Origin of the sequence: Actinomadura fibrosa, from assembly GCF_900659615.1 — a bacterium.
In the GTDB taxonomy this organism is placed as follows: Bacteria; Actinomycetota; Actinomycetes; order Streptosporangiales; family Streptosporangiaceae; genus Spirillospora; species Spirillospora fibrosa.
In genome coordinates this window covers 1-56392 of sequence record NZ_CAACUY010000044.1, presented here as the reverse complement: position 1 = coordinate 56392, position 56392 = coordinate 1, and the positions used below count along the sequence as shown (strand labels likewise).

General features: G+C 72.5%; 44 protein-coding genes. 23 read left to right on the top strand and 21 right to left on the bottom strand.

The features are described from left to right. Both E1300_RS50100 and E1300_RS17775 read left to right on the top strand, forming a co-directional pair. A partial coding sequence (locus E1300_RS50100; protein WP_207399806.1) for a hypothetical protein occupies positions 1 to 841 on the top strand: 841 nt, incomplete at its 5' end. Between the two features lie 251 nt (positions 842 to 1092). Beyond that, on the top strand, positions 1093 to 2571 hold the full coding sequence (locus E1300_RS17775; RefSeq protein ID WP_131758131.1) for a hypothetical protein: 1479 nt from the start codon (positions 1093 to 1095) through the stop codon (positions 2569 to 2571). 50 nt (positions 2572 to 2621) lie between these two features. On the opposite strand, the gene E1300_RS17770 is transcribed toward E1300_RS17775, so the two are convergent. Beyond that, positions 2622 to 2954: an MmcQ/YjbR family DNA-binding protein gene (locus E1300_RS17770; protein WP_131758130.1), complete on the bottom strand. Its 333-nt coding sequence runs from the start codon at positions 2952 to 2954 to the stop codon at positions 2622 to 2624. Positions 2955 to 3062: 108 nt separating this feature from the next. Here E1300_RS17770 and E1300_RS17765 point away from each other — a divergent pair, with 108 nt between their 5' ends. The 6 genes from E1300_RS17765 to E1300_RS17740 all read left to right on the top strand — a co-directional run bounded on the left by E1300_RS17765 (position 3063) and on the right by E1300_RS17740 (position 12424). Next, on the top strand, positions 3063 to 3401 hold the full coding sequence (locus E1300_RS17765) for a CU044_2847 family protein (protein ID WP_242619211.1): 339 nt from the start codon (positions 3063 to 3065) through the stop codon (positions 3399 to 3401). Between the two features lie 7 nt (positions 3402 to 3408). Then, on the top strand, positions 3409 to 5091 hold the full coding sequence (locus tag E1300_RS17760; protein ID WP_131758129.1) for a VMAP-C domain-containing protein: 1683 nt from the start codon (positions 3409 to 3411) through the stop codon (positions 5089 to 5091). Beyond that, positions 5092 to 6093, top strand: coding sequence for an AAA family ATPase (locus E1300_RS17755; protein ID WP_131758128.1), 1002 nt, complete (start codon positions 5092 to 5094; stop codon positions 6091 to 6093). Next, on the top strand, positions 6090 to 10550 hold the full coding sequence (locus E1300_RS17750) for an SAV_2336 N-terminal domain-related protein (RefSeq protein ID WP_131758127.1): 4461 nt from the start codon (positions 6090 to 6092) through the stop codon (positions 10548 to 10550). The genes E1300_RS17755 and E1300_RS17750 overlap by 4 nt, the downstream gene beginning before the upstream one ends. Before the next feature lie 39 nt (positions 10551 to 10589). After that, positions 10590 to 11162, top strand: coding sequence for a TetR/AcrR family transcriptional regulator (locus tag E1300_RS17745; RefSeq protein WP_131758126.1), 573 nt, complete (start codon positions 10590 to 10592; stop codon positions 11160 to 11162). Positions 11163 to 11245: 83 nt separating this feature from the next. Next, on the top strand, positions 11246 to 12424 hold the full coding sequence (locus E1300_RS17740; RefSeq protein WP_131758125.1) for a Cmx/CmrA family chloramphenicol efflux MFS transporter: 1179 nt from the start codon (positions 11246 to 11248) through the stop codon (positions 12422 to 12424). A 21-nt stretch (positions 12425 to 12445) separates the two neighbouring features. Here E1300_RS17740 and E1300_RS17735 read toward each other — a convergent pair whose 3' ends face one another. From E1300_RS17735 to rraA, 3 genes are all read right to left on the bottom strand, one after another. Then, positions 12446 to 13759 (bottom strand): hypothetical protein, encoded by a 1314-nt coding sequence (locus E1300_RS17735; protein ID WP_131758124.1) that lies wholly within the window; start codon positions 13757 to 13759, stop codon positions 12446 to 12448. 103 nt (positions 13760 to 13862) lie between these two features. Then, positions 13863 to 15932 carry a M6 family metalloprotease domain-containing protein gene (locus E1300_RS17730; RefSeq protein WP_131758123.1) on the bottom strand — a complete coding sequence of 690 codons (2070 nt, stop codon included), beginning with the start codon at positions 15930 to 15932 and terminating at the stop codon, positions 13863 to 13865. Positions 15933 to 16113: 181 nt separating this feature from the next. Further along, on the bottom strand, positions 16114 to 16593 hold the full coding sequence (gene rraA, locus E1300_RS17725) for a ribonuclease E activity regulator RraA (protein WP_131758122.1): 480 nt from the start codon (positions 16591 to 16593) through the stop codon (positions 16114 to 16116). 129 nt (positions 16594 to 16722) lie between these two features. Between rraA and E1300_RS17720 the strand changes: the two genes are divergently transcribed. Then, the gene (locus E1300_RS17720) at positions 16723 to 17871 is read left to right on the top strand and encodes a protein kinase family protein (RefSeq protein ID WP_131758121.1); all 1149 of its coding nucleotides are present in this window, start codon (positions 16723 to 16725) and stop codon (positions 17869 to 17871) included. Between the two features lie 36 nt (positions 17872 to 17907). Here the strand turns inward: E1300_RS17720 and E1300_RS17715 are convergent, their stop codons facing one another. Further along, positions 17908 to 18363 carry an Lrp/AsnC family transcriptional regulator gene (locus tag E1300_RS17715; protein ID WP_131758120.1) on the bottom strand — a complete coding sequence of 152 codons (456 nt, stop codon included), beginning with the start codon at positions 18361 to 18363 and terminating at the stop codon, positions 17908 to 17910. Positions 18364 to 18570: 207 nt separating this feature from the next. Between E1300_RS17715 and rocD the strand changes: the two genes are divergently transcribed. The 4 genes from rocD (at position 18571) to E1300_RS17695 (ending at position 23315) form a co-directional block, all read left to right on the top strand. Continuing rightward, positions 18571 to 19737 carry an ornithine--oxo-acid transaminase gene (gene rocD, locus E1300_RS17710; RefSeq protein ID WP_165502887.1) on the top strand — a complete coding sequence of 389 codons (1167 nt, stop codon included), beginning with the start codon at positions 18571 to 18573 and terminating at the stop codon, positions 19735 to 19737. A 135-nt stretch (positions 19738 to 19872) separates the two neighbouring features. Next, positions 19873 to 20898 (top strand): LCP family protein, encoded by a 1026-nt coding sequence (locus tag E1300_RS17705; RefSeq protein ID WP_131758118.1) that lies wholly within the window; start codon positions 19873 to 19875, stop codon positions 20896 to 20898. 162 nt (positions 20899 to 21060) lie between these two features. Next, the gene (locus E1300_RS17700; protein ID WP_165502886.1) at positions 21061 to 21705 is read left to right on the top strand and encodes a PadR family transcriptional regulator; all 645 of its coding nucleotides are present in this window, start codon (positions 21061 to 21063) and stop codon (positions 21703 to 21705) included. Then, positions 21702 to 23315 (top strand): DHA2 family efflux MFS transporter permease subunit, encoded by a 1614-nt coding sequence (locus E1300_RS17695; protein WP_131758116.1) that lies wholly within the window; start codon positions 21702 to 21704, stop codon positions 23313 to 23315. The genes E1300_RS17700 and E1300_RS17695 overlap by 4 nt, the downstream gene beginning before the upstream one ends. Positions 23316 to 23418: 103 nt before the next feature. On the opposite strand, the gene E1300_RS17690 is transcribed toward E1300_RS17695, so the two are convergent. The 4 genes from E1300_RS17690 to E1300_RS17675 are packed head-to-tail and all read right to left on the bottom strand — an operon-like array spanning position 23419 to position 26997. After that, on the bottom strand, positions 23419 to 23982 hold the full coding sequence (locus tag E1300_RS17690) for a flavin reductase family protein (RefSeq protein WP_242619210.1): 564 nt from the start codon (positions 23980 to 23982) through the stop codon (positions 23419 to 23421). 24 nt (positions 23983 to 24006) lie between these two features. Further along, the gene (locus tag E1300_RS17685) at positions 24007 to 24549 is read right to left on the bottom strand and encodes a DUF6113 family protein (protein ID WP_131758115.1); all 543 of its coding nucleotides are present in this window, start codon (positions 24547 to 24549) and stop codon (positions 24007 to 24009) included. 39 nt (positions 24550 to 24588) lie between these two features. Next, positions 24589 to 25488 carry an N-acetyl-1-D-myo-inositol-2-amino-2-deoxy-alpha-D-glucopyranoside deacetylase gene (mshB, locus tag E1300_RS17680; RefSeq protein ID WP_131758114.1) on the bottom strand — a complete coding sequence of 300 codons (900 nt, stop codon included), beginning with the start codon at positions 25486 to 25488 and terminating at the stop codon, positions 24589 to 24591. Between the two features lie 45 nt (positions 25489 to 25533). Next, a complete protein-coding gene (locus tag E1300_RS17675) occupies positions 25534 to 26997 on the bottom strand; it encodes a serine/threonine-protein kinase (RefSeq protein WP_131758113.1) in 1464 nt (487 codons plus the stop codon). A 209-nt stretch (positions 26998 to 27206) separates the two neighbouring features. Here E1300_RS17675 and E1300_RS17670 point away from each other — a divergent pair, with 209 nt between their 5' ends. Further along, positions 27207 to 29288: a S9 family peptidase gene (locus tag E1300_RS17670; RefSeq protein WP_131758112.1), complete on the top strand. Its 2082-nt coding sequence runs from the start codon at positions 27207 to 27209 to the stop codon at positions 29286 to 29288. Here the strand turns inward: E1300_RS17670 and E1300_RS17665 are convergent. Continuing rightward, positions 29261 to 31084: an ABC transporter ATP-binding protein gene (locus tag E1300_RS17665; RefSeq protein WP_131758111.1), complete on the bottom strand. Its 1824-nt coding sequence runs from the start codon at positions 31082 to 31084 to the stop codon at positions 29261 to 29263. The two genes, E1300_RS17670 and E1300_RS17665, sit on opposite strands and share 28 nt — an antisense overlap. A gap of 67 nt (positions 31085 to 31151) precedes the next feature. Further along, positions 31152 to 32852, bottom strand: a complete 1701-nt coding sequence (locus E1300_RS17660) for an ABC transporter transmembrane domain-containing protein (RefSeq protein WP_131758110.1) — start codon at positions 32850 to 32852, stop codon at positions 31152 to 31154. Between the two features lie 320 nt (positions 32853 to 33172). Here E1300_RS17660 and E1300_RS17655 point away from each other — a divergent pair, with 320 nt between their 5' ends. Further along, entirely contained in the window at positions 33173 to 34354 is a 1182-nt protein-coding gene (locus E1300_RS17655) for a PP2C family protein-serine/threonine phosphatase (RefSeq protein WP_131758109.1), read from the top strand. Positions 34355 to 34418: 64 nt separating this feature from the next. Here the strand turns inward: E1300_RS17655 and E1300_RS17650 are convergent, their stop codons facing one another. Continuing rightward, on the bottom strand, positions 34419 to 34922 hold the full coding sequence (locus E1300_RS17650) for a hypothetical protein (protein ID WP_131758108.1): 504 nt from the start codon (positions 34920 to 34922) through the stop codon (positions 34419 to 34421). Positions 34923 to 35255: 333 nt separating this feature from the next. Between E1300_RS17650 and E1300_RS17645 the strand changes: the two genes are divergently transcribed. From E1300_RS17645 to E1300_RS17635, 3 genes are read left to right on the top strand one after another with little or no spacing between them, the layout of a single operon-like run. After that, the gene (locus E1300_RS17645; RefSeq protein ID WP_131758107.1) at positions 35256 to 35945 is read left to right on the top strand and encodes a succinate dehydrogenase cytochrome b subunit; all 690 of its coding nucleotides are present in this window, start codon (positions 35256 to 35258) and stop codon (positions 35943 to 35945) included. After that, a complete protein-coding gene (locus E1300_RS17640; protein WP_242619209.1) occupies positions 35933 to 37894 on the top strand; it encodes a fumarate reductase/succinate dehydrogenase flavoprotein subunit in 1962 nt (653 codons plus the stop codon). Before E1300_RS17645 ends, E1300_RS17640 begins: the two co-directional genes overlap by 13 nt. A gap of 2 nt (positions 37895 to 37896) precedes the next feature. Beyond that, a complete protein-coding gene (locus E1300_RS17635; RefSeq protein WP_131758106.1) occupies positions 37897 to 38649 on the top strand; it encodes a succinate dehydrogenase/fumarate reductase iron-sulfur subunit in 753 nt (250 codons plus the stop codon). Positions 38650 to 38877: 228 nt separating this feature from the next. Here E1300_RS17635 and E1300_RS50095 read toward each other — a convergent pair whose 3' ends face one another. Continuing rightward, complete coding sequence (locus E1300_RS50095) at positions 38878 to 39579, bottom strand: hypothetical protein (RefSeq protein ID WP_165502885.1); 702 nt, start codon at positions 39577 to 39579, stop codon at positions 38878 to 38880. A gap of 339 nt (positions 39580 to 39918) precedes the next feature. On the opposite strand from E1300_RS50095, the gene E1300_RS50090 reads away from it, so the two are divergent. The 3 genes from E1300_RS50090 to E1300_RS17620 all read left to right on the top strand — a co-directional run bounded on the left by E1300_RS50090 (position 39919) and on the right by E1300_RS17620 (position 43194). Continuing rightward, positions 39919 to 40674 (top strand): arginase family protein, encoded by a 756-nt coding sequence (locus E1300_RS50090; protein WP_165502884.1) that lies wholly within the window; start codon positions 39919 to 39921, stop codon positions 40672 to 40674. A gap of 369 nt (positions 40675 to 41043) precedes the next feature. Further along, a complete protein-coding gene (locus E1300_RS17625) occupies positions 41044 to 42495 on the top strand; it encodes a sialidase family protein (RefSeq protein ID WP_131758104.1) in 1452 nt (483 codons plus the stop codon). Positions 42496 to 42609: 114 nt separating this feature from the next. Further along, complete coding sequence (locus E1300_RS17620; protein ID WP_207399805.1) at positions 42610 to 43194, top strand: hypothetical protein; 585 nt, start codon at positions 42610 to 42612, stop codon at positions 43192 to 43194. A gap of 27 nt (positions 43195 to 43221) precedes the next feature. Here the strand turns inward: E1300_RS17620 and E1300_RS17615 are convergent, their stop codons facing one another. Continuing rightward, on the bottom strand, positions 43222 to 43749 hold the full coding sequence (locus E1300_RS17615; protein ID WP_165502883.1) for a carbohydrate binding domain-containing protein: 528 nt from the start codon (positions 43747 to 43749) through the stop codon (positions 43222 to 43224). Between the two features lie 210 nt (positions 43750 to 43959). On the opposite strand from E1300_RS17615, the gene E1300_RS17610 reads away from it, so the two are divergent. Then, positions 43960 to 45249 carry an MFS transporter gene (locus E1300_RS17610; protein WP_131758102.1) on the top strand — a complete coding sequence of 430 codons (1290 nt, stop codon included), beginning with the start codon at positions 43960 to 43962 and terminating at the stop codon, positions 45247 to 45249. Between the two features lie 6 nt (positions 45250 to 45255). Here E1300_RS17610 and E1300_RS17605 read toward each other — a convergent pair whose 3' ends face one another. The 7 genes from E1300_RS17605 to E1300_RS17575 form a co-directional block, all read right to left on the bottom strand. Continuing rightward, positions 45256 to 46269 carry a LysR family transcriptional regulator gene (locus E1300_RS17605; protein ID WP_131758101.1) on the bottom strand — a complete coding sequence of 338 codons (1014 nt, stop codon included), beginning with the start codon at positions 46267 to 46269 and terminating at the stop codon, positions 45256 to 45258. Between the two features lie 64 nt (positions 46270 to 46333). Next, on the bottom strand, positions 46334 to 47032 hold the full coding sequence (locus tag E1300_RS17600) for a Crp/Fnr family transcriptional regulator (protein ID WP_131758100.1): 699 nt from the start codon (positions 47030 to 47032) through the stop codon (positions 46334 to 46336). Between the two features lie 436 nt (positions 47033 to 47468). Then, positions 47469 to 48242 (bottom strand): succinate dehydrogenase/fumarate reductase iron-sulfur subunit, encoded by a 774-nt coding sequence (locus tag E1300_RS17595; RefSeq protein ID WP_131758099.1) that lies wholly within the window; start codon positions 48240 to 48242, stop codon positions 47469 to 47471. Next, positions 48239 to 50269 carry a fumarate reductase/succinate dehydrogenase flavoprotein subunit gene (locus E1300_RS17590; protein ID WP_242619208.1) on the bottom strand — a complete coding sequence of 677 codons (2031 nt, stop codon included), beginning with the start codon at positions 50267 to 50269 and terminating at the stop codon, positions 48239 to 48241. The genes E1300_RS17595 and E1300_RS17590 overlap by 4 nt, the downstream gene beginning before the upstream one ends. Positions 50270 to 50281: 12 nt before the next feature. After that, a complete protein-coding gene (gene sdhC / locus E1300_RS17585) occupies positions 50282 to 51112 on the bottom strand; it encodes a succinate dehydrogenase subunit SdhC (protein ID WP_131758098.1) in 831 nt (276 codons plus the stop codon). Positions 51113 to 51511: 399 nt separating this feature from the next. Further along, complete coding sequence (locus E1300_RS17580) at positions 51512 to 52147, bottom strand: helix-turn-helix domain-containing protein (RefSeq protein ID WP_131758097.1); 636 nt, start codon at positions 52145 to 52147, stop codon at positions 51512 to 51514. Positions 52148 to 53399: 1252 nt separating this feature from the next. Then, positions 53400 to 53987 carry a TetR/AcrR family transcriptional regulator gene (locus tag E1300_RS17575; RefSeq protein ID WP_131758096.1) on the bottom strand — a complete coding sequence of 196 codons (588 nt, stop codon included), beginning with the start codon at positions 53985 to 53987 and terminating at the stop codon, positions 53400 to 53402. Between the two features lie 53 nt (positions 53988 to 54040). Between E1300_RS17575 and E1300_RS17570 the strand changes: the two genes are divergently transcribed. Continuing rightward, positions 54041 to 54766, top strand: coding sequence for an enoyl-CoA hydratase-related protein (locus E1300_RS17570; protein ID WP_131758095.1), 726 nt, complete (start codon positions 54041 to 54043; stop codon positions 54764 to 54766). Positions 54767 to 56392: the final 1626 nt, after the last annotated feature.

Here is a 56392-nt window from a genome sequence, read left to right as displayed (position 1 = left end):
AGCGGCGGCCTCGGGAGCGGCGGGCTCGCTGGCCTACGGCCAGGGCGCCGTCGCGGCGGACGTCGCGGCCGGGACGGGCGGCTCGACCGCCAAGGGCGTCCTGGCCAAGATCGGCGGCACGAAGGGCGCCGCGGCCGGGGCGGGCGCCGTCGCGTCCGCCGTCATCGCCGGCTGGTTCCTCTGGCCGGCCGGGCCCGGCGTCGGCGGGGAGAGCCACGGCGCGCTCCACGGGCATTTCACGCGGCCCGGGATCCTCGTGGGGCAGCCGAACATGCCGGCTTCCGAGACCCCCACGATGGACCTCGACCTCGCGGTCGCACCGGCGCGGGCGAAGCGCGGGACCCTCGTGCGAGCGGTCATCGGGTTCCACGCGCGGACCCCGTGGGGCGGCAGCTACCTGCCTGGCGGTCAGCGGCGCTGCTACGGCGAGAAGGCGAACCGTCCGGACGTCGAGCAGGAGTACGGCTTCGGGTTCGGGGCCGGCTACCCGCCCGGGCTGGGCAAGAAGGAGTCCGTCCTGGCGCTCTACCGGGTCCCCCCGGCGGCGAAGAAGGAGGTCCCGCAGGGCGACAACGCCGTGGTGGTGAAGACGACCAAGGAGGTGACCGGGGAATCGGAGCCCTACGTCCAAGCCCAGTGCGCCTACCTCAGCAAGCGGACCGAGACGCGCACCTTCACCGTTCCCGGCGGCAACGTCCTACCGCCGGGCGACTACCTTGTCGCTCCCATCATGAATCCGCGGTTCGGCCGGACGGCGGGCGTCGGTCCATCGGTCACATCCGAGCAGGCGGGGGCGGTGACCAAGGGGGCGTTGCCGGGGATTCGGGTTCTGGGCGGGTGAGGCGCGCCGCGTTCGGGGACCGGGCACGCGGCGGGCGCTGCTATGATCGCCGCCATTGCGTGGGCGGACGCAGTGACAAGCGCACAGGATCCTCGCCGGCCGGACAGGCGACCCGCACCCTCCCCGGTCCCCCCGCGCCATCGCCAGTGCCGACAACAGCATGTGCCGGCGACCGCACGGGAAGCCGGCCGCGTCGCGGTCACCGCCCGGGGCCGCGGGCCTCCGTACGTCACGAGTGAAGGTTCCCGGTGTTGCCAACCCCTCCCAAGGGCCGACGGCCGAGAGTCGCGCCCGCGCGGGCCGCGATCAGGGGCAACCGGCTGTTCGCGGCGCTGGTCGCCGCGGGCGTGCTGCTGCGCGTCGTCGCGATGCTGGGGTACCCGCCGGCGCTGTGGTTCAACGACAGCTACGACTTCCTCCGGATCGCGAACGACCCGTTCCCGCACCCGCTGCGGTCGGAGGGGTACGGGCTGTTCCTGTGGCTGCTGAAGCCGTTCCACAGCCTGGCCCTGGTGACCGCGTTGCAGCACGGGGCGATCGTCGGGATGGCCGTTCTCGGGTACCGGGCCCTCGTGCGGGACTTCGCGGTGCGGCGGCACTGGGCGGCGCTGGCCCTCGCGCCGATCCTGCTGGACGGCTACCAGATCGAGCTGGAGCACCTGCTCCTGTCGGACACGCTGTTCACGGTGCTGGTGTTCACCGCGGTGCTGCTGCTGGCGCGGCCCGGGTCGGCGGGGTGCCGCCGGACGGCCGCCGCGGGCGGGCTGCTCGGTGTGGCGGCGGTCACGCGGACGGTGGGGGTCCCGCTGATCGTGATCGCGCTGCTGTACCTGCTCGTCCGGCGGACGCGGTGGCCGGCGCTCGCGGCGCTGGCGGCGGCGTTCGTCCTGCCGCTGGGCGGCTACGCGGCGTGGTTCCACCACGACTACGGCCGCGTGGCGCTGACCGGCGCGGACGGCATCTACCTCTGGGGGCGGACGTCGGCGTTCGCGGACTGCGACCGGTACGCGGCGCCGCAGGAGCTCGTCCGGCTGTGCCCGTACGGCGCGCCGGACGACCGGCCCGCCGCGTCCCACCAGATCTGGGAGGACAACTCCCCCACCGGCTGGAAGAACGGGCATCCGTTCGATCCGGAGACCAACGAGAAGGCCCAGGAGTTCGCGCTGTGGGCGATCGGGAACCAGCCGCTCGACTACGCGCGGGTGGTGTCCTACGACTTCTTCGTCCGGACGTTCTCGTGGAACCGGGACCCCTATCCGGTGCTCGGCACGGAGGCGAAGTACCGCTTCCCCGTCCGGCCCGACCGGCAGCGGCCGCTGCCGGTGATCGGCGGCGGCGACCGGCTGTCGGTCGTGCGGGAGTACGAGCACGGCTCGGGGCGCACCCGGGTCGTGAGCCCGTTCGCCGGGTTCATCCGGGGCTACCAGTCGGTCGTGAACGTGCGCGGCTCGATGCTCGGGGTCGTGCTGCTGGCCGGGGCCGCGGGGATCGTGGCGCGGCGGGCGCGGCGCGGGAGCGGGCTGTTCTGGCTGACGGGGACGGCGCTGCTGGCCGTCCCGCCGCTCACCGCGGACTTCGACTACCGGTACCTGCTGCCCGCCCTGCCGTTCGCGTGCCTCGCCGCGGCGATGGGCTGGGGCCGCGGGACCCCGGACGCGGCGCCGGACCCCGAGCCCGTCGAGCCGGGGCCCGCCGAGCGCGAGGCCGAGGTGCAGCCGGCGGGCGCCTGAGCGGTCCCGCAATCCGAGTACGAGAGCGGACGGCTGGGGCGGCGACGAGATCACCGTCCGGCGGCGACCTTCTTCGGGACGACCATGCGCCACGCCTCCTCGACGAGCTCGCGCATCTCGTCCTCGTCGAGCGCCGCCGTCCACGCGTGCACCCAGTTGAAGCGCAGGTCGGACTCGCGCGGCAGGTGGAACTTCGCGGGCTCCGACGCCACGAGCGCGGCCCGCTCCTCCTTGGGGAAGGCGAAGCCCATCACGGTCTCGTCCCGGGAGAAGGCCACGTAGACGATGGAGCCGACGCGGAACTTCACCCGGTCCCTGATCAGGTGCTCCGACGTGCGCGGCAGCGACAGCGCGAGCCGCCGCACCTGCTCCACGGTGATCATCGTGTCCTCCTGTGGCCGGGCCGTCCCCGGGAATGTACGCCGCGTCCCGCATGCCGCAAAATGCTGATCTTGTTAGATTGGCGGGCAGGCGGGCGATGAGGGGACGACGTGAACGAACTGGTGCGCTGGGAGACCGCGAACGGCAGCGTGGTCGTCGAGAGCGACGACCGCGAGCCGGGATTCGCCTCGGTGTCCCGGGGCGGGGGGATCGTCCACGAGGCGCAGGCCCGCTTCGAGGACGCCCTCCGCGACGTCCGGGACGCGGCGGAGGCGGCGCTCGCGACGCTGCGCGGTGGCGCGGTCCGCCCGGACGCCCTGGAGCTGGAGTTCGGCGTCAAGCTCAACGCCGCGGCCGGCGCCGTGATCGCGAAGACCTCCGTCGAGGGCCACCTCAAGGTCAGGATGACCTGGGGCGAGAAGGGGCCCGGGGCCGCGGACGAGGAGTAGCCGCACCGTGGACGACTGGCAGTGGCGGGCCTGGGTCGGGCGTCCGGGCGGCGGCACGCTCGGCGCCGCGTTCCTCGTCGACGCGACCCGGCTGCTGACCTGCGCGCACACCGTCCACGGCATGGACGAGGCGCGCGTCGGCTTCCCGGGCCTCGGCGAGGACCTGCCCGCGAGGGTGATCCCGTGCGGCGGCTGGCGCCGCGCGGGCGACCACGGGGACGTCGCCGTCCTCGAACTGAAGGAGCCCGTCCCGTACACGCCGGCGCGGCTCGCCGGGCCCGAGGAGCTGCACGCCGGCGCCATCGTCGGACGCGAGTTCACCGCCTGCGGGTTCCCGCGCCACTCCCGCGACGACGAGCGGTACGCGCGGCTGACGACCAGCCCGCACCAGCGGATGCGGCGGGAGTGGTGGGAGCTGAAGACCGTCCCCGGCTACCGGCTGGAGGAGGGCTACAGCGGGTCCGCCGTGTACGACGAGCTGACCGGCACCGTGGTCGGCATGGTCACCAACGCCGACTTCCGCGACGGCGACCGCGCCGAGTTCGGCTGGATGCTCCCCGTCTCCCGCATCCGGCGGTACTGGGAGGAGCTGGACGACCTCCTGCCGCTCGGCTGGCTCACCGGCCCGGCGCGGCGCGAGCTGCGGGAGCTGCTGGACGGCGTCGCGTTCACCGGCCCGCTCGGGTCCGCCCTCGGCGCCGTCACGGGCCGCCCGCCCGTGGAGGCGCCCCGCACCGCGTGGGAGTCCGTCCGCGACGTCGCGGAGGGCTGGCCCGAGGACCGGCTCGTCCGCTACCTCGGCGCCCTCGGCCCGCACCTGCCCGCGGACCGGCGGCCTCGCCTCGCCGCCTGGTCGCGGCGGCACCTCGCCTCGGCCGTGCCCGCGCCCGCGGGCGCGCCGGAGCGCGCCGAACCCGCGTCCGTGATCGTCCGGCTGGAGCGGGCGACGTTCGACAACGCCTTCGACGTCACGGTGCACACCTGGATCGACGGCGCCGAAGGCCCCTCCCGGCGGACCGAGCGCGTCCCGGAGCGGCGCGTCCGGGCGGCCGTCGAGGAGGGCGTGGAGCGCTCGCTGCACGCCGTCGTCGGCCGCCGCGGCGAGTGGATGATCGAGTTCGCGGTGCCGGAGGGGTGGCTCGGCCGGCCGTTCGAGGAGTGGCACGTCGACCGCCGCAACCGGATCCCGATGCGCCGGTACCCGGTCGTCGTCCGGGACGTGGAGCGGCTGCGGCCCTACTCCATCCGGCACGACCAGGCCTGGCGGCGCTGGCGGCTGCTGCGCGAGCGGGGCCGCAGCGAGCCCCGCCCGGTCGACTGCGCCGCGCCGCGCAAGGGCACCGCGTTCCAGGACTGGCTGGAGGCCAACGACGACTACTGCGTGCTCGTCTACGGGTCCCGGCCGGTCCGGAGCTGGCTCACCGCCGCGCTGAACAACGGCGTCCCGGTGATGCTGTGGACGCGGACCGCGTGCGACGCCCCCGGGCACGACCACTGCCGCGGCAACCTGCGCGACCTCGCCGGCGCCGTGGCGGACGCGCCTCCCGGCGACCTCCCCCGCATCGCGATGGCCCTGCGCAGGAAGGCCCTCGCCGCGCCGAAGGACCGGCCGCACTGCGGACGCAACCTCACGCTGCTGTGGGACGACCCGTCCCGGCTCCCCGACCCCCCGCTCGGCATGGAGGTATAGGTGCCCGACTGGCTGCTCTACACAGGGAGCCGTCGCCCGCACGACGGCATCGACCGCCTGCCGCCCCCGCCGCCCTGGCGGGCCTTCGACGGCGGCCCCGTCCTGCCGCCCCCGGCGGGCGACTCGGGCAACCCGCACCAGGCCACCACGTACCGGCCGTCGGACGACGCCGTCCAGCAGGTGAACGCCGCGCTGTACCTGCGCCGCCCCCTGCTCGTGACGGGTCCGCCCGGCACCGGGAAGTCCACGCTCGCCTACGCGGTCGCGCACGAGCTGGGGCTCGGGCCCGTCCTGCACTGGCCGATCACCAGCCGGACGACCCTCCGCGACGGCCTCTACCAGTACGACCCGCTGACCCGCCTCTACGCGGCCGGACGCGACGGCACGGCGGCCGGGACCGGGCATGGCGGCGCGCCCGCCGATGAGGACATCGGCCGGTTCATCCGGCTCGGCCCCCTCGGGACCGCGCTGCTCCCCTACCGCCGCCCGCGCGTCCTGCTCGTCGACGAGATCGACAAGAGCGACATCGACCTGCCCAACGACCTGCTCACCGTCTTCGAGAAGGGCGAGTACGAGATTCCCGAGCTGTCCCGGCGCGCGGACCCGTCCGCCGAGGTGATGACCGCCGACGGCCCCCGCGCGCGCGTCGCGGTCACCGCCGGGACGGTCCGCTGCAACGCGTTCCCGCTCGTCGTGATGACCAGCAACGGCGAGCGCGAGTTCCCGCCCGCGTTCCTGCGCCGCTGCGTCACCGTCGAGCTGAGGCAGCCGTCCGGGGAGGCCGAGCTGGCGGCGATCGTGCGGGAGCACCTCGGGCCGCTCGCCGACCGCAGCGACGACCTCGTCCGCCGCTTCTTCGAGCGCTCCACGGCCGGGACGCTGGCCACCGACCAGCTCCTCAACGCCGTCTACCTGTGCGGCCAGACCGGTGTGGCGGACCGGCACGAGCTCGCCGACCGCGTCATGCCCTACCTGTCCGGCCCCGTCGACGACGACGAGTGACCGCCCGTGACGACGTTCGGGACGGTGACGGCGGACGGCGGGCCGCGATGACGATCGACCGGCTGCGGGACGTCCTCACCGCGATCGGGCCGCCGGACGCGCCCCCGAACGCCCGGGACGTCAGCGAGGTGCTCTGGCTCGCCTGCCACATCGCGAGCACGGAGGAACCGGTTCCGGGACCGGCTCCTCCAGATGCCCCTCAGGCCCCGGCCGGAGCCCGCGAGAACCTAGGACCCGAGCCGCCCGCTGTCGCGCCCACGCCCGCCGAGCAGGTCGCGGAGCCGCGTGCCGCGCTGCATCCGCGTCCCGCGGCCCCTGCGGCAGAACCCGCCACCGGGACGGAGCCGGTCGGCGAGGCCGCGGAGATCCTCGTCCCCACGGCGCCCATGTTGGCCGATCCCCTTGGCGTGCAGCGCGCACTCCGGCCGCTCAAGCGCCGCGTTCCGTCCTCGCGCCGACGCGAGCTGGACGAGGAGGCGACCGCCGCCCGCATCGCCCACACTGGCGTGTGGACGCCCGTCCTCGTCCCCGCGCCCGAACGCTGGCTGACGCTCTCCCTGGTCGTCGACTCCGGCCCGACCATGCGGCTCTGGCGCCCCCTCGCCCGCGAACTCGCCGAGACCCTCCTCCGCCAGGGCGCCTTCCAGGACGTGCACGTCAGCCACCTCGACACCACCGGCCGCGTCGCCGCGACGCCCGGCGCCCCGCCCGAGGACCCCGGCGCCCTCCTGCCCGCGTCCGGACGGCACGCGGTCCTCGTCCTCAGCGACTGCTCCGGACCGCACTGGTGGAACGGGCGCGCGACCCGCGCCGTCCGCCGCTGGGCCCGGACCGCGCCCACCGCGATCCTCCAGCCCCTCGCCGAGCGCCTCTGGCGGCGCACCGCGGCCCCCGCCGCGCCCGGCCGCGCCGCCCTTCCCCGCCCCGGCGCACCGAACACCGACCTCCTGTTCAGCCCGTACGACGGCGCCCCACCCGACGGCGTCCCCGTCCCCGTGCTGGAGGTCGCGCCGCGCTGGCTCGGCGCCTGGGCCCTCCTGGTCGCCGGCGCGGGACCGCAACCGGCCGCGATCGCGTCCCTGCCGTCCCGCCCGCCCGGCACGGCCCCGGTCGCCCGCGAGCAGGACCTCCCGGTCGCCGACCGCGTCCGCCGCTTCCTCGCCACCGCCTCCCCCGGCGCCGCCGAACTCGCCGCGCACGTCGCCGTCTCCGTCCCGTCCCTGCCGGTCATGCGGCTCATCCAGCACCGCGTCCTCGACGGAACCGGCCCCGGCCAGCTCGCCGAGGTCCTGCTCAGCGGCCTGCTGCGCCCGGACGGCGGCGCCCGCTACGCGTTCGTCCCCGGGGCCCGCGAGGCCCTCCTCGACACGCTCCCGCGTCCCGAGGCCCAGCACACCCGCCACGTCCTCGAAGCGGTCTCCACCGAGATCGAGCGGCGCGCCGGGACGATGGCCGACACCTTCCGCGCGCTCCTGCCCGCCGACGGCGGTCCCGTCCGCCTGACCGCCGACACCGACCACTTCGCCCTGGTCACCCCCGAAACCCTCACCACCCTCGCCCCCTCCCAAGCCGGCAGGGACCGGCTGGAACCGCGGCCGCCCTCCGGACCGCCCGACCTGCTCGCCCTCCTCGATACTCCGGTGGACGAGCTGACCGGCCCGGACTGGTACCGGCCCCCGCATCCCACGATCGTCGGAGTGGACGAGTCGGGCGATCCGGTCTGGCTGGACATCCTGCGCGGTGGCCCGCCCACCGGGCACGGGACGATCACCGGTCCCCGCGAGAGCCGCGACCGCGTGCTGAGGACGATCATCATGAGCCTCGCCCTGAGCCACTCGCCGCACACGGTCGCGTTCGCGTTCGTCGACTCCTCCGGCGGCGCGTCCTTCGTCGGGCTCGGCGCTCTGCCGCACGTCGCCGCTGCGGTCCACGGCCTGTTCCCCGATTCGTCCGTCCTCGGCGAGCTGCCGCGCGTGCTGCGGGCCGAGCAGCGGCGCCGTGCGTCGGTGCTCGCGGACGCCGGCTTCAGCATCTGGCCGGAGTATCAAGCGGCGATCGCCCGGGGACGCGTGCTCGACCCGCTGCCCGCTCTGATCATCGTCCTCGACGGCACCGGCCCGCTGCTGGACGCCAGGCCCGATCTGCTCCGCCCGCTCGTCGACCTCGCCAGCGACGAGGACGTCGGCATCCGGTTCATCTTCTGCTCCCCACCCGAGTCCAGCGTCCCGCAGCCCCTTCTGGACTTGGCGGCCTGGGTGATCCGCACCCCTGGCCGAGAGGCGGGCGGCGAATACGTCCTCGCTGCGGCGCGAGCGGAACCGCCCGGCGGGGAGGTCCGGTTCCGACCGGCTCATATAGCGCTCAACGACAGCGATCCGCTCGTGCAGGCGATGCTGCAACGCGGGTTGCGCGCGACCAAGCTCCCCTGGCCGACCTCACCGGCTCCTGCCCCGCCACAGCCCGCCCCCGCAGCGGCTCCCCGCCAGGTCGTGATCGGGACCACCCGCGATGGCAGGCCCGTCCACCTCGATCCGCTCGACCCTTCTGCGGACGTGCCGCACGGCTTGATCGTCGGCGAAGGTGAAGCGCGGCAACGTGCTGTCCGCAGCGTCGTGAGGGCACTGACCATCGCCTACTCGCCCGCGGAACTCGGGATCGTGTTCGCGGGCCTCGGCGAGCACCCGCTCGGCCGGGATGTCGATATCCCTCATCGAAGGCACTCCTACGAGGAACTTCTTGGAGACCCGGGGTCGCTCCGGAGCTTCCTCGATGTCGTGGCGGAGGAACTCGCCGCCCGGGAACATGCCGGGCGCTCCGAACCGCCGTCCGGGCGCCTGCTCGTGGTGGTGGACCTGTCGCTGACCTTCCCGGCGAGCAGGCCCGTGATCGGCACAGCGCTTCTCGCGCTCGCGCAGCGCGGCGAGGCCATGGGCATCCATCTGCTGCTGTCCTCCTCCACCGCGGAGAGGACCACGATCTGGGCGCGCTTCCTGCCGATGCTCCGCTGGCGCATCGCCGCGAGCCCGCTGCCTCCCGCCGTGACACAGGACGTCATGGGCCGTCCGCGCCTGGACTTCCCGACCGCCCGCACCGCCCGCGCCGCCCATCTGAGGATCAGGAACGCCTCCCCCACGTCCTTCGAACTGCCCGATGAACCGGCGGAAGCGTGGGACGACGAGGGCACGGCCGTCCTTACCCGGCTGTTGTGGGAGCTTGAGCAGGGCAAGGAGAAGCGGACGATCGCCAGGCCGCTCCGGGGGCTCATCAAGGTGGAGCACGAGGCGTTCCGGACCGGGCAGTCGCCGGGGCCGCGGCACCTGGTCCTGTACGGCCCCATCGAGTCGGACATGAGGCGCTTGGCCCGGCTTTACGGGCGGATGCTGTCCGAGCTGGGCGTCCTGCCGCGGCCCGATGTGACGGAGCTGTCGTGGCACGCGATGGTGGCGCGCCACGGCGCCGGGTCCGCCGCATCGGAGATCGGCGAGACGCTCCGTACGGCGGGAGGCGGGATCCTCCTTCTGCACGGCGCCGACGGGATCGCATCGGACATCGAAGGGCTGGGGCCGAGCAGGCGGGAATCGGCGCTGGTGTTCTCGCTCATCGAGCTCTTCGAGGAGCACGCGGACGACACCGTGGTCATCCTCAGCGGCGAGCGCCCGGGCCTGGACCGGCTTCTCGGCGACCATCCGAGACTCCGCCGCCTGTTCCCGCGGGCTCTCGTCCTGTCGCCCGGGCGGAGCGACCGCCGCGGGTCCGATCTGCCCGACGAGCTTCATGTCGACGAGTTGCCCGCGGTCACGGATCGAGGGATCCCGATCGGTATCGCGAACGGCTCACACGAACCCGTGCGGGTGGCTCCCGACATCGGTCCGCCGCTGTTGGTCATCGGGTCCCCCGGCGTCGGGCGAACGAACCTCGTCCACCTGATCCTCAACGGGATGGCGCAGCAGGCCGACCCGGACACGGCGGTGTACGTGTTCGACCCGCGCGGGTCGCTGCGCGGGCTGGCGACCGAGTTCGGGCTGGACTCCCCCGTTCCGCCCGGCGTCCGGTACACCGAGTCCACAGGCGTGTTCGCGGATCTCCTCGCTGAGGCCGTGGCCCGCCTGCCCGCGGCGAGCCTCGTCGTCGCGATCGACCGCGGTCCGCCGCTCGACGGCGATCCGCTGGAGAGGCTGGTGCCGGACCTGCGCGCGCTGCACGACGGCAACCTCCGCCTGCTGGTCGTGCGCCGTCCCCGGCTGCCCGGCGAGATGCCCGACCCGGTGGTCACCGCTCTGCACGACCTCGGGGCCGCCGCGCTGTTCATGGGGGTCTGCGACGGGCAGGAGGCCGATCTGTTCGCGGCCCGGCTTCCGGACGAGCCGCTTCCGGTCGGGCGCGCGCTGCTCGTCCAGGGGGACGCGCAGCAGCTCGTCCAGACCGCGCACGCCGCTCCGGGAGGCGACGGGCGCTGAGTTTTGCATCGATCGGTCCATAACTGTTACGGTCGGGCCATGGCGCGACCGCGGAAGTTCGAGGAGGAGCGGGCCGTCGACGCCGCGATGCGGGCGTTCTGGACGGCCGGGTACGAGGCGACCTCGACGCAGGACCTGTGCGAGGCGACCGGGCTCGGGCGCAGCAGCATCTACAACACGTTCCGGAGCAAGCACGACCTGTTCGAGAAGGCCCTCGACCGGTACATGGCGGGCAAGAACGCGGCGACCTTCGCGCTGCTGGAGACCGACCTGCCCGCGCGGGAGCGGCTGCGGACGATGCTGGAGCGGACGGCGGAGGGCGAGGCCGGCGATCCGGCCGGGTGCCTCGTCGTCAACTCGCTGGTGGAGCTGGCGCCGCGCGATCCGGACATCGCCGCGCGGCTGAAGCGCGATGAAGAGCTGCGCGTCGCGGCGCTGCGGGCGGTGATCGAGTCGGGGATGCGGGCGGGTGAGATCGACCCGGGCAAGGACGCGACGGCGCTGGCGCACTTCGTCATCGCGACGATCAGCGGGATGCGGGTCGCCGCGCGCGGCGGCGCCGGGCGGGAGACGCTCGACGCGATCGCGGAGACCGCGATGACCGCGATCTGAGCTCGGAGAGGGCGGCCGGTGGGCCGCCCTCTCGCACGGCCAAGTTTTGAACTGATCAGTCTAAAACTGGAAGGGGACGATCCATGCCGCTCGCCGTCTACATGCTGGGGCTGGCGATCTTCGCGCAGGGGACCTCGGAGCTGATGCTCGCGGGGCTGCTGCCGGAGATGGCCGCGGACCTCGGCGTGTCCGTCCCGGACGCGGGGCTGCTCATCTCCGCGTTCGCGATCGGGATGCTCGCCGGGGCGCCGGTCCTCGCGGTGCTGACGCTGCGCTGGCCGCACCGGCGGGCGCTGCTGGTGTTCCTCGCGCTCTTCGTGGCCATGCACGTCGCGGGGGCGCTGACCCCCGGGTACGGGGTCCTGTTCGCGACGCGCGTGGCCGCGGCGTTCGTCTACGCCGGGTTCTGGGCGGTGGCGGCGGTCGCGGCGGTCGGCCGGGTGCCCGCGGACGCGCGCGCCAGGGCCATGGGGATCGTCGCGGGCGGGCTGACGATCGCGGGCGTGGTCGGGCTGCCGGCCGGGACGGCGATCGGCCAGCATCTCGGGTGGCGCGCGGCCTTCTGGACGGTCGCGGCGCTGTCGGCGCTGTCCATGGTGGGGATCGCGGCGACCATCCGTGGTGGCGGCCCGGCGGGGCCGGTCTCCCGGGTCCGGGACGAGCTGCGCGCGATGGCCGCGCCCCGGCTGTGGGCCGCGTACGGCACGACCGCCCTGTCCGTCGGGGCCGTCCTGGTGACCTTCAGCTACCTCGGGGCGATGCTCACCGACACGACCGGGCTCGCGGAGCGGTGGGTGCCCGCGGTGCTGGCGCTGTACGGGGCCGGGTCGTTCCTCGGCATCGCCGTCGGCGGACGCACGTCCGACGGGCACCCGGCGCGGACGCTGTACGCCGGGAACGCGGGGGTCGTCGCCGTGTCGGTGCTGCTGGCGCTGACCGCGGGCTCGCCGGTGCCGGCGATCGCGCTCGTGTTCCTGCTGGGCGCGTTCGGGTTCGTGACCAACCCGGCCCTCAACGCCCGGGTGTTCGCGCTGGCGGGCGACGCGCCGACGCTGGCCGCCGCGACGAACGTGTCCGCCTTCAACGTCGGCATCACCGTCGCGCCGTGGCTCGGCGGGCTGGCGATCGGCGCGGGACTCGGCTACCCGTCCACGGCGTGGATCGGCGCGGGGCTCGGCGCCGCCGCGATCGGGACGGTGGCGCTCGGCCAGGTCCGGACCGGCCGGGCGGCGGAGGCGGATCGCCCGGTGGTCAACGTCTGAGATCGGAGGGCGGCGCCGGCCTCAGGCGCAGGGTTCGGCGGGCGTGCCCCACAGGGCGCGCTTGCCGGCGTGCTCGGAGACCGTCCAGATGCGGTTCTGGCCGCGGAAGCAGGACAGGTCCTCCGGCCCGTAGGACGCGGCGCGGTGCAGGACGTCGGCCCAGCCCGCCCGGGTGCGGTAGGTCAGCAGCAGCTGCCCGCGCCGCGAGCGCGAGCCGCTGTCGCGGTTGCGGGAGAACCACCAGTACCCGTTCGTCCGGACGCCGCCCTGGATCTTGTCGTCCGGAAGGGTCGCGGCCCAGCTCGCGCGGGCCAGGGACCCGGAGCCGCCCAGGCCCCACCCCTCCCGCAGGGGCCAGGTGACCACGCGGCCCAGGGGGCGCTTGGCGCCGCAGTACTCCCCGGCGGCGAGGACGGGCCGCCGCCCTCCGGTGCGGTCGATCGAGACCCAGGACGTGCGGAGCGGGCCGGTGCCGCGGCACCGGTCCACCGGCGCGAGGCCGCTGGTGTAGTGCCAGTTCCCCGTCTGCGGCATGACGTAGCGGTAGCCGCGCGCGTGGTACTTCCCGCCGTACAGGCCGACCTGGCCGCCCGCGGCGGACCCGGCCCGGCTCCGCGCCAGGTCGTAGATGTGCGACATGTCGAACTCGCGGAGGCCGGCGCGCGTGTCCGCGACGTACAGCCTGTTCCCGAACCACGCGATGCCGCCCGCGTGGACACCGATGTCCTCGTAGGTCGCCAGGCCGCCCCGTATCACCGGCTGGACGAGCAGGACGTGCCGGTACGTGCCCCGGGACGGGTTCACGAACGAGACCCGGATGCCTCTGCGCGCGTACCAGGAGACCAGCAGCGCCGTGCCGCCCCACTCCTCGTCCGCCGTGGCGTCGGAGACGCTCGACACGCCCTGCGGGACCCACGCTCTGGTCGTGGAGTCCTCGCGGTCCCAGCAGAGCACCAGCGAGTCGGACGGGACGCCCGCCGCCCGGGCGCAGCCGTGGGCGATCCTGCTCTGCCCGGACGATTCGAGCACCGCGCTCACATCGGAGCGGGCGAGCCTCCGGTCGAGCATGCGGATCGGCGCGGCGAAGCCGGTGCCGCGGCGCAGGTCGAAGTCGGCGAGGCGCGGGCCGGCGGGGGCGGTGGGCGCGGTCACGGTCCCGGCGGTCACGGTGCGAGCGGCGACGGTTCGGATGGTGACGGCGCGGGTGTCCGCCGGATCCTGGCGGGCGGGCTTCTCGGCGCCGGACGCGCCCGCCGCCAAGACCGCCGCCAGGACGATCGGCGGGAGGGCGGCCGCGAGGATCGCGACGTCCGGACGGAGGACCCGGTCGCTCACACCATGACGCATGATCATCACAGAGTGCAACATATCCAAGTCGCGGACGTTCAACCGCGTCCGGCGGGGCGGTCTCCGGAGACCGCCCCGCCGGCTGCCGGGATCAGGGCAGCAGGCACGTCCCGGCGGCGGTCTTGGACGGGTCGCTCTCCGAGGCCGCGGTCACCTGGAGCCTCGCGCCGTGCCGGGCACCCGGCGCGGCCTTCGCCCAGACGTCCACCTTCGTGCGGCCCTGCGCGGGCGCGGTCGCCAGCGCGTTCGGCAGCCAGGCCGTCCAGCCGCGCCCGGAGACGGCGGCCTTGAGCCGGAACACGTCGGAGCCGTGGTAGCCGGACCCGCCCCTGCCCGTGTTCCGCAGGTCGACCGTGCACTTCGCCCAGCCGGACCCGGCCGGCCGCGCGATGCCCGAGCCGAGCCTGACGCCGCGGCGCTGCGGGCCCGCGCCGTCCAGCGAGCGGATCGCGACGGTGTAGGACAGCACGCCCCTGCGGTCGCGCTTCACGTTCAGGATGTAGAAGTGCAGGCGGTTCTCCACGTCGGTGTACTCGTACTCGCTGCCGGAGTCGGTGCCCGCGTGGTAGAGCGCGTCCGAGAGCTGCCGGTAGTCACCGATGGTCATCTTCTGCGGCGTCCCGTCCGGGCGGACGAAGTCGACCTTGTCGATGTCCTGCGGGTTCGCGTCCTTGATCCAGATGAACGGGGCGTCGTCCTCGTTCTTCGTCTTCGCCAGCAGGACGCCGGAGTCGGGCGTGAACGAGTCGAAGCCCATCCGGTCGACGACCTCCAGCGTGTAGTTGTCGTACTTGTGCGCCGCGTCGCCGTCGCACAGCGGGTCCGCGGACGGGTCGCAGGCGGGGCTCTTGTCGCCGCCCGCGCCGAGCTTCAGGTTGATGCCGGCGAGGTCGTGCTTGCCCGGCTCGACGGAGCGCGCGGTCACGGTGGCGACGACCGTCCCGTCCGTTGGGAGGGTGTCGCGGTTGAGCTGGAGCACCTTGGCCGGGTCGACGATGCCGAGCTTCAGCTTGTTGCGGAGCGTGTGCTGCGCGCCCATGGACGCGCCGCTCGTGGCGGGGATCGTCCACCGGGTGTGCGGGCCGCCGGGCCCGTTGAAGCTGCCGCGGCTCAGCATCTCCCACGGCCCCGTGTAGGCGCGGCGCGGCGGGATGCCGTACGGGTTGTTGTAGTTGTCGCCGATGCCCAGGATGTGGCTGAACTCGTGGGCGAAGACCGCCATGCCGGAGCTCTCCGCCTGGGTGGAGCTGCCCGGGACGGCGTTGGGCCAGATCGTCGAGCCCGCCTGCCAGGACGTCCACTCGACGTACCGCGTCTTCACCCAGTTGGGGAGGGCCGGGTCGCCGGAGCCCCACTCCGGGGGCACGTCCTCCTTGGTGGTGAACTTCATCTGCCCGAACTCCTGCCAGGTGGACGACTCGTCCTGGCCGGCGCTGAGGAAGAAGACGAAGTCGAACTGCTTGGCGGTCTCCTCGCCGACGTCGGCGATCCACGCGGCGCGCGCGTCGGCGCGGATGTCGCGCCTGCACGTGTCGCCCGCGGGGCAGCCGGTCCCGCCCTGGAAGCCGTCGACGCCGTACTCGTGGTCCTTGGCGGGCATCCGGTACGCGCCGAACCCCGTCAGGTCCACGCCGTACCGCCCGCCGGAGTCCTCCATCCAGTACTCGTGGAGGGTGTGCCCGTGGTTGAGGGCCTGCGGCCTGTTCAGGAAGTCCTGGTAGAACTTCGCGACCTGGCCGCGCGGGACGTCGCCGACCACGGTGGGGTTGCCGAAGATGGTCGAGTTCTTCGGCTGCGTCACCACGAACGGCTGGTTGTCGTAGTCCACGAGGACGACGGCGCCCTTGAAGTTCTTGACCGACCCCTTCCGCGCCGGGTCGGCCCACGAGGTCCCGGGGACGGGCTTGTAGTCGTCCCAGGTCATCGTGTCGGGCAGCTCGTAGTTCTGGGGGTCGATCGGACGCGGGGCTCCCGCGGGGTAGCGGCGGGCGTCCTGGGTCCGCTGCCACGGCTGCGTCCGCGGCCAGTGCCGCATCTGCCACGGGTTGGGGGTGGGATCCGGGATCGAAGGTCTCGCCTGCGCGGTGGCCGGGGCGGCGGCGAGTCCGGCGAGCAGCAGCGTCACCGCCGCGGGCACCGGGAGAAGCCGAGTGGCGCGCATGTCTCCCCTGTCTCAGTCGTTGCCGAGAACGTAAGGACAGGGGACATAGCGGATCAATAGGCGACTTAGACGACTTGTACGGATCGTGTTGGCAGGTGACGCCAGAGACCGATCCCGACCACCCCGGACGCGCCGGACGCGCCGTGCCCGCGCGCCCGCCCCGGACGCCGTCCGGCTCCGGTCAGAGGAGGGCGCGCTCCGCCACGACGATGCCGTCCTCGTCGCTGTAGAGCCAGTCGCCCGGACGGAACTCGACGCCGCCGAAGGTCACCGGGACGTCCACCTCGCCCGCGGCGTCCTTGGCGCTCTTGCGCGGGTTGGAGCCGAGCGCCTTGGCGCCGAGGTCGAGCGTCCGCAGCGTCGCCACGTCCCGGACCACGCCGTTGATGACGACCCCGCCCCAGCCGTTCTCGACCGCCGCCGCCGCGATGAGGTCGCCCATCAGCGCGGACGCCAGCGAGCCGCCGCCGTCCACGACCAGGACGCGCCCGTCGCCGGGGCTGTTGAGCAGCCGCTTCACGAGCCCGTTGTCGCGGAGGCAGCGCACCGTCGCGACCGGGCCCGCGAACGCGGTGCGGGCCCCGTACTGCCGGAACTGCGTCTCGCAGCTCCGCAGCTCGTCTCCGAAGTCGTCGATGAGGTCAGCGGTCGCGAAATCCATGCCCGGCAGCCTACTGGGCGGTAACCCAGAGGTGGCGCGTCGGCCCGTCGTGCCGGGCGGCCGGGGACGTTAGGCTCGACCAAGATCAGGCACGCCGCACACCGGCCTGTCCCCCCCCAGGAGGCCGCCATGCAGTCCCCCGCCTCGCGCACCCCGGCGCCCGCGCCGCTGGAACCGGGCGATCCCGCGCTGATCGGCGGCTACCGGGTGCTGGCCCGGCTCGGCGGCTCCGGCCGGACGTACCTCGCGACGACGCAGAGCGGGCGGCGGCTCGCGATCACCCGCTTCCCCGCCCGGTACGCGGACGACCCGGCCCTGCGGCGCGGCCTGAAAGCGCGGATCGCGGCGGCCCAGCGCGCGCGGAGCCCGTTCCTCGCCGCCGTGGTGGACGGGCACGCCGACGAGTCCGGCGCCTGGGCCGCGGCCGAGTACGCGCCCGGCCCCTCGCTGGAGGACGCGATCACCGAGACGGGCCCGCTGCCGGTCGCGGCCGTCCGGGCGCTGGTCGGCGCGCTGGCCCGCGCCCTTCAGGCCGTCCACGAAGCGGACCATGCCCTCGGCGACCTCTCGCCCTCGCGCGTCTTCCTGACGGAGGACGGGCCGCGCGTCTCCGCCCTCGGACAGCCCGGCGAGGAGCCGCCCGCGTCCCGCGCCGGGGACGTGCTCCGCCTCGGCCGCGTGGCGCTGTTCGCCGCGACCGGCCGCGAGGACTTCCCCGAGCCGTCACCCGCCGGGGAGCCGGAGCCGCCCGGGTGCCCGGACGAGCTGCGCGGGCTCGTCGAGCGCTGCCTCGCCGACGATCCCGGCGAGCGTCCGGAGCCGAGCGCCGTCATCGCCGCACTGGAGGAGGAGCCTCCCGCCGAGGGCTGGCTCCCGCCCGACATCGCCGCGCTTCTGCCCGCCTACCTGGCCGAACCGCCCGCGCGCGGCGACGACCCGGCGGCGGACAAGGCGACTCCCTCGGAGGCCGCCGAGCCGCCGGGGAACGCCGCGTCGAAGGCGGCGCCGGTAACGGCGCCCGACCTGGTCCCGGCGTCCGGTGAGCGCGCGGCGGCGCGGCAGCGGCCCGTCCTCCTGCCGCCCGCCGGACCTCCGCCACCACCCGGGCGGCACGCATTCGCCTCGCGGCACGGGACGGCGCCCCAGGTCCTTCGCGGGGCGGCTCCGGCGGGAGGGCCGTCCGCGCCTCCGGCGGGCGGCGCCGCCCTGGTGGCCGCGCTCGGCGTCGCCGGCCTCGCGATCGTGGCCTTCGCGGTGTTCCTGCTCCTGCTCTCCTGACCGGTTCCGGCCGGACGCCGGCCGGCCGGGCGCCGGTCAGCCGGCCGGGGCGTCGGTCGGGCGGCCGATCAGCCGGGACAGCACGATCGCGGTCTTCGTGGCGGTGATGTTGTCCTCGCGCCGCAGCCGCTCCAGGGCCTGCTCCAGGTGCTGGATGTCGCGCGCCCGGACGTGCACGAGCGCGCTCGCGTCGCCGCTGATCGTGTACGCCGCGACGACCTCGGGATGGCCGCGGACGCTGGAGTAGATCTCCTCCGGGGACGTCGCGCCGGTGCAGAAGATCTCGATGAACGCCTCGGTCGTCCAGCCGAGCGCGGCCGGGTCCACGACCGCGGCGAAGCCGTTGATGACGCCGTCCGCCCGGAGCCGGTCGACGCGCCGCTTCACCGCCGGGGCGGACAGCCCGACCCGGTCCCCGATCTGTGCGTACGAGGCGCGGCCGTCCTCCAGGAGCCGCGCAACGATTCGACGGTCAAGCTCGTCAAGACGCAACAAATAACACCCCCCAAGTCGGTTTTCGTCATTGGTCGTCGGTTGATGCCGAACATACGCTGTGCACGGGACCGGCGGCCACCCGCACCGGCCGGTTCTCCCCCCTCGGCACCGGCCCCCCGTCCGGTGTCCCCGCGTTGCCCCGGCCCACCAGGCCGGGCCGAGCCCCGAAGGAGCGTCGTGACGCCGACCGACCAGCTGCGAGCGATGTCCGAGGAGCACAGCGCGCGCAACTACCATCCGCTGCCGATCGTGGTCGCCGACGCCGAAGGGGTGTGGCTGACCGACGTCGAGGGGCGCCGCTACCTGGACATGCTGGCCGCCTACTCGGCGGTCAACTTCGGGCACCGCAACCCGCGGCTCACCGCGGCCGCCCGGCGGCAGCTCGACCGGGTCACGCTGGTGAGCCGGGCCTTCGACCACGACCAGTTCGGGCCGTTCGTGACCGAGCTGGCGGAGCTGTGCGGCAAGGACATGGTCCTGCCGATGAACAGCGGCGCCGAGGCCGTCGAGTCCGCGCTGAAGACCGCCCGCAAGTGGGGCTACGAGGTCAAGGGCGTGCCGGCGGAGCAGGCGAACATCATCACGTTCGAGGGCAACTTCCACGGCCGCACCACCACGATCATCAGCTTCTCCACCGACCCGGACGCGAAGGACTCCTACGGGCCCTACACGCCGGGCTTCCGGACCGTGCCCTACGGGGACGTGGACGCGCTGAAGGCCGCCATCGACGCCTCCACCGTGGGCGTGCTGGTCGAGCCGATCCAGGGCGAGGCCGGCGTGAACGTCCCGCCGAGCGGGTTCCTGCGCGCGGTCCGCGAGCTGTGCACGGCCAACGGCGCCCTGATGATCGCGGACGAGGTCCAGTCGGGGCTCGGGCGCACCGGCACCACGTTCGCCGTCGAGCACGAGGGCGTCGTCCCGGACGTCTACGTCCTCGGCAAGGCCCTCGGCGGCGGCATCGTGCCGGTCTCGGCGGTGGTCGCGGACCGCGACGTGCTCGGCGTGTTCAGGCCGGGGCAGCACGGCTCGACGTTCGGCGGGAACCCGCTCGCCTGCGCGATCGGCCGCGAGGTCGTCGCGATGCTGCGGACCGGCGAGTTCCAGGAGCGGTCCCGGACGCTCGGCGCGCACATGCACGAGCGCCTCGGCGGGCTGCTCGGCGGCGAGGTCCGCGAGGTGCGCGGGCGCGGCCTGTGGGCGGGCATCGAGCTGGCGGGGCGGGCCCGCCCGGTCAGCGAGCGGCTGATGGAGCGCGGCGTGCTCGCGAAGGAGACGCACGAGACCACGCTCCGGCTGGCCCCGCCGCTGGTGATCAGTCCGGCGGACCTGGACTGGGCGCTGGACCAGCTCGAAGCCGCCCTCAAGGGCTGACCGGGAGCCGGGCCCGCGCGAGCCGGGCGGCCGCCGGTCAACGGCGATCGGCGGCCCCCTCCCGGCGACCCGCCGGGCGTCCCGGCACGGCCGCCGGGCGAGCCCATCACGGCGGGCCCCAGTTCCGTCAAAGACTTGCCCGAAGGCCTGCCCGGCGCCGCCGCCCGCACGGTGCCCGCGGGCAGGCTGTCCCGCATGCTGGAGAGCGGGAGCAGGCGGCGGGTACTGATCGGCTGCGGCGTGCTGGCGCTGGGCCTCGTGACCCTGCTCGGCGGCGGCGCCTACTGGCTGCAGCGCGCCTACGACGGGCAGATCAGGCGGATCTCGGGCGCGCTGCCGACCGACCGCTCCCGGCCCGCCGCCGGAGACGGCGAGAACTGGCTGCTGATCGGCTCCGACCGGCGTGCCGACCAGCCGTCGATGGGCGCCCGGGCGGACACGATCATGCTCGTCCACCTGTCCGGGCGCGGCGACCGGGTCTCGGTGATCGCGATCCCCCGGGACGGCTGGGTGCCCGTTCCCGGGCACGGCACCACGAAGATCAACTCCGCGTTCGCGTACGGCGGTCCGTCCCTGCTGATCCGGTCGGTGGAGCAGCTGAGCGGCCTGCGCGTCGACCACTACGCGTCCCTCGACTTCACCGGCTTCGTCAAGATGACCGACGCGCTCGGCGGCGTGGACGTGACCGTGACCAAGCGCACCCACGACCCCATGCACGACCGCACGTGGCCCGCCGGGCGCCAGCACCTGGACGGCGTCGAGGCGCTCGACTTCGTCCGGCAGCGGTGGAACCTGCCGGGCGGCGATCTCGACCGGATCAAGCGCCAGCAGGCGTTCCTGCACGCGCTGGCCGCCAAGGCGATGGACACCCGCAACCCCCTGCGGATGGACCGGTTCATCCGCGCCGCGACCCGGTCGGTCACCGTGGACGACTCGGTGTCGTCCGCGACGCTGCGCGCCCTGGCGGCGCGGGTCGCGCACGTCTCGCTGATGGAGTACCTCACGGCGCCCGTCGCGGGGACCGCGGAGCGCGGCGGGCAGAGCGTCGTCCTGCTGGACGACGCGCGGGCGCGGCAGCTCTTCACGGCCGTCAGGCAGGACCGGATCGGCGACTACGTGACCCGCAACGGCGCCGCCAACGCGGTCGAGACCGTCCGCTGACCGGTCGAGACCGTCCGCTAACCCTCGCCGGGCCCTAGCCGGCATGCCGGTGAGCCACATGCCACCGATCCGGACATGTCGGAGACCACGGATTTCCGTCGACAATGGTCGTCTGGGTGGATTAGTCTATGTGGACTAATCGACGTCGACCAAAGGGCCGCCATGTCCCGACCCCTCACGCCGCTCGCGCTGACCGTCCTGCGCATGCTGTGCGACGGGCCGATGCACCCGTACGAGATGCAGCAGCGCATCCGCGACCACGCCTACGACGTGGCCGTGAAGATCACGCACGGGTCGCTCTACCACTCGGTGGAGCGGCTCGCGGCGGCCGGCCTGATCGAGCCGCTGGAGACGAGCCGGGAGGGCCGCCGGCCCGAGCGGACCGTCTACGCGGTCACGAGCGCCGGACGGGACGCGGCCGAGATGCGGCTGGGCGAGCTGCTCGCCAAGCCCGCCGAGGAGTTCCCGCTCTTCGGCACCGGGCTGGCGTTCGTCAACCTCCTGCCGGAGGCCGAGGTCGCCACGCGGCTTCGGTGGCGGGTCATCGCGCTGGAGGCGGAGGTCGCGGCGCACCAGACGATGTACGACACGCTGCGCAAGCGTCCCATCGAGCGGTGGAAGCTGCTCGACCACGAATGGACGCTCGCCCGCGCCCGCTGCGAGCTCGACTTCGCCCGGGGCCTGGCCGACGACCTGGAGTCCGGGCGGCTCACCTGGCGGGACGACGAGCGCGCGAGCAGGCGCTGCGCGCCGCAGGGGCACCCCCGGTCCGACGACGCACACGACGATGAGAAGGGGCACTCATGAGCAGATGGCGCGGTAACCCCTGGGCGATCCTGCTGACACTCTCGCTCGGTTTCTTCATGACGCTGCTCGACCTGACGATCGTGAACATCGCGATCCCGAGCATGCTCGACAAGCTGGAGGCCTCGCTCGACGAGGTGCTCTGGGTGGTCAACGCCTACGTGCTGGTGCTGGCCGTGCTGCTGATCACCGCGGGCCGGCTCGGCGACCTGTGGGGCAAGAAGAACCTGTTCATCGCCGGGGTGGCGGTGTTCACGCTGGCGAGCCTGGCGTGCGGGATCGCGCAGGACCCCACCCAGCTGATCGCCGCCCGGGCCGTGCAGGGCCTCGGCGCGGCGCTGCTGATGCCGCAGACGATGTCGATCATCATCAACGTGTTCCCGCCGGAGCGGCGCGGCGCCGCGCTCGGCGTGTGGGGCGCGGTGGCCGGGGTGTCGACCATCGCGGGCCCGACCGTCGGCGGCCTGCTGGTCACCAGCCTCGACTGGCGGTGGATCTTCTTCGTGAACCTGCCGATCGGGATCCTCGTGCTCGCCATGGCCGTGCCGATCCTGCCGGGCCACACCCGCACCGTGAGGCACCGCTTCGACGTCCTCGGGGTGCTGCTGGCGTCCGCCGCCCTGTTCTGCCTGGTGTTCGCGCTGACCGAGGGCCAGAAGTACGACTGGAACGAGGGCATCTGGGGCCTGATCGCGGCGTCCGCGGCGCTGTTCGCCGTCTTCGTCGTGCACCAGCGCGGCCAGCAGGACCGCGAGCCGCTCGTCCCGTTCTCGCTGTTCCGGGACCGCAACTTCACGATCCTCAACTTCGTCGGCGCGGCCGTGTCGATCGGCATGATCGGGATGTTCCTGCCGCTGACGATCTACATGCAGTCCGTGCTGGGCTACAGCGCGCTGAAGGCCGGGCTCGTCATCGCGCCGTCCTCGCTGATGTCGATGTTCCTGGCGCCGGTGGCGGGCAAGCTGTCGGACCGCGTCGGCGGCAAGTTCATCCTCATGGGCGGGCTCACCCTCTACGCCCTCGGCATGCTGTGGATCGTCGCCCTCGCCGACGTCGGGACGAGCTGGCCCACGTTCATCCCCGCGTTCATCGTGGCCGGGATCGGCATCGGCGGCGTGTTCGCCCCGATGGCGACCGAGGCGACCCGGAACGTTCCGCCGGCCCTCGCGGGCGCGGCCTCGGGCGTCAACAACACCATCCGGCAGGTCGGCTCGGTGCTCGGCAGCGCCGCGGTCGGCGCCGTCCTGCAGAACCGGCTCGCGGTCTCCCTCAAGGACGAGGCGGCCGCCCGCGCCGGGGCCCTGCCGCCGCAGGCGCGGGGCGGGTTCGTGGACGGCTTCGCCGCCGCCGCCAAGGGCGGCCTGGAGGTCGGCGCCGGGCAGACCGGCGCCCAGCAGAAGCTCCCGCCGGGCACCTCGCCGTCCGTGGCGCACCGCGTCCAGGAGCTCGCGGGGCAGGTGTTCTCGCACGGCTTCGTGCACGCGCTCAAGCCGACCATGGCCCTGCCGATCGTCGTCATGCTGCTCGCCGCCGCCGCGTGCCTCGGTGTGAAGGGCTACCGCTCCCCGGCGGCGCCGGCCGAGGCCCCGGCCGAGACCGCCGACCTCTCCTAGGGACGATGCTCCTGGAGACGACGCTCCTGGAGACGATGCGCTCGCGCGGTGCGCTCCGGCCACCGCGCGGGCGCCTCCGGGCCGGACCGCTCGGCCGGACCGCTCAGGCGAGGGTGCGGTAGGCGCCCTCGTAGTAGAGGAGGGGCCTGCCGTCCGGGTCCGGGACGTCCAGGCCGAGGACCTCGCCGACCACGATGCTGTGGTCGCCGCCGTCGTGGACGGCGTGGGTGCGGCACTCCAGGGCGGCGACGGCCCGCGAGAAGACCGCCGCGCCGGTCGCGGGCCCGCGGGTGTGCTCCCAGCCCTCGAGCTGGCCGTCCAGCGTGCGGCCCCGGGTCGCGAACCACTGGGACGCGTCGCGCATGTCCTCGGTGAGGACCGACACCGCCCACTCCCCGGCGTCGAGGACGACGTCGTGGAAGCGGGCGGCCTTCTCGACGCACACCAGGACGAGCAGCGGGTCGAGCGACACCGAGGTGAAGGCGTTGACCGTCATCGCGTGGTCGGTGCCGTCCCTGACCGCCGTCACGATCGCGACGCCCGTCGCGAACCTGCCCACCACCTGCCGGTACAGCGCCGGGTCGACGTCCCGCCCGGCCGCCGCCGCGGGAGGCGTCCGGAGGCGGGGATCGGCGGGAGGCCGGGCGCGCAGAGGGTCACTGGTCACAACGGATTCACTGTACCCAGCGCCTTACCCGCGGGTACGCGCCGCCCTTCCCAGAAGCCACTGGCCGGACGGCCCGGCGGCCGGCACGAGCGACACCGCGACCACCGCGGCCACCATGCCGCCGATGATGTAGACGTATCCGGCGAGCGTCGCCGGGATGACGAGGTCGCCCTCCGGCCGCTGCATGGACATGACGAACGCCACGACGCCCCACACGATCCCGGGGACCGCGGCGCCGAGCCGCCGGCCCATCCCCCAGCCCGCGAGCCGCACCATCCCGAAGACGAGCACGACGAGCACGACGGACGCGGCCGGGACGTCGCCGACCGTCCAGTCCTGGGCGAAGGACCCCACGAGCCCGAAGAGCCCGCCGACGAGCCCGAGGGCGGCGTACGCGGCACCGGACACGAACGCCTCGACCGGCCCGTCCCCCGCCGGGGCCGCCGCGTCGTCGGCGTCGTCGGGCGCCAGGGAGATGCCCGAGGCGGCCGCGGGGGTCTTCGGGGGCGTGTCCGCCGGCGGGCCGTCCTTGGCCAGGCTCACCCGTGCCTCGTCGTCCTTGTCCACGGACGTCAGGGTATCCAGCCCTTCGGGCGCGCGGGCCGCTCAGGCGCGCGCGTCACGCAGGCCGGCGAACAGGTCGCGCTCCCGCCGCCCCGGCCCGACCGGCCCGAGCTCGCCGTCCTGGAGGATGAAGTACTCGGTGCCGAACGCCTGCTGGCCCAGGTTGTTGGACAGCGCGAAGTAGGGGCCGACCTCCTCGGGCGCCACGACGACCTGGGTGCGGTGGGCGCGCAGGGCGGCGAGCTTGGCGGGCAGGTGGCCGCGGGCGTCCACCATCGTGGTCACGGCGTCGTCGGGGACGCCGGAGCCGAGCTCGTCCAGGCCCGCGACGCGCGCGAACGGCAGCTTCTTCTCGCGCATCACGGCGATCGCGCGGGCGAGGACGGTGCGCGGGGTGGCGTAGGCGTAGAACTTCGCGGCCCGCCAGGGCTCGGCGCCGTCCCCGTGGGACGGGTCGGCGGCGAGCTCGAACGCGCGCCGGGTGACGCGGTGCGCCTGGATGTGGTCGGGATGCCCGTAGTTGCCGCGGTCGTCGTAGGTGACGATCACCTGCGGCCGGACCTCGCGGACGACCGCGGCGAGCGCGGCGGCGGCCTCGTCCACGTCGGCCCGCCAGAAGCAGCGCGGGTCGTCGTTCGTGGGGGCGCCCATCATGCCGGAGTCGCGCCAGCGGCCCGCGCCGCCGAGGAACCGGTGGTCGCGCACGCCGAGCGCCGCGCACGCCTCCGCGAGCTCCCCGATGCGGTACTCGCCGAGGGCGTCCTCCTTGTCGGAGGCCAGATGGCGCAGCTCGTCGGGGATGACCTCGCCCTCCTCGCCCAGCGTGCAGGTGACGAGACAGACGTGGGCGCCCTCGGCGGCGTACTTGGCCATGGTCGCCCCGGTCCCGATGGACTCGTCGTCCGGATGGGCGTGGACGAACAGGATCCGCGGCTCCTTCATAGTCAACGAGCCTACTCAGGGCACGAACCCGCGGCGATGACCGCCCTACCCGACCTCTCTCGTCCCGGCGCCGCCTCCGCCGCCGCCTCCGCTGCCGCCCTGGCCGCCCTGGCCGCCGGTGCCGCCGTCGCCTCCGGTGGGCGTGCTCGTGGTCGGGGGCGCCTCGCTGGTCGGCGGCGCGCTGGTCGTGGGCTCGCGCGTCGTGGGACGGCTCGTCGGGATCTTCGTGGTCGGCTCCACGGTGGGGAGCCGGGTGTGCGTGCGGGACGGCTCGGGCTCCGGCTCCGACGACTCGTCGCTCGGCGTCTCCGACGCCGACTCGGACTCGCTGACCGTCGGCGACGTCTGGTCGTTCGGGCTGTCGTTGCTCCCGCGGTTCGCCATGAACAGGCCGACGACGAGCGCCAGCGCGGCGATCGCGAGCACGGCCGCGACGATCGGCCACTTGGACCTGCGCTCCGGCTCGAAGCCGTCGTACCCGGTGCCGCCCGGCCGCCCGCCGTAGGGCGGCCGCTGCACGGGCGGCAGCGTGCCGGTGTAGTCGCGCGGCGCCACGGGCCGGGTCTGCTGGCCGCCCGGCCCTCCCGGGCCGCCCATCATCGCGCCCGCGGCGGCGCCCGCGGCCGCCCCGGCGGCGAGCGTCCTGCCCTCCGCCATCAGCGAGGTGGCCTGCGCCGGGTCGTCCATGCGGGTCTGCCCGGCGCCGCCGGGACCGCTGCCGATCAGCGCCATCATCAGCTGCTGCGCGGTCGGCCGCCGCTCGGGCTCCTTGACCAGGCACGCGGCGACCAGCCGGTGCAGGTCGGCGGGCACGCCCTCCAGCGACGGCGGCTCGTGCATCACCCGGTTGATCACCGCGACGACGGTGTCGTCGCCGAAGGGCGGGCGTCCGGTCGCGGCGAACACCATCGTGGTGGCCCACGCCCAGACGTCGACGGCCTCGGTCAGCGTCGCGCCGGCGACCTGCTCGGGCGCCATGTAGGACGGGGTGCCGATCGCCTTGGTCGCGGCGGTCTGCCCGGTGTCCAGCGCCCGCGCGATGCCGAAGTCGATCACCCGCGGGCCGTCCGGCGCCATGATGACGTTGTGCGGCTTGAAGTCGCGGTGCACGATCCCGGCCTGGTGGATCGCCACCAGCGCGGTCGCGGTGCCGATCGCGAGCCGGTCGAGCGGGGCGCCGGTGATCGGGCCGGTCTCGGTCACCTGCTTGTACAGGGACGGGCCCGGGACGTACTCGCTCGCGATGTAGGGCTGGTCGCCGGCGACGTCGGCCTCCAGCACCTGCGCGGTGCAGAACCGCGCGACCTGCTTGGCCGCCTGCGCCTCGCGCACGAACCGGTTGCGCGCCGAGGCGTCCCCGGCGAGGTCCGCGCGCAGCAGCTTGATGGCGGCCCTGTTCCCGGAGGCGTCGACCCCGCCGTAGACGACGCCCTGGCCGCCCTCGCCGAGCCGTTCGACGATCTCGTACGAGCCCAGCCGCCGGGGATCTCCCGGCTGCAGCTCCGGCATTGACCACTCCTTAGCGCCCGCGACGACGACCTGTTCGACGAAGCTTCCGAAGTATTGCGCGATGTTCGGCGAAGCTCTGAGCTTACGCGAGCGCGGACCGGGCCACGGGGCGTTCCCCGGCCGCGAGCGACGACCCGTGATCATAGGGCCCCGGCGGGCGCCGTGCGCCGTACTTCCGGAGGCTCCGGCTGCTGGCAGACTCGGGTGCCATGAGCATCAGCTACCCGCGGCAGAGCGCCCGCACCCGGCGGTTCACCCTCGGCGTCCCGCGCGCCTTCCAGATCGCGCCGGACGGGGCGCGCGTGGCGTTCCTGCGCACCAGGGCGGGGGACGATCCCGTGACCTGCCTGTGGACGCTCGACACGGCCACCGGCGAGGAGCGGCTCGTCGCCGATCCGGCCGCGCTCGACGTGCCCGGCGAGGAGGATCTGCCCGCCGAGGAGCGCGCGCGGCGCGAGCGGGCCCGCGAGCAGGCAGGCGGCATCGTCGGGTACGCGACCGACCGGGCGATGCGGCAGGCCGTGTTCACCCTCGGCGGGCGCCTCTGCGTCGCCGACCTCGGCACGGGCCGGGTCCGGGAGCTGCCCGCGCGGGAGCCGGTCTTCGACCCGCGTCCCGATCCGGCCGGGCGCCGCGTCGCCTACGTGTCCGGCAGGACGCTGCGGGTCATCGAGATGGACGGCAGCGGCGACCGGGCGCTCGTCCAGCCCGAGTCCGACCAGGTGTCGTACGGCCTCGCCGAGTTCGTCGCGGCCGAGGAGATGAACCGGATGCGCGGCTACTGGTGGTCCCCGGACGGCGGGACGCTGCTGGTCGCCCGGGTCGACGAGACGCCGGTGCAGCGCTGGCACATCGCCGACCCGGCCAACCCGGACCGGACCCCGGCCGAGGTCGCCTACCCCGCCGCGGGGACGCCCAACGCGCTGGTGTCGCTCGCCCTGCTCAAGGTGGACGGCGGCCGTGTCGGGGTCGCCTGGGACCGCGGCGAGTTCCCCTACGTCGTCACCGCCTCCTGGGACCGGCACGGCCTCCTGATCGTCGTGCAGCCCCGCGACCAGCGGTCCCAGCGGGTCCTGAAGGTGGACCCGTCCAACGGCGAGACGTCGCTGCTGCACAACGAGCACGACCCCGTGTGGACGGAGATCGTCCCCGGCATCCCCGCCCGCACCGACGGCGGCGCCCTCGTCTGGGTCACCGAGGACCGGGAGACCGACACGCGCCGCATCACCGTCGCGGGCGAGCCCGTGACGCCGGGCGGCCTCCAGGTCCGCTCGGTCCTCGGCGTGGACGGCGACTCGATCCTGTTCACCGCGTCCGAGGAGCCCACCGAGATCCACCTGTACTCGCTGGACGGCGGCGAGGTGTCGCGCCTCACCGAGGGGCGCGGCGTGTTCGGCGGCACCCGGTCCGGCGGGACGACCGTGGTGACGGGCGCGCGGCTGGACCGCCCCGGCGCCGAGATCGAGGTGCGGACGGCGTCCGGGGTCCGGTCGGTCCTCTCCTACGCCGAGACGCCGGTGATCACGCCGCGGGTGGAGCTGCTCCGCGCCGGCGACCGCGGGATCCGCACCGCCGTGCTGCTGCCCACCGGCTGGGAGCCGGGCCAGGGGCGCCTGCCCGTGCTCCTCGACCCCTACGGCGGCCCGCACGCGCAGCGGGTCCTCGCCGTCCAGCGGGCCTACTGCGAGGCGCAGTGGCTGGCCGACCAGGGCTTCGCCGTCGTCATCGCCGACGGGCGCGGCACCCCCGGGCGCGGGCCGGTGTGGGAGCGCGCGGTCCGCGGCGACTTCGCCGGGCCCGTCCTGGAGGACCAGATCTCCGCGCTGATGGAGGCCGCCCGGGCGCACCCGGCCGCGCTCGACCTCGACCGGGTCGGCGTCCGCGGCTGGTCGTTCGGCGGCTGGCTCGCGGCCCTCGCCGTCCTGTGCCGCCCGGACGTGTTCCACGCGGGCATCGCGGGCGCCCCGGTGACCGACTGGCGGCTGTACGACACCCACTACACCGAGCGCTACCTCGGCCACCCCGACGAGGAGCCGGAGAACTACGACGCGAACTCCCTCATCGGGATGGCCGGGAAGCTCGAACGGCCCCTGATGATCATCCATGGGCTGGCGGACGACAACGTGGTGGCGGCCCACACCCTGCGCCTGTCGTCCGCGCTGGTCGCCGCGGGCCGCCCGCACACCGTCCTGCCGCTGTCCGGCGTCACCCACATGACGCCGCAGGAGGTCGTCGCCGAGAACCTCCTGCTGCTCCAGGTCGACTACCTGAGGTCGGCGCTCTCCCGCTGACTCCCGGCGCCGTGCCAGGACGACCACAGGGCCGCGTACGAGCCGCCCGCGGCGATGAGCTCGTCGTGGGTGCCGAGCTCGGTCACGCGGCCGTCCTCCACCACGGCGACGCGGTCGGCGTCGTGCGCGGTGTGGAGGCGGTGCGCGATCGCGACGACGGTCCGGCCGTCGAGGACGGCGGCGAGCGAGCGCTCCAGGCGGCGGGCGGCGCGCGGGTCCAGCAGCGAGGTCGCCTCGTCGAGCACCAGCGTGTGCGGGTCGGCGAGGACGAGGCGCGCCAGCGCGAGCTGCTGGGCCTGCGCCGGCGACAGCGTCTCGCCTCCGGTCCCGGCCGCTCCGGCCTTGGCCCCGGCTCCGGCCGCGCCTTCGCCGACGACGGCGTCCAGGCCGGGGCCGTCCCAGTCGACCGCCGCGAGGACCCGCGCCAGCTCGTCGTCGGTGGCGTCGGGACGGGCCAGCACGAGGTTGTCGCGGAGGGTCCCGCGGAACACGTGGTGCTCCTGCGTGACCAGCGCGACGTGGCCGCGCAGCTCGTCCAGCGGCAGCTCGACGAGCGGCATCCGCCCGTCCGGGGCGTGCCCGTCCCCGTCGTCGGGGCCGAGTGCGACCTCGCCCGCGCGGGGGCCGTCCACGCCCGCGAGCAGGCGCCCGAGCGTCGACTTGCCCGCGCCGCTCGGCCCGACCATCGCCAGCCGCTCCCCCGGGCGCAGATCGAGGTCGACGCCGTGCAGGACGTCCCGCCCGGGCCGGTAGGCGTAGCGGACGCCGCGCGCCGTGATCCGCTCCCCCGGCGGACGGCGCCCGTTCGGCGTCCGGTCCGGGGGCACCTCGCCCACGCCCAGGAGGCGCGCCAGCGACGCGCCGCCGAGCTGCAGCTCGTCCAGCCAGTTGAGGAGCGTCTCGATCGGGCCGATGAGCTGCTGGACGTACAGCGTCGCCGCGGTCACCTGCGCCAGCGACGCGTGCCCGTGGACGTAGAGCAGGCCGCCCACGAGGAGCGTCGCCGCGACCGGCAGCACGAACCCGATCTCGATCACGGGCAGGAGCACCATGCGCAGCCGCAGCGTGTACCGCTCGATCGCGTACGAGGCGGCGATGTCCCGGTCGCCGCGCGCGTGCCGCCGCTCCGCGAGGCCGAGCGCCTCGACCGTCCGCGCGCCGTGGACGGTCTCCGTGAGCCCGTCGGTCAGCTCCGCCCACGCCGCGTTCTCCCGCAGGTAGCCCGCGTGGGCGCGCGGCAGGTACCAGCGCATCACGCCCCACAGCAGCGGGACCGCGACGAGGCACGGCAGCGCCACCAGCGGGCCGGTGAGCACCAGCGCGCCGGCGGTGAACGCGACCACCACGGCGGCGACGAGCGTCTCCGGGACGGCGTAGCGGACGGACGTGCTCAGCGCGTCCACGTCCCGGGACGTGCGGGTGACGAGGTCCCCGGTCCCGGCGCGCTCGACCGTGGACAGCGGCAGCTCCAGCACCCGGTCGACGAACTCCTCGCGCAGCTCGGCCAGCACCCGCTCGCCCAGCCGCGCGGACGCGTAGTAGGCGTACCTGACCAGCACGCCCTGCGCGACGACGAACGCGGCGATGGCGAGGCCCGCCCGGTCGATGTGGGCCCCGCCGTCCCGGACGCCCTCCACGAGGTCGCCGAGCAGCCGCGGCGCGACCAGCCCCGTGACGGCGGCCAGCGCGTGCAGCCCCAGCGCCCCCGCGAGGGCCCGCGGATGTCGGAGCGTCAACCGGCGCGCGTACGCCCGCACCTGGGCGGGCGTGGCCACCGGCAGGATCTCGGTGCTCACGGCTTCCTGGCCTTCCTCTCCTGCCTACGTGTCATGTCGGGACCGGGGGTGTCGTGCCGGGAGGCGCTCAGGCACGCGGGGCGGCTTCCTCGCGGGTGACCGCGGCCGCGTAGCGCGGCTCCGCCTCCAGCAGGTCCCGGTGCGTGCCCTCGGCGACGACCAGGCCGTCCTGGACGAAGGCGACGTGGTCGGCGCGGTCCAGCATCAGCGGGCTCGTGGTGGCGACCACCGTGGTGCGGCCCGCGCGCGCCGGGCCGAGCCGGGCGGCGATCCGCGCCTCCGTGTGCGCGTCCACGGCGCTGGTCGGCTCCACCAGGACGAGGACCTCCGGGTCGGCGGCGAGCACCCGGGCGAGCCGCAGGCGCTGCTGCTGCCCGCCGGAGAACTCCCGCCCGGCCTCGGCGACGTGCGCGTCCAGGCCGGTCGAGGCGACGATGTCCTCGGCACTGGCCGCCCGGAGCGCCTCCGCCAGCACGTCTTCGTCCGTTGGGAGGGCGTCCGGTGGGGCGAGGGTCTCGGCGAGCGGTCCGGAGAACAGGCGGTCCTCGTTGACCGCCACGACGATCCGCTCCCTGACGTCCGCGACCGTCCGCAGCGGGACGCCGCCGAAGTCGACCTCGCCGGGCGCGTAGCCGCCGAGCCGGTCGGCGATCGCCTGCGCGTCCCGCGGGTCGGCCGCCGCGATCGCGGTGACCCGCCCCGGCCGCACCACCAGCCCCGACGGGATGTCGATCAGCTCCGCCGGCGCGGCCGGACGGGCCGTCCCGGCCGGCCGCTCCGGCTCGACTCCCAGCAGCCGCACCACCCGGCCCGCCGCGACCAGCCCCTTGGTGATCTTCCCGGCGGCCTCGCCGAGCGTCTTCAGCGGCCCGATCAGGAACACCGCGTAGCCGTAGAAGGCGACGAGCTGCCCCGCGCTGATCGAGCCCGCCGCGGCGAACCGCGCGCCCGTCCAGGTCACGAGCGCGACCAGCAGGCCCGGCAGCAGCACCTCGGCGCCGCTCAGCCGCGACTCGGCCCGCGCCACCGCCACCCCGGCCGCCCGCACCCGCTGCGACTCCTCCCGGTACCGTCCGGCGAACAGCCCCTCGCCGCCGACGCCGCGCAGCACCCGCAGGCCCGCCACGAGGTCCGTCGCGCGGCCGGTGAGCTCGCCGACCAGCTCCCGGTGGTCCTGCTCGCGCTCGCGGTAGGGGCGCAGCAGCGGCGCCGCCAGCAGCAGGATCAGCGGCACCCCGACCAGGACGATCAGGCCCAGCGGCAGCGACGTGGCCAGCAGGATCCCCGCGACGACGACGATCCCGACGACCGCGCCCGACCCCCGCGCGACGATGTCGAGGGCCTCGCCGACGTGCGCGACGTCCGTGATGCCGACGCTCACGACCTCGCCGGCGCCGAGCCGCTTCGGCAATGTCCCGCCGAGCCGGGTCGCCTGCCTGGTGACGACCTGCACCGTCCGGTAGGCGGCGGCCAGCCAGTTGTAGACCGCGAACCGGTGCCGCATGACCCCGGACGCGGCCTGCACGGCACCGAGCCCGAGCAGGGCGGCGGACCAGGCCAGCAGCGCCCGCTCGTCCTTCGCCGCCAGGCCCTCGTCGACGGCGCGGCCGATCACGGCCGGCATGAGCGCCTGGCTGAGCATCCAGGTCACGCCGAGGGCGGCGGCGACCGCGGCGCTCCGCCACTGGGCGCGCAGCAGCCACAGCAGGTAGCGGGCGGGGGATCTGCGGTCGGGGCTGCCTGGATCCTTCTCCGGCAACGACTTCACCGGACGAAGATATGCACGGAACGCCCCCCGGCTCGAACGATTTTTTAGGCGCCCGGAATGTCCGGGACGTCCGGGCGACGGCCCCACCGGGATGCGTCGGACCGCGAGAAGACGCTAAGGTCGGGGGTCACGGAGCGAAGCCTCGCCGCTCCTTGAGCCGGGACTCTGGCGGCCGAGCCCACGCCGCCGCCCCGGCGCGGCCCGCCTTCCGTCCTGCTCCCGCAGGAATAAAGGGAACGGACCGGCCGTTGCCAGTGCCGTCGCCAGCCCCGACTCTGGAAGCCTTTGTGAGCACTCTCAGTCATCAGACGCGCACCCCCATGTCAGGGGCCGAGGAGCGCATCGACCTGCTCCTCATCGACGACGACCCCTCGGACGTCCTCATGGTCGAGCGGATGCTCGCCGACACGGGGCTGGACATGAGGATCAGCGTCGCCCGGGACCTCGGCACGGCCCGCCGCCTGCTGACCCGCCGCACCCAGTGCATCATCGTGGACCTGTCCACCCCCGGCATCGACCGGCTGGACGGGCTGCGCCAGGTGCTGGCCATGTCCGGTCCCGCCGCCGTCGTCGTCCTGACCGGCCTCGACGACGCCCACCTCGGCGTCCGGGCGGTCGCGGCCGGCGCCGAGGACTACCTGGTCAAGCAGGAGGTGGACGGCCCGCTGCTGGCCCGCGCCGTCCGCTACTCGATCGAGCGCAAGCGCGCCGAGGAGACCGAGCGGCGGCTCGTCGAGGCGCGCATCCTCGGCCGCGAGAACGCGCGGCTGGAGCGCGGGCTGCTGCCCGTCCCGCTGATCGACGACCCGACGCTGCGGCACAACACCCGCTACCGGCCCGGCCGCCGCCGGGCGCTGCTGGGCGGCGACTTCTACGACACCGTGCAGACCGAGGGCGGCGCGGTGCACCTGGTGATCGGCGACGTCTGCGGGCACGGCCCCGACGAGGCCGCGCTCGGCGTCCAGCTCCGGATGGCCTGGCGGACGCTGGTCCTCGCCGGGCACACCGGCGAGCAGCTCCTCGGCACGCTCGACACGGTGCTCGGGCACGAGCGCCGCAGCGAGGAGATCTTCACCACCCTCTGCATGATCACGATCGCGCCGTCGCGGCGCACCGCCCGGATGCACCTGGCCGGGCACCCGGCGCCGCTGCTGTTCCGCGACCTGCCCGGCGCGGGCGGCACCGAGGTGTCGGCGCTGCCCGACTACGCGCACGGCCCGGCGCTCGGCCTCGTCCCCGGCGCCGAATGGCCGACCACCGAGATCGACCTCGGCGAGTCCTGGAGCCTGATGCTCTACACGGACGGCCTGATCGAGGGCCGGACGGGCGCCGGCTCGGCGCGGCTCGGCACCGACGGCCTCCTCGGGCTCGCGCGCCGCGCCCGCGCCCGCGGCGCGGCGGGGCTCGCGCTGATCGACGAGCTGGTCGGCGAGGTCGAGCGCCTCAACGGCGACGCCCTGACCGACGACATGGCCGTCCTGCTGCTGTCCCGCCGCCCCTGACCAGCGCCACCCCGCGCCGCGCCGTCCTCAGCCGCGCGCGGCGGCTTCCTGCCGTCGCGGCCCGTCAGCAGGGGTCGAGGTACCAGACCGGGTACCAGTCGACGCCCACGACCTTGTTCGGGTCCGGCGGGATCCTCTGGAAGACGCTCCTGTCCCGCCGCCGGAGGATGGCCGTCGCGCCGAACTGGCTGTTGGCGGCGGCACCGGCGTCGATGAAGTTGGAGAGGCTGCGCTCGGTGCAGTAGTACAGCTCGTACACGGTGTGCTGGCCGTCGCCTTCACCGGCGGCCACGCACAGGTACTTGGGGCCGCAGTTCTCCAGGTAGTTCTGCCGCTGCGGCCCGCTCAGGTTGCGGTGCACCCTCTCCTGGCCGGGCGAGAACGGGGTCAGCGTCGGGGTCCAGTCCGGCGCCCGGGTACCGGACGCGCCCGAGCGCGCCCCGCCGCCCGGATCCGCCGCCCGCGCCGGCGCGGCGGAGACCGCGGACGCCGAGAACGCGACGGTGAGCGCGGCGCAGAAGGCCGGCACCCCCTTCCGCAGGACCCGGGACGTGCTTGCCGAGACCATGGTGATCACGACCTTTCCGGTTGGTGTGGGCCTTCGGAAGAGAGTCTTCGCGCCGGGGTGCCGCCTGTCCTTACCGCTGCGCGCACAGGCGTTCGTTCTGCGTGCACTCCCGTGAACCGGAACCGGAACCGCGACCGCCGGCGTCCGCATGCCGTCAATGTCTTCTTCGTCACTGCCGGAGAGAGTTCCCGGACGGTCTGTGAGGTCACTCACCACCGGCACGGCGCCAGAACGCGCCGAAGGCCCGCGCCGCTTTGCTCATAGCCTGTGGCTATCGAAACGAGTGCTCTGATGACTTGGAACTCTCAGACCAGGTAGACGTACCGTGCGCGGGTGGCTATAGCGATACCTGCGATCTACCGATCGACCGTCGGCAAGAAGGCCGTCATGGCCGTGACCGGCGCCATCCTGGTGCTGTACCTGGTCGCCCACATGATCGGGAACCTGAAGATCTTCCTGGGCGCGGAGGACTTCAACCACTACGCGCACTGGCTGCGGACGATGGGCGAGCCCGCGGTCCCGCAGCGCACGATCCTGACGCTCATCGAGGTCGTCCTGTTCGTGTCCGTCGTGCTGCACATGTGGTCGGCGGTATCGCTCGCCCGCCGCGCCGCCGCGGCCCGCCCGGCGAAGTACGAGGCGAGGAAGCGGTCGCACGCCCACGGCTACGCCACCCGCACGATGCGGTACGGCGGCGTCATCATCGCCCTCTTCGTCATCTGGCACCTGCTGGACCTCACCTTCTTCGTGGTGAACCCCAAGGGCGGCGACGCGTCCCCGTACGACCGCGTCCTCGCCGACTTCGACCCGTCCCGCTGGTACATCACCGTCTGGTACGTCGTCGCCCTCCTGCTCGTCGGACTGCACCTCAGCCACGGCGTCTGGAGCGCCTTCCAGAGCCTCGGGCTCCGCACGCCCCGCAACGAGCGCGCCCTGCGGACCCTCGCCGCCACCGTCGCCGCCGTGGTGACGCTCGGCTTCATCTCCGTGCCCGTCTCCATCACCTTCGGATGGGTGAGCTGACCATGAGCATCCCGAGCGACAGCTTCTACAAGTCCGGCGAGCCGATCGCCGACACCAAGGCCCCGTCCGGGCCGATCGAGGACCGCTGGACCACGCGCAAGTTCGAGGCCAAGCTCGTCAACCCCGCGAACAAGCGCAAGAAGAAGATCATCATCATCGGGACGGGCCTCGCGGGCGGCTCCGCCGGCGCCACCCTCGGCGAGGCCGGCTACCACGTCCTCCAGTTCTGCTTCCAGGACAGCCCGCGCCGCGCCCACTCCATCGCCGCGCAGGGCGGCATCAACGCCGCGAAGAACTACCGCAACGACGGCGACAGCGTCCACCGCCTGTTCTACGACACGGTCAAGGGCGGCGACTTCCGCGCCCGCGAGTCGAACGTCCACCGCCTCGCCGAGATCTCCACGCAGATCATCGACCAGTGCGTCGCCCAGGGCGTCCCGTTCGCCCGCGAGTACGGCGGCCTGCTCGACAACCGCTCGTTCGGCGGCACCCAGGTCTCCCGCACCTTCTACGCGCGCGGCCAGACGGGCCAGCAGCTCCTGCTCGGCGCCTACCAGGCCCTGATGCGCCAGGTGGACGCCGGGAACGTCGAGCTGTACCCGCGGCACGAGATGCTCGACCTGATCATGGAGGACGGCCGCGCCCGCGGCGTCGTCGTCCGCAACCTGATCACCGGCGAGATCAAGCACCACACCGCCGACGCGGTCGTGCTCGCCTCCGGCGGCTACGGCAACGTGTACTTCCTGTCCACGAACGCGATGGGCTCGAACGTCACCGCCTCCTGGCGCGCCCACCGGCACGGCGCCCTGTTCGCCAACCCCTGCTACACGCAGATCCACCCGACCTGCATCCCCGTCAGCGGCGACCACCAGTCCAAGCTGACCCTGATGTCGGAGTCGCTCCGCAACGACGGCCGGGTCTGGGTGCCGAAGAAGGCCGGCGACGAGCGCCGCCCGTCCGACATCCCCGAGGACGAGCGCGACTACTACCTGGAGCGCATCTACCCGTCGTTCGGCAACCTCGTCCCGCGCGACATCGCGTCCCGCGCCGCGAAGAACGTCTGCGACGAGGGCCGCGGCGTCGGCCCCGGCGGCCTCGGCGTCTACCTCGACTTCGCCGACGCCATCGACCGCCTCGGCCGCAAGACCGTCGAGGCCAAGTACGGCAACCTCTTCGACATGTACGAGCGCATCACGGGCGAGAACCCGTACGAGACGCCCATGCGCATCTACCCCGCCGTGCACTACACGATGGGCGGCCTGTGGGTCGACTACGACCTCCAGTCCAACGTCCCCGGCCTGTTCGTGATCGGCGAGGCGAACTTCTCCGACCACGGCGCCAACCGGCTCGGCGCGTCCGCCCTCATGCAGGGCCTCGCGGACGGCTACTTCGTCCTGCCGAACACCATCGGCGACTACATCGCCCGCAACGACCTCGGCGCCGTCGCCCCCACCGCGATCGCCGAGGCCGAGACCCGCGTCACGTCCCAGATCGAGAGGCTGCTGTCCATCGACGGCGACCGCACCGTCGACTCCTTCCACCGCGAGCTCGGCCACATCATGTGGGAGTACTGCGGCATGGAGCGCACCGAGGAGGGCCTCCGCAAGGCGCTGGAGCTCATCCCCGCGCTGCGCAAGGAGTTCTGGGAGCGCGTCAAGGTCACCGGCAAGGGCGAGGAGCTCAACCAGCAGCTGGAGAAGGCCGGCCGCGTCGCCGACTTCCTGGAGCTCGCCGAGCTGATGGTCATCGACGCCCTGCACCGCTCGGAGTCCTGCGGCGGCCACTTCCGCGCCGAGAGCCAGGACGAGGACGGCGAGGCCAAGCGCGACGACGCCAACTTCTCCTACGTCGCCGCCTGGGAATGGGCCGGAGAGGGCGCGCAGCCCATCCTCCACAAGGAGGCCCTCGAGTTCGAATACGTCCACCCGACGCAGAGGTCGTACAAGTAACCATGAAGCTCACACTGCGCGTCTGGCGCCAGAGCGGCCCCCAGGACAAGGGCCGGATGGTCGAGTACAAGCTCGACGACATCTCCCCCGACGCCTCGTTCCTGGAGATGCTGGACGTCCTCAACGAGAAGCTCATCGCCTCCGGCGAGGAGCCGGTGGCCTTCGACCACGACTGCCGCGAGGGCATCTGCGGCATGTGCTCCCTCGTCATCAACGGCGACCCGCACGGCCCGGAGCGCGCCACCACCACCTGCCAGCTCCACATGCGCAAGTTCAAGGACGGCGAGGTCATCGACGTCGAGCCGTGGCGCGCCAAGGCGTTCCCGGTCATCAAGGACCTCGTCGTCGACCGCTCGGCCTTCGACCGGATCATCCAGGCGGGCGGCTACATCAGCGCCCCGACCGGCACCGCCCCCGAGGCCCACTCGACGCCCGTCCCGAAGCCGGACGCCGACCGCGCCTTCGAGGCCGCCGAGTGCATCGCCTGCGGCGCCTGCGTCGCCGCCTGCCCCAACGGCTCCGCGTCCCTGTTCCTCGGCGCCAAGGTCACCCACCTCGGCCTGATGCCGCAGGGCCAGCCGGAACGCTGGGACCGCGTCGTCTCCATGCTCGACACCCACGACGCGGAGGGCTTCGGCGGCTGCACCAACACCGGCGAGTGCACCGCCGCCTGCCCGAAGGAGATCCCCTTCGACGTCATCGGCCGCCTGAACCGCGACTACCTCAAGGCGACCGCGGGCGGCAAGAAGAAGTAACCCGCCAGGAGACAACCCGCAGCCCCGCGAAGCCCCGCCCGGACCCGTCCCGGACGGGGCTTCGCCGCGTCGAGGGGCAGGGCTTCGCCCACGCCTGGCCGACCCATGCCGACGTCACCGGGCCCCTTGCCCCCGCCCCCCGCCCGGCCCACCATGCGAAGCATGGGCATTGAAGGCGTTGGCAAAGAACTGCCGGACGACTCACCCGAAACTCCAACGCCTGAAAGCTCATACCCGCCGGACCTGAGTGTGGAAGTCCAGCGGGACGACTCCGATGAGATTCAGTACGAGGTCCAGACGAAGATCGACGAGACGATCGAGCCCGTGCCCGACGAAGATGCGCCTCAAGGCCAAGACCCCGACGACTTGGCCGAGCCTACGTCGGACCGCCCCAGCCCAGGTGCGGCACACGAGGCCGAGGATCAAGTCGACGAGGCGCCCGCGGACCAGAACGTCGAGGTCGAACGTCAGAAAGAGGTCGAACGTCAGAAGAAGCTCGTCGTCGAGCTGCTCAAGATGATCCTGCCTGGGCCCGTCCGCGATGGACTCACCATCGCCGACGCCCTCGTCAGAGCATATGAAGCCCATGATGCCAACGAGGTCGCCGAGGCGGTGGCACACTCCCTGACCCGCTTCTTCATAGGCGCCGGGTTCACCGTCCTCGGCTTTCCCGCCGTTACGCCGCTCGCCCTCTTCGTCATCGATGAGCTGCTCGAACCTGCCGCTTCTCCCGCAGAGGACGCTGGTGGAGACCTGGACGAGGTCCTTGGCGGCACCAGGGAACTCGTCGCCGTGTACGGCGCCCCCGCGGACCTTGCGGATCTCCAGGCAGTCCTGCCGCCGTTGGCCGGGCCGACCTTGAATCATCTCCTGGCCGCGCACATTCCCGGCTCTGACGACCTGGACGCCGTCGACGCCGTCCTCCGTCACCCGGACGGGTCAGAGGTCGTCCTCGCGTTCCGCGGAATCCATCACTTCGAGGTCACGCGGGACGAAGATCAAGGTCAGCCGACACTGGGCGACTGGGAGGCCACGTCAATCGACCCGCACAGCGGACCGTGGCCACCGGGGTACACCCCACCGAAGGAAGCCACGGTCGATCCGCCCGAGGAGCTTCTCTGGCTGCGGACGAGCTGGCCGGTGAGGCTCGACGTCGTCGCGGAGCTCGTCGCGATCCATCGCAGCGAGCATCGCGACGGCGCTTCCGGAGCGCAGCACCATCCGACCCAGTTCAGCGGGCAGAATCCCCACGGTGCACCATGGGGAACCATGACGATCACCCTGGTCCCCTACCACGCGGACGAGCTGCTGCCGAGCGAGAGCTTCCCCCTCACCGGCGCCCAACTCACCACGATCACCCGCGATCTGCCCCAGGGCGACATCTGGAAGAGTCTGGCCTTCCTGTACGAGCCCGTCGCGGAGGAGGTCGCCGCGCAGCTCCGCAGAGGCGTGACACCGAGGGTGGTCTCGGGCGACTGCACGGTGTCGGAGGCGGTCGTCGCCGGCGTCCAGCGCGCGGGCAAGGACCCCTCGATCGTCTGGTTCGACGCGCACGGCGACGTCCACACGCGGGCGAGCTCGGCGTCCGGCTACATCGGCGGCATGCCGCTCCGGCAGATCGTGGGCGCGGACCCCGAGCTGCTGGCCGATCCCCTCGGCGTTCGGCCCCTGTCGGAGGACCGGGTGCTCCTGGTGGGCGCCCGCGACCTCGACCCGCCGGAGGTCGACTACCTGGCCTCCTCGCAGATCGGCCGCTGCACTGTCAACGAGCTGGACGCGTCGCTCCTGCCGGAGGGTCCCGTCATCGTGCACATCGACGTGGACGTCGTCGACAGCCGCCACGTCCCCGGCCTGCGGTTCCCCGTCCCGGACGGCTGCACGCCCGACGAGCTGTCCGCCGCCCTTCGCCGCCTGACGGCCACCGGCCGCGTCGTCGCCCTCGACCTCGCCTGCACCTGGCACGACCCCGAGGGTGACGACAACACCGCCCGTTCCCAGCTCCTCACCGACCTCCTGGCCCCCTGACCAGGCGTCGGTTTCGACTTCAGGCGACCTTCCACGATAAGGAATTCCTGTCCTGGATCGACAGGTGCCATCAGATCAATAAGGAATAGTGCCAGGGCACCATATTCGACCATAAGCCCGCTCCGTCGTCCCGGCCATACATCAACCAAGACCGCGTTCATCAAGGTCAACGGGGTGCGGTTGGCGGCACTAGAGCCTGAGGCTCACCAATGAGACTTCTCATCTCATTGCCCCTGCCCGCTTTTCCGTCCGCACACTTGATCTTGGGACTGTAGTGTTTCCCGCGCCATTCGACATCTGCTGGGACGCGCCGCCCGGAATGGGACGGCCACGCTCCCGCGGAGACCCCCTGAAGGTGAGGAAGGCACGTTGAAACGACGTTCCAGGGCGGTGGTGGCCATGGCGGCCACCGCGTTCGCCTGCATCGTCACGGTCCAGTCCGCCCTCGCGGACGCCACGGACCCCGCCACCGTGACGCGGGTGACCGGTACCAGCCCGCTGCCGGCGGGCTGCGGGCTCGCCGAGGGCGACGGGTATGTGCTGAACCCGAACACCGAGGTCCAGCCCATGGTGGCGCGGGACCCGAAGCGCCCGGGACGCCTCGTCGCGGTGTACCAGCAGGACCGGTGGAACCGGTACGGCGGCAACGGGACGGGCGTCGCCGTGTCCGACGACAACGGCGCGACCTGGCACCGGTCGGCGAACCGGCCCGCGTTCTCCCGCTGCACCGGCGGCACCGCGGCCAACGGCGGGGACTACGACGTCACGACCGACCACTGGGTCACGACGACGCCGTCCGGTACGGCCGTGGCCGCGTCGTTCTCCCTGTCCCGTACCGGTGAGACGACCGCGATCCTGGTGTCGCGGTCCGGTGACGGCGGCGAGCACTGGGACGCCCCGGTGACCCTCCAGCGCGACGACGACCCGCAGTACTTCAACGACCGTCCGGCGGTCACCGCCGACCCGTACCACCCGGGCACGGTGTACGCGGTCTGGGACCGGGTCGACACGCAGGCCTCGGGTGACTGGACGCAGCCGGTCTACCTGGCGAAGTCGACCGACGACGGACGCACCTGGACCACGAAGAAGGTCTACGACTTCCCCGCCAACAGCGGCGCCATCGGCACCGAGCTCGTGCCGATGGCCGACGGGACGCTGCTGATCGGCATGCACCACGAGACCAACACCACCGCCGCCACCCAGGTCATCCGCTCGACCGACGGCGGCGCCACCTGGTCGGCCCCGACGCTGAACGCGGCGGCGCCGTTCGCGGTCGGCACCAAGATCCCGGACCCCGACAACTCGGGCGACCCGGTACGGAACGCCACGCTGCCGCTGCTGGCGGCCCAGCCGAACAGCAAGGTCGTGAACGCGGTCTGGCAGAGCCAGGACGCCGACGGCACCTTCCACGCCGCGTACGCGCGGTCCGCCGACGCCGGGCGGACCTGGTCGACCCCGGTCCGCGTGGACAAGACGCCCACCGGTTCGGCCGCGGTGCCGGCGATCGCCGTGTCGCCCGGCGGCACCGTGGCGATCACGTACTACGACTTCCGGAACAACACGTCCGCCGCCACCCTGCCCACCGACTTCTGGGCCGTGACCTGCGCCGCGAAGGACTGCACGAAGCCCGGAGCGTGGCGCGAGCGGCACATCGAAGGCCCGTTCGACGCGCGGAAGGTGCCGCCGACGAGCTCCGGCCGGATGCTCGGCGACTACACCGGCCTGGTTTCGACCGGTTCGGGCTTCGTGGCCGTGTACGGCGTGGCCACCGGCGACGCCGCCAACCCGGTCGACCTCCACAGCGCGACCTTCTACAACTGATCCACCCGGACGCCGCCCGCCGGCGCGAAGAGCGCCGGCGGGTGGCGTCCGCGTGTTTCCGGCGGTGCGCATGAGTTGCTGAGGAACTCGCGCGGACGAGGAATCATGAGCTGCATGACCCTCCAGCAGCACATGCGCCAGGCGGGCGAACGCGCGCTGACGTCGTTCCCCGAGAAACTGCGTCCCGACATCTACGTGGTGTCGCTGCGGATCTCGCACGGCGAGTACTCGACCGTCCACGAACTCTGGGACTATCCGTACGACCCGTACATGGCCATCGGCTACAACACCGAGGCCGAGGTCAAACGCAATCTGGACGCGGCGTCGGACCCCGATCCCGGCGAGATCCGCTGGAGTTACGCCTACTTCCTTCTGGACGAGTCCGGCCCGATAGGCCATCACCCCGATGACCCGACCGGAACGTCCCTCTATCTGGACGAGGTCAAGAGCCGAGACCTCTGGGACGAGAACGACCCCACGGATGAGCAGTTAGAACGCCTCTACGCCCATTTCGACGAGGCCTGCGTCGACGTGGCGCGCCACCTCCACGCCAGCGGCCTCGTCGAGGAGGTGATGGGACGTCCGGTCCCCATCGTGCTCTTCGACATGTTCCGTCCGGAACTGGAAGTCGAACTGACCAGGGCAGCCAATCCATCGCATCTGATCAGCGACTACACGGCCTTCCAGGAACAGCCCTGACCGCACCCCGTGGTGCGGGCGTTGTGGTCAGTCGTCCTGGACGGGGGTCAACGAGACATTGTCCAGGTACATGCGGTAAGAGGGGCCGTCCGTGCCGAGCTGAAAGCCGAGCCGGCGATCGCTCGCGGTCGCGTAGACCGCGACGGGAACCTCGAAATGCCGGGTGCTCGTGCCCAGCTCGATGGGGTGTTCCCAGTAGGGGATGTAGAGGCCCTCGTAGGTGTAGACGCTCGCGTCGATGGTGACGTCCCGGGTGGCCCGGGCGTCGAAGGAGAGCTTGTAGAGCTGGTACCCGGTGAAGGACAGGCCAGGGTAGACCACCGAGCGGTCCCAGGGATTGACGACTCCGCCCGGGAGCTCGCCGAATCCGCCCGAGGGCACGGAGGCCTCCAGTTCCCCGTCCGTCACGGAGATGTCGGCGTCATTGCCGTACCAGGGGTTGCTGCCGGTGTCGAAAGTGCCGTTGCTCAACATCTCGGACGGCGCCTGGTCCGCCATGGCCGCCGCGCCGGTGCCGGAGACGGTGCCCGCGGCGACGAGTACGGCCAAGGTCATGGTCGCGGTGGTACGGCGCAGAACGCGCATCGGGGGGTCCTCTCTGGATCATCACCGGGGCCGCCCTGACAGCCACCCCTGTTTCTTGATCACCGATCAAAGCACTCGTGAACTCAATTCACAAGAGTCGATGGGCTTTGGCCGGATCTGTAGGGAGATTGACCTTCTGGTCACTGTCGCCGGGGCGGGGCGATCGAGCAGAGTGACCGGGTGTTCAGACTCTCTCGACCGCACCGGGCGTGGGCGGTGGCGGCGGTCGCGTTCGTGGCGCTGGTGGGCGCGGCGGGATTCCGCGCGACCCCCGGGGTGCTGATGGTGCCCTTGCAGGACGAGTTCGGCTGGTCGCGGGCCACGACGTCGGCGGCGGTGTCGGTCAACCTCGTCCTGTACGGGCTGACGGCGCCGTTCGCGGCGGCGCTGATGGACCGGTTCGGGGTGCGGCGGGTGACGGCGGCCGCGCTGGCGCTCGTGGCCGCGGGCAGCGGGCTCACCGTGTTCATGTCGGCGAGTTGGCAGCTCGTCCTGTGCTGGGGCGTGCTGGTCGGGCTCGGTACCGGCTCCATGGCGATGGTGTTCGCGGCGACGGTGGCCGGACGGTGGTTCGTCCGGCACCGGGGCCTGGTCGTCGGTGTGCTGACGGCGGGCGGCGCCGCCGGGCAGCTCGTCTTCCTGCCGCTGCTGGCCTGGCTCGTCGAGGTGAGCGGCTGGCGGGCCGCGTCGGTGACGGTCGCCGTCGCCGCGCTGGCGGTGGTCCCGCTCGTCGTCCTGGTGATGCGCGAGCGTCCTGCTGACGTGGATCTCCTCCCCTATGGCGCGACGGTCGCCGAACCGGATCCGCCCCGTACGGGGGACGCCGCCCGGACGGCTCTGCGGGCCCTGTCCGGAGCGTGGCGGACGAAGGCGTTCTGGCTACTCGCCGGTGGGTTCTTCATCTGCGGTGCGTCCACGAACGGTCTGGTCGGCACCCACTTCATCCCCGCCGCGCATGACCACGGGATGCCGGAGACGACGGCGGCGAGCCTGCTGGCCCTGGTGGGCGTGTTCGACATCGTGGGGACGGTGGCGTCCGGGTGGTTCACCGACCGGCTCGACAGCCGTGTACTGCTCGGCTGGTACTACGCTCTGCGCGGCCTGTCGCTGCTCGTACTGCCCGTCCTGTTCGCCGATTCGGCGCACCCGAGCATGCTCGTCTTCGTCATCTTCTACGGCTTGGACTGGGTCGCGACCGTCCCGCCCACGATCGCGTTGACCCGCGAGGTGTTCGGACCGTCCCAAGGGACGATCGTGTTCGGGTGGGTGTTCGCCGCGCACCAGCTCGGTGCGGCCGCCGCCGCGACGGGGGCGGGAGTGCTCCGTACGTCGTTCGGCTCGTACACGCTCGCCTGGTGGGGTGCGGGAGTGCTGTGCCTGTTCGCCGCCGGCATGTCGATGTCGATAGCGCGCGCTCCGTCGGCGCCCATGAAGGCGCCCGAGGTGCCGGAACCGTCCGGGGCCGTCTGAGGCGTTTCAGTCGTGGACGAGGTTCTCGACTCCGGCCGGCAGGCTGCCTGCCAGCCCCGCCTCGACCAGGAAGGTCTCCAGGACGTCCTGAAACGCTCTCGCGGCGTGGGTGAGCTCGACATCCTTGCGGTGAGCCAGGGCGATGGTCCTGAGGAGGCCAGGGCCGTGGTGACCGCGGCGAGGAGGCTCGTCGTCCTTGTCAGCCAGGACGAGCGGCGTTCCGCGCAGGCCGGGCCGTCCGGCGAGGACCATGCTCGGGACGACCGCGATCCCTAGTCCCGCCTCGACGAAGCGCAGGACGGCGTCCATCTCGCCGCCTTCGACCGCGAACTTGGGCTCGAACCCGGCCGCCCTGCAAGCACTGATGGTCGCCTCTCGCAGGTCGTAGCCCGACCGGAACATCACCAGCGGACGGTTGCGCAGATCCTGGATCCGCAGATAGGAACGGCGCGGCATCTGCGTCGCCTTCGACGAACGCTCCTGAGGGTTCTTCACCTCCGGGCCTGCCGGGGCGGCTACCACCAGGTACTCACGCAGTATCGGAGTGGTGTCGAGGGGCGGATCCCCATGCAGCGGGAGGATGACCAGCGCGAGGTCCAGGGAACCTCGGGTCAGCTCCCGGACGAGGTCGCGGGAACCACCCTCCTCGACCATGAGCTGAATGCCCGGGTAGGCGTCATGGAAGCGGCGCAGGACGTCCCCTAGAAGGCCCGCACACAAGGACGGGGTCGCGCCCAAGCGCACCCGTCCGCGCCGCAGACCGGCGAGCTCCTGGACCTCCAGGCGGGCGGTGTCGACATCGGCCAGGATGCGCTTGGCCAGCGGCAGCAGGGCCTCCCCGGCGGGAGTCAGCGTGATGTTGCCCCTCGCCCGGCTGAACAGCGACACGTTCAGCTCGGTCTCCAGCGCGCGGATCTGCTTGGACAGCGAAGGCTGCGCCACGCGCAGGAGCTCCGCGGCCTGCGTGAAGTGGCGTACCTCCGCGACCGCGACGAAGTAGGCGAGCTGCTGCAACTGCATCCTGCACAGAGTACGGGCCACGCTCCGGCGTACTCGCAGGCACCTCGGACGTCCGGTGCGCGGTTCATCTGGCGTGGCGGCGGAGGGCCTCCAGGTCGTGGACGATGACGCTGCGCCGCCCCGTCTCGATCCAGCCGTGCCGCCGGAGGGTGCGCAGCGCCTTGCTCACCGCCTCGCGGGACGCGCCGACCCAGCCGGCCAGCTCCTCCTGCGACAGGCTGAGCGTGATGCGGACGCTCCGCCCGCCGCCCTTGTCCGCGCCCCGCGGCTCGTACGGGACGCCGAACCGCTCCGCCAGCTCGACGAGGCGCTGCGCCACGCGTCCCGTGGCGTCGAACATGCCGAACTCGACGCGCTTGCGGTCGGCGTCGCGCCAGCGCTGGCACAGCATCCGCATGATGAGGATCGAGACGCGGCCGTGCGCCTGGAGGAACGCCATGAACTCGTCGGCCGTCACGGCGAGGGCCCGCGCCGGTTCGAGCGCGGCGACGGTCGCCGAGCGCGGCAGCCCGTCGATCGCGGCGACCTCCCCGAGCAGCGCGCCCGCCCCGCGGACGGCCAGCAGCGCCTCGCCGCCGTGCTCGCGATAGGAGAACGCCTTCACCCTGCCCTTCAGCAGGACCGCCACCCAAGCCGACTGCTCCCCCTCGACGAAGAGGGTCTCCCCGCGGTCGAACTCGCGGATGCGGCCGCGTGCTTCCAGGTCGTCGCGTTCCGCCGCGGTCAGCTCGGCGAGGAACGAGCCCGGCTCCAGGGCGCTCATGCACACCACGCTAAAGGGAACGCAGCGCGACCGGGGACCTGGCGAAGAATCACGAATAAGTCACGCGTTCTGTGCACTTCTCCCTATTGGGCGGGGACGGGACGCGGGAGGGTGGGGGACGGCGTGTGCGGCCGAAGGCCGCCCAACGGCCACGGCGTTCTGGGGAACGGCGGTACGGCGGGGGGCGGTCCGGGGGCACGCCCCCCGCCGATGACCGCGGTCACGCCCGCCGGGTACGGCCGCGGCCACAGGAACGCCCCTTGCCGCCGGGGCGGCGAGGGACGCTCGATGGTGCGCGGAGGGCGCACGGCGGACGCGCGCCCTCCGCGTCGACCTCGGAGTGGAGCGCGCCCCGCAAGGGAAAGCGCGTCCTGCAAGGGAAAGCGCGCCCTCCGGGACGGAAGGCGCGCGTTCCCCGCGGGCGGAAGGCGAATACTCAGGCGGAGGGGGTGCCCTGCCCCTTCTTGACGATGCCGAGCTTGCTGCCGAGCCACACCACCGGGTCGTACTTGCGGCCCACGACCCGCTCCTTCAGCGGGATCAGGGCGTTGTCGGTGATCTTGATGTGCTCGGGGCAGACCTCGGTGCAGCACTTGGTGATGTTGCAGAAGCCGAGGCCGTGGTCCTGCTGGGCGATGTCGCGCCGGTCGGCGGCATCCGCCGGGTGCATCTCCAGCTCGGCGATCCGCATGAGGAAGCGCGGCCCGGCGAACTCCGGCTTGTTCTCCTCGTGGTCACGGATGACGTGGCACACGTTGTTGCAGAGGAAGCACTCGATGCACTTGCGGAACTCCTGCGAGCGCTCGACGTCCACCTGCTGCATGCGGAACTCGCCCGGCTGGACGTCGCCCGGGTCGAACGCGGGGATCTGCCGGGCCTTCTCGTAGTTGAACGACACGTCGGTGACGAGGTCGCGGATGACCGGGAAGGTGCGGACGGGCGTCACCGTGATGGTCTCGTCCGGCTCGAACGTGGACATCCGCGTCATGCACAGCAGGCGCGGCATGCCGTTGACCTCCGCGGAGCACGACCCGCACTTGCCGGCCTTGCAGTTCCACCGGACGGCCAGGTCGGGGGCCTGGGTCGCCTGCAACCGGTGGATGATGTCGAGGACGACCTCGCCCTCGTTCACCTCGACCGAGTAGTCCTTGAGCTCACCCTTGCCCTCGTCGCCGCGCCAGACCCGGAACTTGGCCTCGTAGCTGCTCATCGGTCGCCCTCCTCGTTCTCCTCGACGGCGCCCGCCGCGCCCGCGGCCGTGGCGCCCGCGGCCGTCGCGCCGCCCGCCGGGGCCTCTCCGGTCCCACCGGTCTCCCCGGCCTCGGCCGCCACGTCCGCGGGCAGTTCCTCGGCGGTGAGGTACTTCTTGAGCTCGTCCGTCTCGAACAGCCCGATCAGGTCGTCCCGCATGGGCTCCATGGGCTGGCGCTTGAGCTCGACCCGGGGGGAGGACGGGTCGCCCGCCAGCCGGCAGACCAGGTTCACCTTGCGCCACTCCGCGGACATGCCCGGGTAGTCGTCGCGGGTGTGGCCGCCGCGGCTCTCCTGCCGCTCCAATGCCGCCTTGGCGACCGCCTCGGAGACGAGGAGCATGTTGCGCAGGTCCAGCGCGAGGTGCCAGCCCGGGTGGTAGCCGCGTCCGTCGTTCACCGCGACGGGGTCGACGCTCACGTTCGCGACGCGCTCACGGAGCTTGTCGAGCGCCGCCAGGGCCTGCTCCAGTTCGCCCTCCTTGCGGATGATGCCGACCAGGTCGTTCATGGTCTGCTGCAACTCCGCGTGGACGGCGTAGGGGCTCTCGCCGCCCTTGCGCTCGAACGGGGCCAGCGCCTCGGTCGCCGCCGCGTCCAGGGCCTCGTCGGACACGGTGGGCCGCGCCGCCAGCGCGTCCACGTACTCGGCCGCGCCGAGCCCGGCACGCCGTCCGAAGACCAGGAGGTCGGTCAGGGAGTTCCCGCCGAGCCGGTTGGAGCCGTGCATGCCGCCCGAGCACTCGCCCGCGGCGAACAGGCCCGGGACGAGCGCGGCACCGGTGTCGGGGTCGACCTCCACTCCGCCCATGACGTAGTGGCAGGTGGGTCCGACCTCCATCGGCTCCTGGGTGATGTCCACATCCGCCAGTTCCTTGAACTGGTGGTGCATCGCGGGAAGCCGGCGCTTGATCTCCTCGGCCCCACCGGGCATGCGCCCCACGACGGTGAGGAAGACGCCACCGTGCGGCGATCCCCGTCCCGCCTTCACCTCGGAGTTGATGGCGCGGGCGACCTCGTCCCGCGGCAGCAGCTCAGGAGGACGCCGGTTGTTGTCCGGGTCGTCGTACCAGCGGTCGGCCTCCTCCTCGGTGGTGGCGTACTGCGCCTTGAACACCTCGGGGATGTACTCGAACATGAACCGCTTGCCCTCGGAGTTCTTGAGGACGCCGCGGTCGCCTCGCACCGACTCCGTCACGAGGATGCCCTTGACGGACGGCGGCCAGACCATGCCCGTGGGGTGGAACTGCACGAACTCCATGTTCAGGAGCGTCGCCCCCGCCAGGAGGGCCAGCGAGTGCCCGTCCCCCGTGTACTCCCAGGAGTTGGACGTCACCTTGAACGCCTTGCCGATGCCGCCCGTGGCGAGCACCACCGCGGGCGCCTCGAACACGACGAACTTCCCGGTCTCCCGGACGTAGGCGAACGCGCCGCTGATCCGGTCCCCGTCCTTGAGGAGCCGCGTCACCGTCGTCTCGGCCCACACCTTGAGGCGGGCCTCGTAGTCGCCGTGCTCGCGGTGGTCCTCCTGCTGGAGCGCCACGATCTTCTGCTGGGCCGTGCGGATCAGCTCCAGGCCCGTCCGGTCGCCGACGTGCGCCAGCCGCGGGTACTCGTGCCCGCCGAAGTTCCGCTGGCTGATCTTGCCGTCCTTGGTGCGGTCGAACAGCGCGCCCCAGTGCTCCAGCTCCCAGACGCGGTCCGGCGCCTCCTTGGCGTGCAGCTCCGCCATCCGCCAGTTGTTGAGGAACTTGCCGCCGCGCATGGTGTCGCGGAAGTGCACCTGCCAGTTGTCGTTGGGGTTGACGTTCCCCATCGCCGCGGCGGCGCCGCCCTCCGCCATCACCGTGTGCGCCTTGCCGAACAGCGACTTGGAGATGATCGCCGTCCGCTTGCCCTGGAGGCGGGCCTCGATCGCCGCCCGCAGCCCGGCGCCGCCGGCGCCGATCACCACGACGTCGTAGGCGTGCCTCTCGATCTCAGTCATGATCCCTTGGCCTCAGTTGAAGATGCGCAGGTCGTTGATGGTGTTGCTGGCCACCAGCGCGACGTACAGGTCGGCCACCACGAGGGAGCCCAGCGTGATCAGGGCGTACGTGCCGTGCCGCTGATTGATCTTGGAGACCCAGCCCCACATCCGGTACCGGAAGGGGTGCTTGGAGAAGTTCTTCAACCGCCCGCCGACGATGTGCCGGCACGAGTGGCACGACAGGGTGTAGAGCCAGAGCAGGACCACGTTCGCGACGAGGATGACGGTGCCGAGGCCGATGCCGAACCCGCCGTCCTCGCCGTGGAACGCGCGGACCGCGTCCCAGGTGTTGATGAGCGAGATGAGGAACGCGGCCATCCAGAAGTAGCGGTGCAGGTTCTGGCCGATGAGCGGGAAGCGCCGCTCCCCGGTGTACTTGCTGTGCGGCTCCCGCACCGCGCACGCGGTGGGCGCCGCCCAGAAGGAGCGGTAGTACGCCTTGCGGTAGTAGTAGCAGGTCAGGCGGAACAGCAGCAGGAACGGCAGCGAGATGGCCGCGAACGGGATCCACCCCCGCGTTCCGGACGGCAGGAACGTGCCGAACTCCGCCGCGTCGCCCGTGTGCCCGTCCACCGTGACGTTGTTGCAGATGTCGTTCAGGCACGGCGAGTAGAACGGCGTCAGGTAGTGGTACTCCGGGACGTAGAAGGCGGAGCCCCAGAAAGCCCGGACCGTCGCGTACACCACCCACGCCGTGAAAATCACGAACGTGGTGATGGGATAGAGGCGCCAGTTGTCCTTGCGGAGCGTACGTTCCTTGATCTGGGCGCGCGATTTGGCCGGCGCCTCCACAGTGCTCATCGATCGCTCTCCTGAGCTCGGGTCGTGTCCCCGTACCACGGTTGAGCGCACCCATGCGGCCACCGCATGCGGCCGTCGCGCCTCGGCCGGAGGCCTGCCGCATGCGGGCGGTGACGCCTCGTGTGCGCTTCCAGCGAAGCGACCTTACGCCACCCGCCAGGCACTGTGACATACATAACAGCCAGACCCGCATGTGACCCTGACCACAGACTTTAGCGGGGAAAACCGTCTACGGCACCGTACGCTCCCCATAACCAGTTGTTATGGCCCAATGGAATCGAGACGAGCACAGCACGGCATGACCCACCGGCCACTCCCCCTCGGATCCACCCTCCGAAGCACACGGTCACCGTCCGCGCACAAGGAACCCACCCCTCGCAAGAGACGGCGAGGAAAGCCTCAGGCGTCAGGCCCCCGCTCGGCGGCCGAGGCGAGGTAGGCGCCGACGGTACGGGCGAAATGGGCCTCGGCCTCACTGGTGCGGCCGTTGCCGTACACGCGCAGCAGCTCGGCGAGCTCGGGGAACCGCTCGTCGATCAGCGCCGCGGCGGCATCGATCTCGGACGCCGAGGCGACCTCGCGCAGCAAGGCTTGAACGAGCCGGGCAGTCGACTCAGAGGTCCCCCTCGCTCCCCCAGCCTGCTCACCGGACACCGGAACGCCTCCCGAACGCCCCGCGGGCACCCGCTCGGACGACCCGGTACGCAACCCCGCCGCAGTCGCCGCCGACTCAGCGCCGATCTCCCGCAGGCGCCTCTTCACCTCCGCGGCCGGCATCTCGTCGAACGCCGGATCGGCGGCGAGCTCCTCGGCGGCCAGAAGACGGTGCAGCACCACCGGATTGCTGATCTTGGCGCGCTGGCCGGACATGAGCTGGGACAGCATCGGCGCCGACAGGCCGAGCACACCGGCCAGCCCGGACTGCGAAAGGCCGAGCCGATCGAGGAGCCTGCGCACGCGGTCGCCCAGCGGCTCCCCGTACCACTCCGTCTGCAACGCGCGGTTACGGACGACGGTGTCCTCGGCGACGCCCACGACCCACCTCTCCACGTGAGGACTAATCCCGCATTACCGGTCAAAGGTCATGCCCACATGAAAGCCCTTGACGATTAGCGACTGCAAATGCTAGCTTCGCAACTGCACACGCAAACAGGGTCTCCACCGCCATGATGGCACGAGAGTCGACGTTTGCATATGCGACAAACCGGAAGGACGACTCATGCACAAGGCACACCGCCCAGCGACCGCAGCCCTACTCCCTACCGGCTACACCGTTTTCCACGACGACGAAGACGAACCCGGAAGCGGGCACGGCCCCCGCACACCCATAGGCAGAACAAGCCTCAGACCCGCTGATCCCGTGGCACAGCAGACCTCCAACTCCCCCATAGCCGCCGACACGAAGGCAGACATCAAAATGACGACCCAGCAACGCAGCAACAACCCAGCCACGCACACCGTCCGCTCAACCCCACACGAGCCGACCACCACACCCCACCTCCCCAACGTCCCTCTCCCAACTCCCCCACCCGGCCCGTTCCGCCTACCTACAGCTCCTGCACGCCTCCACAAAAGGCCCCTTGCTCCACCCCGGACGCGCCCCACCATCTCTTCCCACGCGCTAATCCCTCCGCTGCCCCACGCCCCTCACCCACCTCCACAAACGACCCTCGCCCCGGACCCCACGCGCCCCTCCCCGCCACCCTCACACGACCCACATCCGCCCCCCGATACAACCGCCCGCCTCCCTCACACACCCCTCGTCCCCCCACCAGACGCCGCCCACTTCTCCCACACACCCCTTCATCCACCACCAGACACCAGCTCCCGTCTCCATCCCCCCGCCCCTCGCCCGCCCCTCGCCCGCCACCGGACGCCACTGCCCTCGCCCCTCGCCCCTCGCCCCTCGCCCGCCATCAGACACCGCATTCCTCTCCCCTCCCACGACCCTGGCGCCACCGGACGCCGCACCCCTCTCGCCTCCCACGACCCACGCCGCCACCGGACGCCGCACCCCTCCTCCCTCTCACGACTCTCGCCCGCCACCAGACACCGCCGCCCTCTTCTCTCATACGACCCTCGCCCGCCACCGGACGCCACCGCCCGCCTCCTCCCCCGGCCTCGTCCTCCACCAGATGCCGCCTCGCTTTCCCTTCCAGCTCAGGGCACACCGGCCACCGCCCTCAGAACTCGTGCATCCCCATCGAAAGGCATGGCTCCATGCACGCACACGAACAGCAACCGCCCGGGCTGACACCGCCGCGTGCGAAGTGGCGATGCGACATAGTCAGTCCGCGCTGCCACCAGAACGTCGTCGATCGCGGATCGTTTGGGCCACGATCTTGGCGGTTACCTGCAAGGGACCGGTGTCATGGCTGGTACGGCTCAGAATGATCGCGCCCTCGAACGCGGCCAGTACATAGACCGCCAAGTCCTCCGCCGGCTCGATCCCCTCCATGGCGAATCGGCGCGCCGTCGCCGCCCGCCAGCCGGCGAACACGTCCGCGCACGCATGCCGCAATGGCTCACTGGTACTTGCCGCCTCCAGCGCGACAGTCGCTATCGGGCAACCGTCGCCCCATCCTGACTTCTCCAAGGCATCAACGCTCAGCTGGAAGAAGTCCAGGACGGCGTCGGCCGCGTCCCCGTCCGCCCGTCCGTACACCAGGTCGAACAACCGCAGGTAGCGCGTACCCGAGTGGGCGACCGTCTCAACGCCCAACTGTTCCTTACCGCCAGGGAAGAAGTGGTAGAGCGACCCCCACGGCGCCCCCGCCTCCGTCGTGATCTGCTTCAACCCCGTCGCGGCGTATCCCTGCTCCCGAAACAACTGCGCAGCCGCCTCCAGGAGCCGCGTCCGTGTGTCTGATCCCATCCCGGCAGCCTAGTCCTTGCCCTAACTAGATCGATCTATCTAGGATCCGCGACATGATCCGTACCGCTCGCCATGGCGCCGTCCAAGTGATCACCCTCGACCGCCCCGACCGTCGCAACGCCGTGGATGGTCCCATGGCCACAGCTCTCGCAGAGGCCGTCGATAACGCCGAACACGACGACGATGTTCACGTCCTCGTCCTCACGGGCGCCGGCGACACCTTCTGCGCCGGCAACGACCTGAAAGCCATGGCCGCTGGCGACTTCCCGATGCCCACCGTGGACGGCCCTCCGCCCATGCGGGTCACCCGTACCCCACCGGCCAAGCCGATCATCGCCGCGATCGAGGGCTACTGTTTCGGCGGCGGCTTCGAGCTCGCTCTGTGGGCCGATCTCCGCGTCGCGTCCACGACCGCCGAGTTCGGCACCCTCAACCTGACCCACGGGCTCCCCTGCTTGGACGCGGGCACCGTCCGTCTTCCTCGCCTCATCGGCCAGAGCAGAGCTCTCGACATCCTCCTGACCGCCCGCCGTGTCTCCGCCGACGAGGCCCTCGGCTACGGCCTCATCTCCCGGCTAGTCGATCCCGGTCAATCCCTGGAACACGCCTTGCACATGGCCGATGCCATGGCCTCCCTGCCACCCGGAGCCCGGGATGCCGCCCGCCGGTCCGTCCTCGAACAATGGTCCCTACCCGAGCACGAAGCAACGCAGAACGAAGCCCGCCTAGCCCTGACCCCTCAAGCAACCGAACCCCCCCCCCGATCCAACCACCCATAACCCCGCACTCAGCCCGCCCCACTCCACACTCGCCCCCATACGCGTCCCCCGTCCCGTATCCGCCCCCCTTTCCGTCCTCCACTACCGCTCGCCTCTTCCTCCGGCCCGCAAGCACCCAACCTTGCCCCAATCCGCACTCACCCCCGTCCTCCATCCGCCCTCAGCCCTCCGCCAGTCCCGCACTCAACCTCGCCCCCAGTCCCGCACTCGGCCCTGCACTCGGCCCTGCACTCAGCCCCGCCTCAGCCCGCGCTCGACCTCGCCGCCCATCCCACCCTCAGCCCTGCACGCAACCCCGCCCCACTCCGTCGCACTCAACCTCGCCGTCCGTCCCGCTTCTCGACCTCGTCCTCCGATCCGCACTCAGTTCCGTCTCAGCCCGACGTTCCGTCTTAGCCCGACCTCGACGCCCGTCCCACACTCAGCCCTGCACGCAACCCCGCCCCACTCAAACTTCGCCCTCCATCCCACACACGGCCCGGCCCCAGTCCACGCTCGGTATTGCTCCCAGTTCTGCACACAGCCTTGCCCCAGCCCTGCGCGCGACCCGGCCCCAACTCTGGACTCAGCCCCGTCCTTGCCTCGCGCACCAGCTAGGAGGCCCTCCACATGTCCGTCCCCTCCCCTCCGGCGTTCCCGTGTCCCCTCGTGCAAGCCCTGCCGCAACTCCATACGCTCTCCGCGCGTCCAAACTCCGCCACAACTCGTGCGCTCCCGGCGCGTCCAACCCCCCGCGAAGCCATACGCTCTTCGGGTCCAAGCTCTCCACCATTTGCGCGTTCTCGGCGCGCCCAAGCCGCTTCACCTCTCTACGCGCTCTCACGCTCGTGGCCTCCCCGCACCCTCGGCTCAAGCCCTCGCCTATCTCTGCGCGCGTCCACATCCGGATGCTCCGCGCGCGAGAGCACCCTCTACCTCCAAGCTCCTTTGCATCTCCGCATGCCCTTCTGGACCTCCGCGGTACGCGTCCAAAATGCCCTCGCCCCGCACTCTGGCGCGTCCGAGCCCATTCACTTCTCCGCGCCCGCTCGCATGCGAGTCTCTTGCGCAACTCCGCGCACATCGTCACGTCCATGCCATCGATGGCCCCGAAGCCGCCGGCGCTCCCGAGGCTCACGCCGTCTGCGCATCGGCGCGGCTCCGCCAAAGCGCTGCACGATCGCTGCGCAGCACCCCGCGTGCACGCCGCTCCGCATCTCGGCGCAGCCCCCAACATCCCAAGTCCCATCCCCCTTCGCGCATATCCCTCGGCTGCGGCTTCGGTCCTCCGTGCGGCGCCCACGTCCGAGCCCATTCTTCTTCGCACAACATTCCTCGGCCACGCCTCTGGGCCTCCGCGCGGCGCTCACGTCCGAGCCCATCCCTCTTCGCGCACGTCCCTCGGCCGCGGCTTCGGCCCTCCGCGCAGCACCCCACGCCCGAGACCCTGCGCGTCGTCCCGTAGCACTCCGCGTCCGAGGCCCTCCACGTCGTCGCGCAGCGTCTCGCGGCCGAGGTCTTGCGCCACTACGCAGCACCCCGCTCCTAAGACGTCATCTCATTTGGTGTGTCGGCGGTAGCCTGCCGTTCGTGGAGATGGTCGAGCGGTTGGTGCCTGAGGAGTTGTGGGAGCTGTTTCAGCGGGTG

Coding starts and splice junctions, on each gene's coding strand:
- sdhC (WP_131758098.1), bottom strand. CDS start 51,112: ATGAGCACTGTGGAGGCGCCGGCCAAATCGCGCGCCCAGATCAAGGAA.
- E1300_RS17620 (WP_207399805.1), top strand. CDS start 42,610: ATGACCCTCCAGCAGCACATGCGCCAGGCGGGCGAACGCGCGCTGACG.
- E1300_RS17600 (WP_131758100.1), bottom strand. CDS start 47,032: ATGAGCGCCCTGGAGCCGGGCTCGTTCCTCGCCGAGCTGACCGCGGCG.
- mshB (WP_131758114.1), bottom strand. CDS start 25,488: ATGAAGGAGCCGCGGATCCTGTTCGTCCACGCCCATCCGGACGACGAG.
- E1300_RS17700 (WP_165502886.1), top strand. CDS start 21,061: ATGTCCCGACCCCTCACGCCGCTCGCGCTGACCGTCCTGCGCATGCTG.
- E1300_RS17570 (WP_131758095.1), top strand. CDS start 54,041: ATGATCCGTACCGCTCGCCATGGCGCCGTCCAAGTGATCACCCTCGAC.
- E1300_RS17695 (WP_131758116.1), top strand. CDS start 21,702: ATGAGCAGATGGCGCGGTAACCCCTGGGCGATCCTGCTGACACTCTCG.
- E1300_RS17635 (WP_131758106.1), top strand. CDS start 37,897: ATGAAGCTCACACTGCGCGTCTGGCGCCAGAGCGGCCCCCAGGACAAG.
- E1300_RS17730 (WP_131758123.1), bottom strand. CDS start 15,932: ATGCGCGCCACTCGGCTTCTCCCGGTGCCCGCGGCGGTGACGCTGCTG.
- E1300_RS17590 (WP_242619208.1), bottom strand. CDS start 50,269: ATGACTGAGATCGAGAGGCACGCCTACGACGTCGTGGTGATCGGCGCC.
- E1300_RS17650 (WP_131758108.1), bottom strand. CDS start 34,922: ATGGTCTCGGCAAGCACGTCCCGGGTCCTGCGGAAGGGGGTGCCGGCC.
- rraA (WP_131758122.1), bottom strand. CDS start 16,593: ATGGATTTCGCGACCGCTGACCTCATCGACGACTTCGGAGACGAGCTG.
- E1300_RS17640 (WP_242619209.1), top strand. CDS start 35,933: ATGGGTGAGCTGACCATGAGCATCCCGAGCGACAGCTTCTACAAGTCC.
- E1300_RS17595 (WP_131758099.1), bottom strand. CDS start 48,242: ATGAGCAGCTACGAGGCCAAGTTCCGGGTCTGGCGCGGCGACGAGGGC.
- E1300_RS17575 (WP_131758096.1), bottom strand. CDS start 53,987: ATGGGATCAGACACACGGACGCGGCTCCTGGAGGCGGCTGCGCAGTTG.
- E1300_RS17740 (WP_131758125.1), top strand. CDS start 11,246: ATGCCGCTCGCCGTCTACATGCTGGGGCTGGCGATCTTCGCGCAGGGG.
- E1300_RS17670 (WP_131758112.1), top strand. CDS start 27,207: ATGAGCATCAGCTACCCGCGGCAGAGCGCCCGCACCCGGCGGTTCACC.
- E1300_RS17655 (WP_131758109.1), top strand. CDS start 33,173: ATGTCAGGGGCCGAGGAGCGCATCGACCTGCTCCTCATCGACGACGAC.
- E1300_RS17615 (WP_165502883.1), bottom strand. CDS start 43,749: ATGACCTTGGCCGTACTCGTCGCCGCGGGCACCGTCTCCGGCACCGGC.
- E1300_RS17770 (WP_131758130.1), bottom strand. CDS start 2,954: ATGATCACCGTGGAGCAGGTGCGGCGGCTCGCGCTGTCGCTGCCGCGC.
- E1300_RS17720 (WP_131758121.1), top strand. CDS start 16,723: ATGCAGTCCCCCGCCTCGCGCACCCCGGCGCCCGCGCCGCTGGAACCG.
- rocD (WP_165502887.1), top strand. CDS start 18,571: ATGTCCGAGGAGCACAGCGCGCGCAACTACCATCCGCTGCCGATCGTG.
- E1300_RS17605 (WP_131758101.1), bottom strand. CDS start 46,269: ATGCAGTTGCAGCAGCTCGCCTACTTCGTCGCGGTCGCGGAGGTACGC.
- E1300_RS17675 (WP_131758113.1), bottom strand. CDS start 26,997: ATGCCGGAGCTGCAGCCGGGAGATCCCCGGCGGCTGGGCTCGTACGAG.
- E1300_RS17745 (WP_131758126.1), top strand. CDS start 10,590: ATGGCGCGACCGCGGAAGTTCGAGGAGGAGCGGGCCGTCGACGCCGCG.
- E1300_RS50090 (WP_165502884.1), top strand. CDS start 39,919: ATGACGATCACCCTGGTCCCCTACCACGCGGACGAGCTGCTGCCGAGC.